Source organism: Candidatus Methylomirabilota bacterium, from assembly GCA_035315345.1.
In the GTDB taxonomy this organism is placed as follows: Bacteria; Methylomirabilota; Methylomirabilia; order Rokubacteriales; family CSP1-6; genus CAMLFJ01.
This window is the reverse complement of sequence record DATFYA010000214.1, coordinates 1-56,749: the sequence shown is the minus strand read 5'-3', so window position 1 is coordinate 56,749 and position 56,749 is coordinate 1. Positions and strand designations below refer to the sequence as shown.

54 protein-coding genes and 1 pseudogene (1 of these 55 cut by a window edge) are annotated in these 56,749 nt (G+C 70.2%); 11 read left to right on the top strand and 44 right to left on the bottom strand.

Annotated elements, in window-relative coordinates; genetic code table 11:
- From VKN16_27585 to VKN16_27570, 4 genes and pseudogenes are all read left to right on the top strand, one after another.
- Nucleotides 1–189 carry the 3' end of a chromate transporter gene (locus tag VKN16_27585; protein HME97983.1) on the top strand. It extends 984 nt beyond the left edge of the window, so only the last 189 of its 1,173 coding nucleotides appear in the window; its start codon lies off the left edge, out of view; the stop codon is at nt 187–189.
- Nucleotides 190–774: 585 nt separating this feature from the next.
- On the top strand, nt 775–1,191 hold the full coding sequence (locus VKN16_27580) for a hypothetical protein (protein HME97982.1): 417 nt from the start codon (nt 775–777) through the stop codon (nt 1,189–1,191).
- Nucleotides 1,188–1,439 (top strand): annotated as a pseudogene (locus VKN16_27575) (chromate resistance protein ChrB domain-containing protein). Before VKN16_27580 ends, VKN16_27575 begins: the two are co-directional and overlap by 4 nt.
- Before the next feature lie 41 nt (nt 1,440–1,480).
- Nucleotides 1,481–2,659, top strand: a complete 1,179-nt coding sequence (locus VKN16_27570) for an MFS transporter (protein HME97981.1) — start codon at nt 1,481–1,483, stop codon at nt 2,657–2,659.
- Nucleotides 2,660–2,661: 2 nt separating this feature from the next.
- Here VKN16_27570 and VKN16_27565 read toward each other — a convergent pair whose 3' ends face one another.
- Complete coding sequence (locus VKN16_27565) at nt 2,662–3,066, bottom strand: DUF393 domain-containing protein (protein HME97980.1); 405 nt, start codon at nt 3,064–3,066, stop codon at nt 2,662–2,664.
- Between the two features lie 99 nt (nt 3,067–3,165).
- Nucleotides 3,166–4,380: a radical SAM protein gene (locus VKN16_27560; GenBank protein HME97979.1), complete on the bottom strand. Its 1,215-nt coding sequence runs from the start codon at nt 4,378–4,380 to the stop codon at nt 3,166–3,168.
- 65 nt (nt 4,381–4,445) lie between these two features.
- Between VKN16_27560 and VKN16_27555 the strand changes: the two genes are divergently transcribed.
- Nucleotides 4,446–4,982, top strand: coding sequence for a class I SAM-dependent methyltransferase (locus VKN16_27555; protein ID HME97978.1), 537 nt, complete (start codon nt 4,446–4,448; stop codon nt 4,980–4,982).
- 73 nt (nt 4,983–5,055) lie between these two features.
- On the opposite strand, the gene VKN16_27550 is transcribed toward VKN16_27555, so the two are convergent.
- The 6 genes from VKN16_27550 to VKN16_27525 all read right to left on the bottom strand — a co-directional run bounded on the left by VKN16_27550 (nt 5,056) and on the right by VKN16_27525 (nt 10,525).
- The gene (locus VKN16_27550; protein HME97977.1) at nt 5,056–6,411 is read right to left on the bottom strand and encodes an aspartate aminotransferase family protein; all 1,356 of its coding nucleotides are present in this window, start codon (nt 6,409–6,411) and stop codon (nt 5,056–5,058) included.
- Between the two features lie 9 nt (nt 6,412–6,420).
- Entirely contained in the window at nt 6,421–6,876 is a 456-nt protein-coding gene (locus tag VKN16_27545) for a gamma-glutamylcyclotransferase family protein (protein ID HME97976.1), read from the bottom strand.
- Nucleotides 6,877–6,991: 115 nt separating this feature from the next.
- Nucleotides 6,992–7,189 carry a thioredoxin family protein gene (locus VKN16_27540; protein HME97975.1) on the bottom strand — a complete coding sequence of 66 codons (198 nt, stop codon included), beginning with the start codon at nt 7,187–7,189 and terminating at the stop codon, nt 6,992–6,994.
- A 36-nt stretch (nt 7,190–7,225) separates the two neighbouring features.
- Nucleotides 7,226–7,651, bottom strand: coding sequence for a hypothetical protein (locus VKN16_27535; protein ID HME97974.1), 426 nt, complete (start codon nt 7,649–7,651; stop codon nt 7,226–7,228).
- A gap of 17 nt (nt 7,652–7,668) precedes the next feature.
- Complete coding sequence (locus VKN16_27530) at nt 7,669–9,312, bottom strand: thiamine pyrophosphate-binding protein (GenBank protein ID HME97973.1); 1,644 nt, start codon at nt 9,310–9,312, stop codon at nt 7,669–7,671.
- Between the two features lie 40 nt (nt 9,313–9,352).
- Complete coding sequence (locus VKN16_27525) at nt 9,353–10,525, bottom strand: pyridoxal phosphate-dependent aminotransferase (GenBank protein ID HME97972.1); 1,173 nt, start codon at nt 10,523–10,525, stop codon at nt 9,353–9,355.
- Nucleotides 10,526–10,550: 25 nt separating this feature from the next.
- Here VKN16_27525 and VKN16_27520 point away from each other — a divergent pair, with 25 nt between their 5' ends.
- A complete protein-coding gene (locus VKN16_27520) occupies nt 10,551–11,216 on the top strand; it encodes an SUMF1/EgtB/PvdO family nonheme iron enzyme (GenBank protein HME97971.1) in 666 nt (221 codons plus the stop codon).
- Here the strand turns inward: VKN16_27520 and VKN16_27515 are convergent.
- From VKN16_27515 to VKN16_27480, 8 genes are all read right to left on the bottom strand, one after another.
- Nucleotides 11,183–14,581, bottom strand: a complete 3,399-nt coding sequence (locus VKN16_27515) for an AAA family ATPase (GenBank protein HME97970.1) — start codon at nt 14,579–14,581, stop codon at nt 11,183–11,185. The genes VKN16_27520 and VKN16_27515 overlap by 34 nt on opposite strands.
- Nucleotides 14,582–14,584: 3 nt before the next feature.
- Nucleotides 14,585–15,034 (bottom strand): hypothetical protein, encoded by a 450-nt coding sequence (locus tag VKN16_27510; protein HME97969.1) that lies wholly within the window; start codon nt 15,032–15,034, stop codon nt 14,585–14,587.
- Nucleotides 15,031–15,819, bottom strand: a complete 789-nt coding sequence (locus VKN16_27505) for an enoyl-CoA hydratase-related protein (GenBank protein HME97968.1) — start codon at nt 15,817–15,819, stop codon at nt 15,031–15,033. Before VKN16_27505 ends, VKN16_27510 begins: the two co-directional genes overlap by 4 nt.
- A gap of 236 nt (nt 15,820–16,055) precedes the next feature.
- Nucleotides 16,056–17,474 carry a pyruvate kinase gene (gene pyk / locus VKN16_27500; protein ID HME97967.1) on the bottom strand — a complete coding sequence of 473 codons (1,419 nt, stop codon included), beginning with the start codon at nt 17,472–17,474 and terminating at the stop codon, nt 16,056–16,058.
- On the bottom strand, nt 17,471–20,245 hold the full coding sequence (uvrA, locus tag VKN16_27495; GenBank protein HME97966.1) for an excinuclease ABC subunit UvrA: 2,775 nt from the start codon (nt 20,243–20,245) through the stop codon (nt 17,471–17,473). Before uvrA ends, pyk begins: the two co-directional genes overlap by 4 nt.
- A gap of 10 nt (nt 20,246–20,255) precedes the next feature.
- Nucleotides 20,256–21,425 (bottom strand): MFS transporter, encoded by a 1,170-nt coding sequence (locus VKN16_27490; protein ID HME97965.1) that lies wholly within the window; start codon nt 21,423–21,425, stop codon nt 20,256–20,258.
- 2 nt (nt 21,426–21,427) lie between these two features.
- Nucleotides 21,428–22,900 carry a hypothetical protein gene (locus VKN16_27485; GenBank protein ID HME97964.1) on the bottom strand — a complete coding sequence of 491 codons (1,473 nt, stop codon included), beginning with the start codon at nt 22,898–22,900 and terminating at the stop codon, nt 21,428–21,430.
- Nucleotides 22,897–23,106, bottom strand: coding sequence for a hypothetical protein (locus VKN16_27480; protein ID HME97963.1), 210 nt, complete (start codon nt 23,104–23,106; stop codon nt 22,897–22,899). The genes VKN16_27485 and VKN16_27480 overlap by 4 nt, the downstream gene beginning before the upstream one ends.
- Nucleotides 23,107–23,159: 53 nt before the next feature.
- Between VKN16_27480 and VKN16_27475 the strand changes: the two genes are divergently transcribed.
- From VKN16_27475 to VKN16_27460, 4 genes are all read left to right on the top strand, one after another.
- Nucleotides 23,160–23,876, top strand: coding sequence for a PIG-L deacetylase family protein (locus VKN16_27475; GenBank protein ID HME97962.1), 717 nt, complete (start codon nt 23,160–23,162; stop codon nt 23,874–23,876).
- Nucleotides 23,877–23,918: 42 nt separating this feature from the next.
- Complete coding sequence (locus VKN16_27470; GenBank protein HME97961.1) at nt 23,919–25,532, top strand: AMP-binding protein; 1,614 nt, start codon at nt 23,919–23,921, stop codon at nt 25,530–25,532.
- 21 nt (nt 25,533–25,553) lie between these two features.
- Complete coding sequence (locus VKN16_27465; protein ID HME97960.1) at nt 25,554–26,471, top strand: LLM class F420-dependent oxidoreductase; 918 nt, start codon at nt 25,554–25,556, stop codon at nt 26,469–26,471.
- A gap of 232 nt (nt 26,472–26,703) precedes the next feature.
- On the top strand, nt 26,704–28,035 hold the full coding sequence (locus tag VKN16_27460; protein HME97959.1) for a DUF222 domain-containing protein: 1,332 nt from the start codon (nt 26,704–26,706) through the stop codon (nt 28,033–28,035).
- Nucleotides 28,036–28,075: 40 nt separating this feature from the next.
- Here VKN16_27460 and VKN16_27455 read toward each other — a convergent pair whose 3' ends face one another.
- The 20 genes from VKN16_27455 to VKN16_27360 form a co-directional block, all read right to left on the bottom strand.
- Nucleotides 28,076–28,771, bottom strand: coding sequence for a 2OG-Fe(II) oxygenase (locus tag VKN16_27455; protein HME97958.1), 696 nt, complete (start codon nt 28,769–28,771; stop codon nt 28,076–28,078).
- 20 nt (nt 28,772–28,791) lie between these two features.
- The gene (locus tag VKN16_27450; protein HME97957.1) at nt 28,792–29,505 is read right to left on the bottom strand and encodes a methylated-DNA--[protein]-cysteine S-methyltransferase; all 714 of its coding nucleotides are present in this window, start codon (nt 29,503–29,505) and stop codon (nt 28,792–28,794) included.
- A gap of 2 nt (nt 29,506–29,507) precedes the next feature.
- Nucleotides 29,508–30,041: a sigma-70 family RNA polymerase sigma factor gene (locus VKN16_27445; GenBank protein HME97956.1), complete on the bottom strand. Its 534-nt coding sequence runs from the start codon at nt 30,039–30,041 to the stop codon at nt 29,508–29,510.
- A 122-nt stretch (nt 30,042–30,163) separates the two neighbouring features.
- Nucleotides 30,164–30,814, bottom strand: coding sequence for a fructose-6-phosphate aldolase (gene fsa / locus VKN16_27440; GenBank protein ID HME97955.1), 651 nt, complete (start codon nt 30,812–30,814; stop codon nt 30,164–30,166).
- Nucleotides 30,815–30,827: 13 nt separating this feature from the next.
- Nucleotides 30,828–31,202: a cyclophilin-like fold protein gene (locus tag VKN16_27435; protein ID HME97954.1), complete on the bottom strand. Its 375-nt coding sequence runs from the start codon at nt 31,200–31,202 to the stop codon at nt 30,828–30,830.
- Nucleotides 31,203–31,265: 63 nt separating this feature from the next.
- Entirely contained in the window at nt 31,266–32,120 is an 855-nt protein-coding gene (locus VKN16_27430; protein ID HME97953.1) for a PfkB family carbohydrate kinase, read from the bottom strand.
- A gap of 7 nt (nt 32,121–32,127) precedes the next feature.
- Nucleotides 32,128–33,285: an acyl-CoA dehydrogenase family protein gene (locus tag VKN16_27425; protein ID HME97952.1), complete on the bottom strand. Its 1,158-nt coding sequence runs from the start codon at nt 33,283–33,285 to the stop codon at nt 32,128–32,130.
- A gap of 9 nt (nt 33,286–33,294) precedes the next feature.
- Nucleotides 33,295–34,815, bottom strand: coding sequence for an AMP-binding protein (locus VKN16_27420; protein HME97951.1), 1,521 nt, complete (start codon nt 34,813–34,815; stop codon nt 33,295–33,297).
- Nucleotides 34,803–35,597 carry an ABC transporter ATP-binding protein gene (locus tag VKN16_27415; protein HME97950.1) on the bottom strand — a complete coding sequence of 265 codons (795 nt, stop codon included), beginning with the start codon at nt 35,595–35,597 and terminating at the stop codon, nt 34,803–34,805. Before VKN16_27415 ends, VKN16_27420 begins: the two co-directional genes overlap by 13 nt.
- 64 nt (nt 35,598–35,661) lie before the next feature.
- Nucleotides 35,662–36,888, bottom strand: coding sequence for an ABC transporter substrate-binding protein (locus tag VKN16_27410; protein ID HME97949.1), 1,227 nt, complete (start codon nt 36,886–36,888; stop codon nt 35,662–35,664).
- A gap of 19 nt (nt 36,889–36,907) precedes the next feature.
- Entirely contained in the window at nt 36,908–37,975 is a 1,068-nt protein-coding gene (locus VKN16_27405) for a branched-chain amino acid ABC transporter permease (protein HME97948.1), read from the bottom strand.
- A gap of 15 nt (nt 37,976–37,990) precedes the next feature.
- Nucleotides 37,991–38,890, bottom strand: coding sequence for a branched-chain amino acid ABC transporter permease (locus VKN16_27400; protein ID HME97947.1), 900 nt, complete (start codon nt 38,888–38,890; stop codon nt 37,991–37,993).
- Nucleotides 38,883–40,814 (bottom strand): AMP-binding protein, encoded by a 1,932-nt coding sequence (locus tag VKN16_27395; protein HME97946.1) that lies wholly within the window; start codon nt 40,812–40,814, stop codon nt 38,883–38,885. The genes VKN16_27400 and VKN16_27395 overlap by 8 nt, the downstream gene beginning before the upstream one ends.
- Nucleotides 40,811–41,629, bottom strand: coding sequence for an ABC transporter ATP-binding protein (locus VKN16_27390; protein HME97945.1), 819 nt, complete (start codon nt 41,627–41,629; stop codon nt 40,811–40,813). Before VKN16_27390 ends, VKN16_27395 begins: the two co-directional genes overlap by 4 nt.
- A 10-nt stretch (nt 41,630–41,639) precedes the next feature.
- Nucleotides 41,640–42,467: an ABC transporter ATP-binding protein gene (locus tag VKN16_27385; GenBank protein HME97944.1), complete on the bottom strand. Its 828-nt coding sequence runs from the start codon at nt 42,465–42,467 to the stop codon at nt 41,640–41,642.
- A gap of 4 nt (nt 42,468–42,471) precedes the next feature.
- Nucleotides 42,472–43,797, bottom strand: a complete 1,326-nt coding sequence (locus tag VKN16_27380) for an ABC transporter substrate-binding protein (GenBank protein HME97943.1) — start codon at nt 43,795–43,797, stop codon at nt 42,472–42,474.
- Between the two features lie 46 nt (nt 43,798–43,843).
- Nucleotides 43,844–44,920 (bottom strand): branched-chain amino acid ABC transporter permease, encoded by a 1,077-nt coding sequence (locus tag VKN16_27375; protein ID HME97942.1) that lies wholly within the window; start codon nt 44,918–44,920, stop codon nt 43,844–43,846.
- 15 nt (nt 44,921–44,935) lie between these two features.
- Nucleotides 44,936–45,829 carry a branched-chain amino acid ABC transporter permease gene (locus tag VKN16_27370; protein ID HME97941.1) on the bottom strand — a complete coding sequence of 298 codons (894 nt, stop codon included), beginning with the start codon at nt 45,827–45,829 and terminating at the stop codon, nt 44,936–44,938.
- Between the two features lie 37 nt (nt 45,830–45,866).
- On the bottom strand, nt 45,867–46,661 hold the full coding sequence (locus tag VKN16_27365) for an ABC transporter ATP-binding protein (GenBank protein ID HME97940.1): 795 nt from the start codon (nt 46,659–46,661) through the stop codon (nt 45,867–45,869).
- Nucleotides 46,658–48,601 (bottom strand): AMP-binding protein, encoded by a 1,944-nt coding sequence (locus VKN16_27360; GenBank protein HME97939.1) that lies wholly within the window; start codon nt 48,599–48,601, stop codon nt 46,658–46,660. Before VKN16_27360 ends, VKN16_27365 begins: the two co-directional genes overlap by 4 nt.
- 209 nt (nt 48,602–48,810) lie before the next feature.
- Between VKN16_27360 and VKN16_27355 the strand changes: the two genes are divergently transcribed.
- A complete protein-coding gene (locus tag VKN16_27355; protein HME97938.1) occupies nt 48,811–49,173 on the top strand; it encodes a hypothetical protein in 363 nt (120 codons plus the stop codon).
- 30 nt (nt 49,174–49,203) lie between these two features.
- Here the strand turns inward: VKN16_27355 and VKN16_27350 are convergent, their stop codons facing one another.
- From VKN16_27350 to VKN16_27315, 8 genes are all read right to left on the bottom strand, one after another.
- Entirely contained in the window at nt 49,204–50,025 is an 822-nt protein-coding gene (locus tag VKN16_27350) for an enoyl-CoA hydratase/isomerase family protein (protein ID HME97937.1), read from the bottom strand.
- 5 nt (nt 50,026–50,030) lie between these two features.
- Nucleotides 50,031–51,182 (bottom strand): acyl-CoA dehydrogenase family protein, encoded by a 1,152-nt coding sequence (locus tag VKN16_27345; protein HME97936.1) that lies wholly within the window; start codon nt 51,180–51,182, stop codon nt 50,031–50,033.
- Between the two features lie 48 nt (nt 51,183–51,230).
- On the bottom strand, nt 51,231–51,635 hold the full coding sequence (locus VKN16_27340; GenBank protein HME97935.1) for a cobalamin B12-binding domain-containing protein: 405 nt from the start codon (nt 51,633–51,635) through the stop codon (nt 51,231–51,233).
- Between the two features lie 13 nt (nt 51,636–51,648).
- On the bottom strand, nt 51,649–52,062 hold the full coding sequence (locus VKN16_27335; GenBank protein HME97934.1) for an HIT family protein: 414 nt from the start codon (nt 52,060–52,062) through the stop codon (nt 51,649–51,651).
- 56 nt (nt 52,063–52,118) lie between these two features.
- Nucleotides 52,119–53,186 (bottom strand): branched-chain amino acid aminotransferase, encoded by a 1,068-nt coding sequence (locus tag VKN16_27330; GenBank protein HME97933.1) that lies wholly within the window; start codon nt 53,184–53,186, stop codon nt 52,119–52,121.
- A gap of 12 nt (nt 53,187–53,198) precedes the next feature.
- Entirely contained in the window at nt 53,199–54,851 is a 1,653-nt protein-coding gene (locus VKN16_27325) for a methylmalonyl-CoA mutase family protein (GenBank protein ID HME97932.1), read from the bottom strand.
- 13 nt (nt 54,852–54,864) lie between these two features.
- The gene (locus VKN16_27320) at nt 54,865–56,022 is read right to left on the bottom strand and encodes an acyl-CoA dehydrogenase family protein (protein HME97931.1); all 1,158 of its coding nucleotides are present in this window, start codon (nt 56,020–56,022) and stop codon (nt 54,865–54,867) included.
- A gap of 8 nt (nt 56,023–56,030) precedes the next feature.
- A partial coding sequence (locus tag VKN16_27315) for an electron transfer flavoprotein subunit alpha/FixB family protein (protein HME97930.1) occupies nt 56,031–56,749 on the bottom strand: 719 nt, incomplete at its 5' end.

Below are 56,749 nucleotides of genomic sequence, written 5' to 3'. Positions count from 1 at the left end.
GCGGCGGCCGGAGCCATCGCGGGCGCCTGCGTCGTGCTGGGCCGCCGGGCCATCGTCGATCCATCCACGGCCCTGCTCGCGCTCGGAACGTTCGGCCTCCTCTGGCGTTTCAAGACTCCGGAACCCGTCCTGATCGCAGCCGCGGGCGCGATCGGGCTGCTCGTCTTCTGGCTTCGAGGCGCGCCATGAGGGCGGTGCTCGCGCTGACCGGAGCCGCGGTCGCGCTGGCTGGCGTGGTCTGGGCTCAGCCCTCGCGGGACTGGCTGACCGGGCAAACCGGCCGCGGCACCGCGCGCAGGAGCCGGCAGGAGAGCGCTCACACCTATCGGGGCGGGGCCGCGTTCGGCTGGGCGGTCCTGGAGGGCACGGCGCTCCGCGACGGCTGGGTCGAGACTCGCTTCCGGCCGGTGGACGGCCGAGAGGATCGAGCGGGAGGCGTCGTGTGGCGCTGGCGCGACGCGGACAACTACTACGTCGCGCGCGGCAATGCGCTGGAGGGCAATGTCGTCGCGTACAAGATGGTGAAGAGCCGCCGGACGGATCTCGCGCCGGCCGGATCCCCGCGTGGCGCCTACGGCGTGAAGGTGGCGGTGGCCGCGGGAGTCTGGCACACGCTCCGCGTCGACTTCACGGGCCCCGAGTTCGTCGTCACCTACGATGGCCAGGACTCTTCACGGTCCGCGACGAAACCTTCCCCGACGCGGGCTCGGTGGGGATCTGGTCCAAAGCCGACAGCACGACCGAGTTCGACCAGTTCCGGTACGAGGTCAAGCCATGAGCACGACGACCCGAATCCTTTTTGTGTGCCTCCACGGCGCGGCCAAGAGCGTGCTCGCGGCAGCCGACTGCCGGCGTCTCGCACGCGCGCGCGGTCTCGACGTCACGGCCGCCTCCGCGGGCACCGAGCCCGACGTCGCGGTAGCCCCGGGGGTCGTCCGCACGCTGCTGGCGGAAGGGCTCGACCTGAGTGATCAGCAGCCCCGCAAGGTCACGAGCGCCGACACGGCCGCGGCGTCCCGCATCGTTGCCTTCGGCTGCGACCTGCGCGACGTCGCAGCGCCCGGCGTCGCGGTCGAGCAGTGGACGGACGTGCCGCCGGTCGGCGACGACCTGCCCGCAGCTCGAGCCGTCATCCGACAACATCTCGAGCGGCTGCTGGACGAATGCGCCGCCGGAGGACCGCGCCGATGAAATGGGTGGCCCGTCGCAAGGCCCGCGTCGATCGTATCGCCTGCCCCTGGCTGATCCGACGCTTCATCGACCCGGAGGCGGAGTTCCTGTTCGTTCCCGAGGACCAGGTGATGGCCCCCGCACGGCGTGAGGGCGCCGTGCCGTTCGACGTGCCCACGGTCGAGCTCGGCCATCACGGGGACCACTGCTCCTTCGATGCCTTCATCGACACGTACCGGCTGGAAGATCCCGCGCTCGGCGTGCTGGCCCGGATCGACGCACTGTACGCGTATTGCCGGGCTGAGCGCGCGTGAGCCGAGACGCCCGCCTGGTCCTCGTCGCCAAGACCGCACGGACGTTCTGCTACGGCTTCCTGGGTGTGCTGTTCCCGCTCTATCTGGCCGAGCGGGGCATGGATGCGTGGGAGATCGGGGTGGCGGTCACACTCACCCTGCTCGCCAGCGCGGCCATGACCTTCGGGATCCGCCGGCCCGCCGAGCGCCATGGCCCGCGCGCGGCCCTCATCGCCCAGGCCGGTCTCATCGTGGTCTCGGCGCTCCTGCTGCTGGCCACCGACCATCCGTGGGTCGTCGTGGGCGCCGCCATGATCGGCAACCTCGCGGTGGGCACCGGCGAGACCGGTCCGTTCCTCACCCTCGAACAGGTCGCGGTCACGCGCGCGAGCCCCCGGGCCGAGCTGACCACCGCACTGAGCCTGTACAACCTGGCCGGCTACGCCGCGTCCGCGGTCGGGGCGGCGACCGTGACGCGCGCCGGCGGCTCACCCCGGCTCCTCTTCGCCGTGTTCCTGCTGGGCGGGCTGGTTCAGATCGCGGCCTACGCGCGGATGGCCGCGGGCGGCCCGGTCCCCGGGGGCGCCCGTTCCGCGGCGGCGATGCCCTCGCGGCCGCTCGTCCGCCGGCTGGCCGCGCTGTTCGCGCTGGATTCGCTCGCCGGCGGCTTCGTGCTGCAGAGTCTCGTCGCCTACTGGTTCTACACGCGCTTCGGGATGGGCCTGGCTGCGCTCGGATGGACGTTCTTCGGGGCGCAGGTGCTCTCGGGCCTTTCGCTGCTGCTCGCCGCTCGCCTCGCCCCGCGACTGGGCCTGGTCAAGACCATGGTGTTCTCGCATCTCATCTCGAACCTGCTGCTGATCGCGGTGGCGCTGGCCCCGTCGGCGTGGCTCGCGGTCGTCATGCTGCTGGCACGCCACCTGCTCTCCCAGATGGATGTGCCGACCCGCCAGAGCTTTCTCATGCTGGCCGTGCAGGACCACGAGCGCGAGGGCGCAGCCAGCCTCACCAATGTGAGCCGCACGCTGGCGCAATCGGTGAGCCCCGCGCTCACCGGCTGGGTGATGACCAGCGTGTCGGTCGCCGCGCCCTTCTTCCTGGGCGGCGGGCTCAAGATCGTCTACGACCTGATGCTCTACGCGACGATCCGGAAGGTCGTTCTCGATACCGGCGCCTCACGTGCGCCGGCCAGCTGAGGTCAGTCGCGCGGGCGGCCGATCATGCAGGAGATCTGGTAGCGATGGCGGGCGACCCACGCGTAGAGCCGAGGCGCCAGCACCTCGACGCCGGGGAGCCGGAACACCCCGGCCAGCCACCGCCACCCGCGGAGCCGGCGCAGGATCTCGGGGATCGCGGCGTCACCGACCAAGACATGGCCATCCGGTAGGATGAGCTGCATGGCCTGGAGACAGTCTCCTTCGGACATCCACGGATACCGAGCGCGGCGCTCAGGCGCCTGGCAAGGCAAGAACTCGAAGTAGCCCGGCACCGCGCGACCAGAGATCCAGGACACCCCGCCGCGACACAGGCCGCAGGCGCCATCGTAGATCAGGACCGCGCGCGCCCGGGCGGGGGCCTGGGCTTCCTCGACTTTGGAGCTCATGGGCGGTCATTGTACGCCTGTCGTGCGGCGGCGCTCGATCCAGGCGTGGATGGTCGCGATCAGCGTGCGCGACAGACACCAGCACGCCGCCCGCCGAAGTCAGCGATAGGCGCACGGCGGCACGTTCGTGCGCCACGGCCCCTGGGTCAGGTGCTCGCCGGGCGGGAACAAACGCAGCTGCTCGGCGGGCAGCGTCGGCCGGAGGCGGCGACCGCGCACGGTCAGGAAGTAGGCGGCCCGCATCGCGTCCACGCCGAGGCGTCGCAGGTCCTGCGCATCGCGCGGCAGCGTGCGACGGCGCTCGGCCACCAGCCGTCGCGCCGCGGTCGGGCCGATGCCCGGCACGCGCAGCAGCAGCTCGTACGGAGCGCGCTCGAGCGCAACCGGGAACTGCTCGGTGTGGGCCAGAGCCCAGGCGGTCTTCGGGTCGTGATCGAGCGCCAGGTTGCCGTCGCCACCGAACACCAGCTCCTCGAACCGGAAGCCGTACTGCCGAAGCAGGTGCTCGGCCTGGTAGAGCCGCCACTCGCGGGCCGCGGGCGCGGGCCGGAGGCCTTCCATGGGCGTGCCCTCCACCGGCTGGAAGGCGCTGAAGTGCGCGTGGTGGAGCAGGCCGCGGCCCTCGAGACCGCTCACCACGCCCAGGATCTCGCGGTCGCGCTCGCCCTGCGCGCCCACCACGAACTGCGTCGTCGTCCCCGCCGCCGCGACCCCTTCCCGTCCTTCGAGCCGCGCCTCGCGCGAGAGACGGCCGGCCAGCATGAGGTTCGGCAGAAGATCGCCCGAGTAGTCCTTCTCGCGAGCCAGGCCGCGCACCACCCCGTCGTTGGGGCCTTCGAGATTGACGGAGACACGCGTGGCCAGCCGCGTGGCCTGCACGACCTGCTCGCGCTCCGCGCCGGGCAGCAGCTTGACGTGCACGTAGCCGGCGAAGCCTTCCCGCTTCCTCAAAATCTCGATCGCGGCCAGCATGCGATCGACCGCCCGCGACGCGCGGCCGGGCACGCCCGAGGTGAGGAAGAGCCCCTGGGCGACTCCGGCGCGATGCGACTCCATGAACGTCCGCGCCACCTCCTCCGGCGAGAGCGCGGTCCGCTTCACGCGCCCGCCACAGAACGTCGGGCAGTAGCCGCAGGACAGCGAGCAGGCGTTCGTCTGCATCACGCGCATGAGCGTCGTGGATCCGCCACCGGGCAGGCGGACCGGCCGGATGCCCACCGGGCCGTCGCTCAGTCGCGCGCGGACCGGAAGGCCGGTCTCCCGATCATCGGCGGCGGCGTCGGCCAGGATCCGGAAGCGTTGCGCGCGGTCCATGCGATATACTAAACACAAGTTGAGCTAGACGGCAAGCACGTCCACCTGCGCTAGAATGGCCGGCCATGAGAGCGAGACGAGCGCTGACGATCGGGCTCACCGCCGCTCTCGCCGCGTGCGCGCGCGTTCCGGGTCAAGAGGTGCCGGACGTCCGGACACCGCCAGCCGTGGTCAACGAGATGCTGAGGCTAGCCAACGTAACTACCGATGACGTCGTCTATGATCTGGGATCGGGCGATGGCCGTATCGTCATCGCCGCCGCGAAGGACCGGGGTGCCCGCGGGGTCGGCTACGAGATCGATCCCACGCTGGCGAAGCAGGCCACCGACCGCGCCCGCGGCCTGGGGCTGAGCGACCGGGTCACGTTCCACCAGGGGGATTTGTTCCAGGCCGATCTGCGCCCGGCCACCGTCGTGACGCTCTACCTGGGGAACGAGCTGAACCGCCGGCTGCGCCTGAAGCTCCTCAGCGAGCTCCGCCCTGGCTCGCGAGTCGTATCGCACAACTTCGGGATGGCGGACTGGGTTCCGACGCAGACGATGCAAGTGTCGAGCAGCCAGGGCACCCACACGCTGTACTTGTGGGTGGTGCCCGCGAGGTAACGCGGGCGGTCGAGCACCCCCTCACCCTGCCCTCCCCCCCCGGAGGGGGAGAGGGAGAGGGAGAGAGGGCGGATCAGACGCCGGTGACGACCTTGAGGGAGTCGCGGAGCACGGAGACGAGGCGGTCGACCTGCTCCTCACTCACCACCAGCGGCGGCGCGAAGAAGACGTGCTCGAGCCGCGCGCGCGTGATCACCCCGCGCTTGGTCATCTCGGCGAGCACCCGCGGCCCCACCTTCTTGTCGGCGCCGAAGGGTGCCTTGGTGCCACGATCTTCGACCAGCTCCACCGCGGCCAGCAGGCCCTTGCCGCCGCGGATGTCGCCCACGTGCTTGTGGTCGCCGAGCGCCTGCTGCAGGCCCTTGTGCAGCCGCGTGCCCATGGCCGCCGCCCGCTCCCACAGCCGCTCCCGTTCCATGATCTCGAGGTTCTTGATGCCGACCGCGCAGCAGGTCGGGTGCCCCGAGTACGTGTAGGCGTGCATCCACTTGTCCTCGGGCTTGACGTCGTCCATCGCCTGCTTGATCGCCTTCGAGACCATGATGCCGCCCAGCGGCAGATAGCCCGACGACACGCCCTTGGCGAAGGAGACGATGTCCGGCAGCACGTTCCAGTGCTCGAGGGCGAACCACTTGCCGGTGCGGCAGAAGCCGGTGATGACCTCGTCGGCGATGAACAGCACGTCGTGCTTGTCGCAGACCTGGCGCACCAGCGGGAAGTAGTCGTCGGTGGGATAGAGCACCCCGCCGCCGCCGTGGATCGGCTCGGCGATGAAGGCGGCCACCGTGTCCGCCCCCTCGCGCACGATCGCCTCTTCCAAAAGACGCGCGGCAGTTTGCCCCGCGGTCTCTCCCGGCTTGGCGCCCTCCTGTCGGTACGGATAACACGTTGGAATATGCACGAAGTTCGGCACCCGCGGCTCGAACATCTTCCAGTACGGCGACATGCCGGTGGCGCTCATCGCCTGCAGCGTCACCCCATGGTAGGCCAGCGACCGCGCGATGATCTTGACCTTGTCCGGCTTGCCCCGAGTCTTCCAGTAGAAGCGCGCGGTCTTGAACGCCGACTCGTTGGACTCGGCGCCCCCCGAGGTGAAGAACACGCCCTGCATGTTCTTGTAGGCAATCGTCATCAGCTTGGAGGCCAGCTCGATCGCCGGGATGTTCGACGAGCCCGAGTAGGCCGAGAAGTAGGCCAGCTCGCGGATCTGGTTGGCCGCCGCGTCCGCCAGCTCGGTGCGCCCGTGGCCCACGTTGACGTTCCAGAGCCCGGCCAGACCGTCGATGTACTCGCGGCCCTGCACGTCGGTCAGCACGGCGCCGCGGCCGCGCACGTAGACCATCGGCTCCAGGTGATCGCTCGGATGATGCAGCGGATGGATCAGATGATCCTGGTCGTCCTTGATGAGCTGTGCGGCCTCGACCGGCATGGGTGCCTCCTACGGGCTCGGCTGGTGGTAGATGGATGTGCCGGGCGCGTGCGCCCGGTAGTCCCCGCCCGGAATCGGCACGCCGCGATCGAGTGGGCCGATGTACCAGTAGATCCACGCGGCCATCTCGCGGTCGTCCGCGGTCCGGACGGCAACCTCCCGGCGATGATACTGGGGTCCCTCGACCGAGTCCAGCCTCGACCACAGCGCGGTCTCGGTCACACGGTACACCTCGCCGCGGAGCGCGCCGTCGCGGTCCGCCACCGCGCCGGGATACGAGCCCAGGTCGATGATCCGCCCCGTCACCTGGCCCGGGCCAACGAACAGCGCGCGGCCGTCGAGCAGGTGATGCAGACGGAATCCCCGCATCAGCGTGCCGTAGGTGAAGAGCAGGTCGGTGGGTGGCGTGACGGGGCGGGGGCTACGGGCGGCGCGGCTCGCTCTTCCCGGCGTCTCGCTCCTCACGGGAGCACCCGGCGGCAGCCGCTCAGGTCCGGATGCCGAAGCGCGGGAGGATCCAGCGATTGAGCGCGAACCAGGCGATCAGCACCACCACGACGATGACGGCGGATTCCACGGTCTAGGACTCCGCCTTCTCGTCGCCCACCGCCTGCAGCACCGCGCCCAGGAAATCCCGCTCGGGGATCGCGCCCTCGAAGCCGACCTTGTCGTTGATGACGATCTTGGGCACCGCCATCACCTGGTAGCGCTGCGACAGCTCCGGGAACTCGTTGGCCTCGATGCACTCGGCCCGAACCTTCGGAGACGCGATCGCCATGTGGTGCGCCAGGCGCACGGCCCGGGGGCAGTGCGGTCAGGTGGGCGTCGCGAAGACCTTGATCGTGACGTCCTCGGTGAGCCCCGCGAGCGCGGCCTTGGTGGCGTCGCTCAGCCCGGCGTCCCCGGTGGACACCGCGATGATGGAGTCGATCAGGTTGGAGAACTCGTAGCCGGCCGGCATGCCCAGGAAGCGGATGCCGTAGTCCTGGGCCCCCTCGACCACCACCGCCGGAGACTCGGTGATGCGGTAGGCGGCCGCCTGGTCGCGCTCGATGTGCGGATTGAGCACGGTCACCGACAGCTGGTCGGAGAGCGCCGCGACCTCGCGAATGAGGGCCACCGTCTGGCCGTTGTGCTCGCCCCCCAGCTCCGAGGCGAACACGGTCAGCTTGACCGGCCCGCCGATGCGCTCGAACTCCTGCTTGACCGCCGCCTCGTCCTTCGCCGAGAGGAATGCCATGCCTGGAGTATACCGACTTACTTCGGGGCGCCCCGGACGATTTCCAGCATGCGGCGATACCCCGAGGGATCGATGCGCGCGTCGATGAGCGCGGGGCCATGCCCGGTCTGCGCCCCGATCAGGGCCTGGCGCAGGCTCGCCTCGTCGGTGGCCGTGAAGGCGCGCAGGCCGAAGGCCCGGGCCAGCGCCGGGAGGTCCGGGCCCGCGTAGCGCAGCGAGACGCCCTCGAAGCCCTTCTGCTCCTGCTTGACCTCGATCAGCGACAGCGCCAGGTCGTTGAACACCACGATGAGGATCGGCAGGCGCAGCCGCGCCACCGTCTCCAGCTCCGCCGCCACCATCATGAGGCCGCCGTCGCCGGTGAAGCACACCACGCGCCGGTCCGGGTGGACGAGCTGCGCCGCGATGGCCGCGGGCAACGCGAAGCCCATGGTGGCGAGCCCGTTCGAGATCAGCAGCTCGCCCGGCTCCAGAGCGTGCCAGTACGCGGTCGCCGGGAACATGTGCGCGCCCGCGTCCACGCTGGCGATGCTGCCGGCGGCGGTCAGCTCGCGCGTCACCTGTGCGACCCGATGCGGGGCCAGCCCGTCCACCGGCACCTCGAGCGCGGTCAGGCGCTCGCGTCGGATCCGGTCCACCGCGGCCACGTCCCAGTCGGATTCGGTCCCCTGCGGAATGAGTCGCGGCGCCAGGTCCTCCAGGATCGCGGCCAGGTCGCCCACCACCTCGAGCGCCGGGGTGAAGTACGCGCCTCCGCCCGGCGCGCGGAGCCGCGGCTCGGCGGCGGCACCGCGAGTCAGGCTCAGCACCGGCGCCGAGTACGACCAGCGCCGGGGAATCAGCTCGACGGTGTCGAGGCCGAAAGCGATGATCAGGTCCGCCCGCTTCACGAGCGGCTCCTCGAGCGCGCCGCCCGTGAAGATGCCGAGGGCCAGCGGATGCGGGTCGGGAATGGCGCCCTTGGCCTTGTACGTGGTCAGCACCGGCGCGGGCAGCGCCTCCGCGAAGGCCTGCAGCCATTTCGCGTCGGCCGGGCGGCAGCCGAGCCCGGCGATGACGAGCGGGCGCTTGGCCGCGCGAATCATGCCGGCCGCCTGCTCCACCTGCGCCTCCTCGGGCGCCGGCAACGGCGCGCGCGTGACGGACGTCGCCAGGGGGACGGCGTGCTGCCCGGCGACGTCGGCCGGCAAATCCAGGTGCACCGGTCCGCGCGGCTCGGCCAGGGCCAGCTGCACGGCATGGGCGATCCAGTGCGCCGCCGAATCGGCGCTGACCGTGAGCGTGCCCTTGGTGATGGGACCGACGTGGCTGCTGTGGTCCAGGTACTGGTGCGACGCGAACTCGAGCACCCCGGCCGGGTGGCGATCGCTGATGTAGATCAGCGGCGAGCGATCGAGTAGCGCGTGGGCCAGCCCGGTGGCGCTGGCCGTGACCCCGGGGCCGAGCGTGGACAGCACCGCGCCCGGCCGGCCGGTCAGGTCGCCGGTCACCGCGGCCATGATGCAGGCGGCCCACTCCTGATGGCAGAGCACGAAGGGCAGCCCACGCGCCCGGGCGGCCTCGAGGACTTCCAGATTGGACCCGCCACCCGGCACCCCGAAGATCCGGGGCACCTGGGCCCGCACGAGCCCGTCCACCAGGAGAGCGGCGACGGTCGGCATCCGGGGTCCTGGGCGCGGCTCGCGCCGGGCCGTCGCGCGGCTAGCCTCCCGCGAGACGCGTGAAGACCGGCTCCATGCGCTCGAGGGCCTTGCGGAGGTTGGCCTCGGCGCTGGCGTACGACAGCCGGAGGTACCCCTCGCCGTATTGCCCGAACGCGGAGCCGCCCAGCACCGCGACGCCGGCCTCCTTCAGCAGAATTTCCGCGATCTCGGCGGAAGGACGCTTCAGCGCCTTCACGTTGGGGAACACGTAGAAGGCCCCCCGCGGCAACCGGCACGACACGCCGGGTAGCCGATTGAGGCCGGCCACCAGCACGTCGCGGCGGCGCTTGAACTCGGCCACCATCTCGGTCACCGGCGTCTGATCCCCCTGCAGCGCCGCGATGCCCGCGTGCTGGGTGAACGAGGCGGTGCACGAGTTGGAGTTCACCATGAGCCGGGTCACGTGCTCGGCCAGGGCCACCGGCATCACCCCGTAGCCGAGGCGCCAGCCGGTCATGGCGTACGCCTTGGAGAACCCGTCGAGGATGATGACCAGGTCCTTCATGCCCGGAAAGCGGGTGATCGACGCGAACTCGCCCTCGTAGCGGAAGGCCTTGTAGATCTCGTCGGACAGCACAGGGATGCGGTAGGTCTTGGCGATCTCCGCGATGCGCCCGAGCTGATCGGGCTCCAGCACGCCGCCGGTCGGGTTCTGCGGCGAGTTGATGACGATCAGCTTCGTCTTGCGGGAGACGCTCTTCTCCAGCACGTCGAGGTCGAAGCCGAAGCCACTCTCCTCGCGCAGGGGGATCGGCACCGGCTTGCCGCCCACGAAGTTGATCACCGATTCGTAGATGGGAAAGCCGGGATTGGGATGCACCACCTCGTCGCCCGGGTTGATGAGCGCGGTGATGACGAAGTACATGATGGGCTTCGCGCCGGGCGTCACCACGATCTCATCGGCAGTGATCGGGATGCTGCGCGTGCCCTCCACGTCCTTCACGATGGCCTCGCGCAGCTCCGGCAGGCCGGCGGCGGGGCCATAGTGGGTCGCGCCGCTGTCCAGCGCCCGCTTGGCCGCCTCGCGGATGTGCTTCGGCGTGTCGAAGTCCGGCTCGCCGATCTCGAGGTGGATGATCTCCTTGCCCTGCCGCTCGAGGGCCTTCGCCCGCGCCAGCACCTCGAACGCCGATTCCGTGCCCAGACGTGACATCCGCTCCGCAAAGTCCATGGTGGCGCCGATTATACTCGACCGCGTGGAGTTCGTGGAGATCGCCGCGGGCTGGTTCTGGATGGGGTGGGACGCGGGACACCCGGGTGAGCGCCCGCGACACCGCGTGTGGGTCGATGCCTTCGCGATCGCGCGGTCGCCGGTGACCAATCGCGAGTACGCGGCGGCGGTCGACGCCGGTCAGGCCATGCCGCCCGCGTGGTGGACAGACGCGCGCTTGCGCGATCCGGAACAGCCGGTGGTCGGCGTGAGCTGGCTCGAGGCCACCCGCTTTGGCGAGTGGCTCTCGCGTCGCGACGGCCGCCACTACCGGCTGCCGAGCGAGGCGGAGTGGGAGATGGCCGCGCGCGGCGGGCGCGACGACGCGCGCTTCCCCTGGGGCGACGAGCGACCGCCCGCGGCGCGCTTCGACCGGCCACCGCGCCCCGTCGACACGCCGGCCAACCCGCTCGGCCTGGTGGCCCTTTCGGGCGTGTGTCACGAGTGGTGTCTGGACTGGGAGGACGAGACCTACTACGCGCGCTCCCCCACCCACAATCCACGCGGCCCCGAGACCGGCACGCGTCGGGTCTCGCGCGGCGGCGCCTGGCGGCACCAGGACCCGTGGAGCCCGGTGGCGCATCGCTCGTCACTGCCGCCGGCGCTGCGCTACTCCGACTACGGGTTCCGGCTGGCTCGCGAGCCGGACTGAGCGCGGTCGGCGGCCGTCACCGCCAGTGACTCCGCGCGAGGCAGCCAGTACCGCATGTCCATCGCGCGCAGCATCTCGAGCGCGCGAGCGGCGTGCTCCCGGGCCGGCACCGCGTCACGGGCGCTCTCCGCGAGGATGGCCCGCCCGAGGTGGCACAGCGCCTCGACCGGGCGCAGGCCGAGCGCCCGGGCGGCGTCGAGCGCAGCCTCGTAGCTCTTCGCGTCAGCGGTCGCCGCGGCGAGCATTCGCAGGGCGCCGGCCGCGGACCCGCGCTCTCCCTGCTCGCTGGCCAGCCGGTACGCATCGGTTGCCGCGGCCACCGCCTCGTCGGCGCGTCCGGCCAGCCGGTAGGCCTCGGCCATCCACGTGAGGCGCTGCGCTTGACGGCTCAGGATGTTCAGCGCAGTGCCGCGTTGCACTCCCTCCTCGATCATCGCCAGGCCGCCGCCGCCCGGCTCCTGCCGGCACTGCACGATCCCGCGCGCGCACAGCAGCATCGGGAGCCACGCGGTCAGATCCATCTCGCGCGCGAACGCGATGCCGCGCTCGAGCATCGGCGCCGCCTCGTCCAGATAGCCGCGCGTCAACAGGACGACGCCGAGGGTCATCTGGCTGCCCGCGGTGCTCCACGGATGATCCGCGTCCTGCGCGATCGCGAGCGCGTCGCGGGCGCACGCGATGGCCTCGTCGAACTCGCCCACGTCGGCGAGCGACGCGGCCAGCCACATGCGCGCCGCGACTGACACGAGCCCGGCCATGCCCCAGCGCTCCCGGCGGAGCGGCCCGTCCACCGCGGCCACCGCGCGGCGGAGATGGCGCTGCGCCGTCTGATGGTCGCCGAGCACGTGGTGGGCCTGGCCGAGCCCGAAGTTGGCCGCGATCTGCAGCGGGTCGTCACCGAGCGCCTCGCCGATCTCGAGCGCCCGATGGGCCGCGCGGATCGCGTCGGTCTGCTGGCCGATCGTGTAGTAGGACTGCGTGAGGTACGCGGAGATCCAGCCCAGCCGTCGCAGGTCGCCCGCGGCCTCGGCCCGCTCCTCGGCGGCTCGCAGGTGCGCCAGCGTGCGGGTGAATTCCCCCAGCGGCGCCAGGGAGGCCCGCAGATCGAAGACGAGATCGATCGCGGTGGGGATCGCGTCCTCGCGGGGGCCGTCGGCCTCGAGGATCTCGAGGGCCTGCTCGTAGAAGCCCACCGCCTCCCGGTGGGCGGAGCGCGCGGCCGCCCGGGCCCCGGCCTGCCGGAGATACTCCACCGCCCGGTCGCGCAGCCCGCCGCGGAGGGCGTGGTAGGCGAGCCGCTCCACGTGCTCGCCGAGGCGGCTCGGGTAGAGCCGCTCGATGGCGGCCACGATGCGCGCGTGCAGTCCCCGGCGCGTCTCGTGCAGCAGGCTGCCGTAGGCCACGTCGTGGGTCAGCGCGTGCTTGAACGTGTACTCGATCTCGGGAAAGAAGCTCGCCTCGTGGAGCAGCTCGCCGGCCTGCAGCTGGCCGAGGCCGGCGCGCAGCGCCTCCTCGGGCAGGTCGGCGATCGCCTCCAGCACCGGATACGGCACGTCCTTGCCGATGACCGAAGCGGACTGCAGCACGTGCTTCGCCTCGGCGCTGAGCCGGTCGATGCGCGCGGCCAGCACCGCCTGCACGCTGCGCGGCACGTCGATGGCCTCCAGCGGCTGCGCGAGCCGCCGCGCTCCCGGCTCGCCGAGCAGCGCCTGCGTCTCGGCGAGGGCGCGCACGCTCTCCTCGAGGAAGAGCGGGTTGCCGTCGGTCCGCTCGACCAGCACGCCCTTCAGCGGCTCCAGCGCGGGATCCGGGCCGAGCAGGCCGTCCAGGAGGGCGCGAGCCGTCCCGGACGGGAACGGATCGATCCGCAGCTGGACGTAGCCGGCGCGGCTGCCCCAGTGATGGTGGTACTCCGGCCGATAGGCGACGACCATCAGCAGGCGGGCACCCGAGAGCCGCTCCACGAGCCGGTCGAGCAGGGTCTGCGTCTCCTCGTCGATGCGCTGCAGGTCCTCGATGATCAGCACCACCGGCTGGCGCCGGGTCTCCGCCAGGATCACGCTCGCCACCGCCTCCTGGATGCGACGGCGTCGCTGCGGCGGGTCCAGCGCGCGCCAGGCCGGATCGTCGGGCTCCAGATCGGCCAGCGCGAGCAGGGCCGGCACCGCCGGCTCCAGGCCCCGGTCGAGCGCCCGCGTCTTGCTCGCGATCTTCTCGCGCATCGCCCGCGCGTCGTCGCCGGGCTCGATCCCCACGTAGCGACGGAGCGCGTCCACCACCGGCAGCCAGGACGGCGTCTTCCGGTACACGATGGGCCGGCCCTCGAGCACGAGGGCCTCGGCCATCCACGGCCCGTCGGCGAACTCGCGGATGACCCGCGACTTGCCCACCCCGGGCTCGCCGACCAGCGCCACCAGCCGGCCCTCGCCGGTGCGCGCGCGCTGGAGCGCCTGGCGCAGGTGCCCCAGCTCCGCCTCGCGGCCGATGAAGCGGGAGAGCCCGCGCACCGTCGCGGCCTGCAGCCGGTGGCGCGCCGGTCCCGGGCCGATCAGCTCGCGGACGGCCACCGGCTCCGCGATTCCCTTCACCGCGACCGGCGCGAGCGGCTTCGCCTCGAGAAAGCCCTCGGCCAGCCGCGCGGTCTCCGCGGTCAGCAGCGTGCTCCCGGGCCGCGCGAGCCGCTCCATCTGCGCGGCGAGGTAGGTGGTCTGGCCCACCGCGGTGTAGTCCATGTGCAGATCGCCGCCCACGGAGCGCACGACCACCTCGCCGGAGTTGAGCCCGATGCGGAGCTGCACGTCGTGGCCGTGAGGCCGGCCCAGGTCCTCGGTGAGCCGGCGGGCCCGGTCGTGCATCCGCAGCGCGGCGTACACGGCGCGCATGGCGTGGTTCTCGTGCGCCACCGGCGCCCCGAAGATCGCCATGACCCCGTCGCCCAGCACCTGGGTCACGGTGCCCTCGTAGCGGTGCACGGCGTCCATCATCAGCGCCAGCACCGGGTCGAGCAGTCGCCGCGCATCCTCGGGATCGCGATGGGCCAGCAGCTCGAGCGAGCCCTTCACGTCGGCGTACAGCACGGTGACCTGCTTGCGCTCGCCGCCCTCCCCCGCCGCGCGCTGGGCCACGACCTTCTCGGCCAGGTGCGGCGGCGAGCGGTCCGCGGCCGCCATATCCCCGGCGGCGATCGGCTGACCGCAGCCGCCACAGAAGCGCGCGCCGGGGTCGCGCACGAAGCCGCAGCGCGGGCACGCCGACGGCAGCGCCTGGCCGCACTCGACGCAGAAGCGGTGGCTGGACGGATTCTCGGTGCGGCAGCGCGGGCAGGCCACCGAGCCGTCGGGGGATCGCGCGTCGGTCCCGGTCATCGTCTAGTCCATCTCGATGCGCCCGAGGCCGGCGCGGAGCCGCTCGAGCTGCGCCTCCGCGTCGGCGCACACCTGCGCCAGCAGCTCGTGTCCGGACCGCGGCCCGCCGGGCGCCCCGATGATCCGCGCGAACTCTCGGGCCGAGGCGCCCTCGAACCAGCCGCCCAGGCGCCCCCGCACGAGCGCGGCGTATCGCGCGACGGAAGCCCCGTCGCGCAGGTCGTCCGGCGCCGCCTCGCTGCGCCAGTCGTCCGAGAAGCGGGCCGTGTCCATGCCGTCGGCGTAGCATTGGCCCAGGCGGAAGAGTCGGAACGCGACGTCGCGGATTCGGCCGTCCCCCGTCGGCGCCTCCCGGTCCATCCCGCTCTCGGGCACGCCGCGGATCAACCGCTCACCCGTGCCCAGCAGGTCGTCGAGACGGCGCCCGAGGGTAGCCGGATCGAGCCGGCTCACCGACCGCTGAAGGTCACCGGCTGCTTCTTGGCGAACGCCACCACCCCGTTGCGGAAGTCCTCGGTGTGCCCGCTCGCCGCGATGGCCTGCGCCTCCAGCTCCATCTGGGTCTCGAGGCTCTCCTGGGTGGACTGGTGGAAGAGGAGCTTGGCCCGGCCGAAGGCCTGGGTCGGCCCCTGCGCCAGCTCGCGCGCGAGCGCGCCGACCGCGCCCGAGAACTCGGCGTCGGGGTGCACGCGGTTGACCAGCCCCCACTCCATCGCCTCGCGCGCGGAGAGCACGCGATTGGTGTAGTGCAGCTCGAGCGCCCGGCGCAGGCCGATCATGCGCGGCAGGAAGTACGACGACGAGCCGTCGGGCGAGGCGGCGATCTTCGAATAGGCCATCGTGAACCTCGTGGACTCCGCCGCCACCACCAGGTCCCCGGCCAGCGCGAGGCTCATCCCGCCGCCCGCCGCGATCCCGTTGACCGCCATGATCACCGGCTTCATGGTGCGCGCCAGCCTCGACACCGCGCCGTGCAGGTAGGTGGTCAGCTCCTTCACGAGGATCCCGATGCGCTCCGGGTTGTCGGCGAAGTCCTTCACATCGCCGCCCGCGCAGAACGCCTTCCCCGCCCCGGTGATCACGATGCACCGCACCGCCCGATCCTCGTCCGCCTCCAGCGCGGCCTGGAACAGCTCGCGCCCCAGCGTCAGATTCAACGCGTTGTACGCCTCCGGACGATTCAACGTGATCCTCCCGACCCCCTCCTTCACCTCATACAGAACCGTCTGATAGCCCATGTGGACTCTCCCTTAGTGGGAATCGCGAGTGCACCCGTCGCGGCCCACCGACCGGAGCGGGGTAGGGTCGGCGGGGGCGCCCTCCCCGGGACCGTGTCTTCTGCGCGCTATCGAAGCCGGCCAGGCCCTTCTCGTGGCCCGACCGTATCGCCAAAACGAGTTGCGAGTCAGCGTGTCCCGGGGAGGGCGCCCCCGCCGACCCTGCCCCGCGTCGACCGGACGCCGCGCACCGGATACTACCTGCGATCGCCCACGCGGTGAAGCTTGAGCAGATTGGTCGTCCCCGTCACCCACATCGGCGCGCCCGAGATGATCACGATGACGTCGTTGTTCCGCACCGTCCCGTCGCCGAGCAGCGTGTCCTCCACCTCCTGGATCATCTCGTCGGTGGTCTCGACCTTGTGCACCAGCCGCGAGGACACGCCCCAGAAGAGCCCGAGCCGCCGCTGCACCTCCGAGTACGGGGTCAGGGCGATGATCGGCACCTCGGGCCGGTCCTGCGAGATGAGCCGCGCGCTGAAGCCGGACTGGGTGAAGGCGACGATGGCGCGGGCGCGGAGCCGCCGCGCGGCCTGGCAGGCCGCCTCCGCCACCGCCTCCGGGAAGCCGTAGGCCTCGGGCCGGGGCCAGGCGACACTCGCCACCGGCGCGGCGCGCTCCGCGCGCTCCGCGATGCGCGCCATCATCTCCACCGTCTCGACCGGGAAGCGTCCGGTCGCGGTCTCGGCCGAGAGCATGATCGCGTCCGCGCCGTCGAAGATGGCGGTGGCCACGTCGCTCACCTCGGCCCGGGTGGGCCGCGAGTGCGTGACCATGGACTCGAGCATCTGGGTGGCCACGATCACCGGCACCTTCGCCTGCCGCGCCTGGCGGATGACGTCCTTCTGGATGACCGGCACCTCCTCGAGCGGCACCTCCACCCCGAGGTCCCCCCGCGCCACCATCACCGCGTCGACCAGCGGCAGCAGCCCCTGGAGGTTGGCCACGATCTCCGCGCGCTCGAGCTTCGCCACGATCGGCATGTTCGCGCCCTGATCGTGGAGGAACTTGCGCACCTCCTGGATGTCGGTGGCCGAGCGCACGAACGAGACCGCCACGTAGTCCACCGCGTGCTCGATGCCGAAGCGCAGGTCCTCGCGGTCCTTGAGGGCCAGGCAAGACACCGGCACCGGCAGGCGCGGGAACGACACGCCCTTGTGGTCGGAGACGACGCCGCCCGAGACTATACGACAGCGCACGTCGCCCTCTTCCACCTTGTCGACGGTGAGCTGGATCATGCCGTCGTCCATCCAGACCGCGTCGCCGGGACGCAGCGCGGCCAGGAACTCCGGATGGTTGAGCGAGCTGCGGGAGGCGGTGCCCTTCACGCCGCGCGCGGTCAGGGTGAACTCCTCGCCGGTCACCAGCGAGGCCTGCCCACCCACGAAGGTACCCAGCCGTACCTTGGGCCCCTGGAGATCCTGCAGGATCGTGACCGGCCGGCCCCACCGCGTCTCCCCCGCGCGGATGGCCTGGATCACCTCCGCGTGCTCGGCGTGCGTGCCGTGCGAGAAGTTGAGCCGCGCCACGTCCATGCCGGCGGCCACCAGCCGGTCGAGCGTCTCGGGGCGGGAGCTCGCCGGGCCGATCGTGCAGACGATCTTGGTGCGTCTCACGAGGCCTTCAGGGAGCGGGCGAGATACTGGCCGGTGAACGAGCGCTCCTGGCGGGCGACGTCTTCGGGCGTGCCGGTGGCGATGACCTTGCCGCCCTCGTTGCCGCCCTCGGGCCCGAGGTCGATGATCCAGTCCGCGGTCTTGATCACCTCCATGTTGTGCTCGATGATCACCACCGTGTTGCCCTGGTCCACCAGCTGGTTGAGCACCTCCAGCAGTCGGCGAATGTCCGCGAAGTGCAGCCCGGTGGTGGGCTCGTCCAGGATGTAGAGCGTGCGGCCGGTGGCCCGCCGGCTCAGCTCGGTGGCCAGCTTCACCCGCTGCGCCTCGCCTCCGGAGAGCGTGGTGGCGGCCTGGCCGAGCCGGATGTAGTCCAGCCCCACGTCGTGCAGGGTCTGGAGCTTCTGCTTGATGGACGGTACCGGCTCGAAGAAGGCGAGCGCCTCCGCCACCGTCATCTCCAGGATGTCGGCGATGTTCTTGCCCTTGTAGCGCACCTCGAGCGTCTCGCGGTTGTAGCGCTTCCCCCGGCAGACCTCGCACGTCACGTACACGTCGGGCAGGAAGTGCATCTCGATCTTCACGAGCCCGTCACCCTGACAGGCCTCGCAGCGGCCGCCCTTGACGTTGAACGAGAAGCGCCCGGGCTGGTAGCCGCGCACCCGCGCGTCCGGCGTGCGGGCCAGCAGGGTCCGGATCAAGGTGAACACGCCGGTGTAGGTGGCCGGGTTCGAGCGCGGGGTGCGCCCGATCGGCGACTGGTCGATGTCGATCACCTTGTCCAGGTACTGCGCGCCCTCGACACGGTCGTGCAGTCCCGGACGGTCCTGCGCCCGGTGGAGCATCGAGGCCAGCGCGCGGTACAGGATGTCGTTGACCAGCGTGGACTTGCCGGATCCGGACACCCCGGTGACCGCGGTGAAGGTGCCGAGCGGGATCTTCACGTTCATGCCCTTCAAGTTGTGCTCGCGCGGATTGTGGATGACCACGAACTTGCCGTTGGTCTTCCGCCGGCTCGCCGGCACCGCGATGCGCTCGAGCCCGGCCAGGAACCGCCCGGTGAGCGACTCCGCGTTGGCCATCACCTCGTCGGGCGTGCCCACCGCCACCACGTGGCCGCCCAGCTCGCCCGCGCCGGGGCCCAGGTCCACCACGTAGTCGGCCGCGCGCATCGTCTCCTCGTCGTGCTCGACGACCAGTACCGTGTTGCCGAGGTCGCGCAGGCGCTTGAGCGTGTCGAGGAGACGGCCGTTGTCGCGCTGGTGCAGGCCGATGGACGGCTCGTCCAGGATGTAGAGCACGCCCACCAGGCTCGACCCGATCTGGGTGGCGAGCCGGATGCGCTGTCCCTCCCCGCCGGACAGGGTCGCGGCCGGCCGATCGAGCGTGAGGTACTCGAGCCCGACCTGGGACAGGAAGCCCAGCCGCTCGCGGATCTCCTTGAGCACGCGTCGGGCGATCGCCATCTCGCGCTCGGACAGGGCCAGGGTGTCGAAGAACTGGCGCGCCGCCTTGATCGGGAAGCGCACCACGTCGGCGATGGACCGGCCCGCGATCTTGACCGAGAGCGTCTCGCCGCGCAGCCGCGAGCCTCCGCACTGAGGACACGGGCGCTCGGTCATGAAGTGCTCGACCTCGGCTCGCGTCTCCTCGGAGACGGTCTCCTTGTAGCGGCGCTCGAGGAGCTTCACCACGCCCTCGAAGCCATCGTCCGGCTCGCCGTGCAGCACGATGTCGCGCGCCTTCTTCGGCAGCTTCGCCCACGGCACCTCCAGGCTGAACCCGTGCCGCTTCGCCAGCACCCGGAGGGTCTGCTTGAAGATGGCCGAGGCGGACGGCCCGGCCCAGGGCAGCAGCGCGCCGCCGGCCAGCGTCTTGTTCCCGTCCGGCACCACCCGGTCCGGGTCGATCTCGTAGCGGGTGCCGAGGCCGCCGCACTCGGGGCACGCCCCGTACGGGTTGTTGAACGAGAACATGCGGGGCGAAACCTCGGGGAACGAGATGCCGCAGGCCGCGCAGGCCAGCCGCTCGGAGAACAGGAACGAGGCGCCGTCCGGCACCTCCACCTGCACCACGCCGTCGGCCAGCCGCAGGGCGGTCTCCAGGGAATCGGCGAGGCGGCCGCCCACGTTGTCCTTGACCACGAGCCGGTCCACCACCACCTCGATGGTGTGCTTCTTGGTCTTGGCGAGCTCGATGTCCTCGGTCAGCTCGCGGAGCTGGCCGTTGACCCGGACCCGCACGTAGCCCTGGCGACGCAGATCGAAGAAGAGCTTGCGGTACTCGCCCTTGCGTCCCCGCACGACCGGCGACAGCACGGTCAGCCGGACCCCGGCGGGAAGCGTCATGACCCGGTCCACCATCTGCTGCACGGTCTGCGCCGAGATCACGTTGCCGCACTGCGGGCAGTGCGGGGTGCCGACGCGGGCGAAGAGCACGCGCAGGTAGTCATAGATCTCGGTGACGGTGCCCACGGTGGAGCGCGGGTTCTTGCTGGTGGTCTTCTGCTCGATCGAGATCGCGGGCGAGAGCCCCTCGATCGAATCGACGTTGGGCTTCTCCATCTGCTCGAGGAACTGCCGGGCGTATGCCGAGAGCGATTCGACGTACCGCCGCTGCCCTTCCGCATAGATGGTGTCGAAGGCGAGCGAAGACTTCCCCGATCCCGACAGCCCGGTGATGACCACGAGCTGGTCCCGGGGGAGCTCGAGGTCGATGGCCTTCAGATTGTGCTCGCGAGCACCGCGGATGACGATGCGATCGTTGGCCATGGACGCCTCATCATACTCCCGCGGCCGGGCGCGGTAAAACGGAGCGCCCCGCCGCGCGACGCTCCAGCATCACGAACAGCGCGAGCCCCAGCGCGGCACCGGCCGCCGCCACGTGGAAGCCGGCCGTGAACGAGGCCCGATCGACGGTGAGCCCCACCAGCAGCGAGCCGACCATGCCGCCGAGGTCGAACGAGCCGGACAGCGTGCCGATGGCCGACCCGCGCTCCGCCGCCGGCGTGCGGTCCACCAGCAGCGCCACCAGCGTCGGGTAGAACAGGGCCACGCCGCCGCCGAGCAGCACGGCGCCGAGCGCGAGCGTGAAGACCGTCGGCGGCAGCGCCAGCAGCAGGTAGCTCAGCGCGATGAGCACCACCGCCGGCACGATCACCCGGACGCGCCCGACCCGATCGGACAGCCCGCGCAGGCCCACCCGACCCACGATGATGCACGCCGAGAAGAGCGCGTAGAACCAGCCGAGGCTGCCGTCGAGGCCGGCGGCGCGCGCGTGCAGGGGGAGGAACGCGTAGATCGAGCTGTAGCCGACGTTGACCAGCACCACGGTGGCCGCCGCGGGCAGCGCGGCCGGGCTGAGCCACCGGAAGCGCCGGGCGGAGACGCCCGTCGCCGGCCTCCCGGCGAGCCCCCAGACCAGCACGAGGATGCCGAGGCCGAGCACGGCGGCGGCGGCGAAGCACGGGCCCATGTCGCCGCTCCCGTAGAGGAACAGGCCCAGCGGCGGGCCGACCGAGAACGACAGCGCCGTCGCGACGTAGTACACGCCGAGCGCCTCGCCACGCCGCTCTGCCGGGCTGACCTGCGCGGCCAGCACGCCCGCGCCCGTCGAGATCAGCCCGTTGGCGAATCCGATACCCGCCATCAGCGCGATGAGGAGGGCCGGCGCCTGCGCCAGCGGCAGCGCGGCGAGCGTGACCAGCAGGACGGCGGCGCCAGGCAGCATCACCGGGCGGAAGCCGTAACGGTCGACCCAGCCGCCGACCACCGGGCGCAGCAGCATCGAGACCCCGGCGCTCACCGCGAACAGCAGCCCCACCTGCGTCTTGCTGCCGCCAAGGGCGATCACGTGCAGCGGCAGCGTCGCGCTCAACAGGTAGACGAGCACGTGGATGCCCGAGGTGATCGCCAGGCACGCGGCCAGCGTCCGGGTGACGAGCCGCGCCACGCTCAGCGCCGCGTCCGACCCAGCCAGAGCAGGAGCGCGCCGGCGGGCGCGCCGGCGAGCGCGGGATAGGCGGCCACCGCGCCCAGGAGACCGCCGCCCGCTCCACGAAGCTGAAGGGCCGCGCCCGCGGCGAACACCACGAGGCCGAACACGCCGGCGGTCGTGCCAAGCACGGCGCGACGGGGCGGCGCCAGCGTGGCGGGGCCGAGCGCGCAGCCGGCGCCGCCCAGTGCGAGCAGCGTGAGCGCCCACGGATCGACGGGCCAGAGGCTCGCCAGCGCGGCGCCGCCGAAGAGCCCCGCCCAGAGACCCGGATCGCGCCCGATCTCGCCGCCGCCGGTTGGGTCGAGCGCGCCCAGTCGCTCGCGCAACGCCACCGTCGAGGCGAGGAAGGCGGCGAGCGCGGCGACCAGCAGGACCCCCTGGAGCGTGCGATGCCACGGCTCGGCGAAGAGCGTGGGCGCGGGCAGCTCGAGCAGGCGCTCGATGGTGATCCCGCCCAGGAGCACGTCGGGGGCGTTGAGCATCGCGTACACCGCCCACGCCTCGGCCCACAGCAAGGCGATCAGCAGCCCGCCCGCCACGAAGCCGACACCGTCACGCGACAGCCGCACCACCAGGCCCGCCCGCAGCAGCGCGGCGGAGCCGACGAGCAGGGTGACCAGGAGCCCGACGCGGGGGAGCCACCGACGCGGACGATCGTCTGCCCACGCCACGCCCGACGGTGGCGCGCCCGGCACGTGCTTGTCGGCCTCGAAGCGCAACCGCAACGACGGGCGGCGCGACAGCTCGTCCCCGGCGCGCAGCGTGATGACCTGCCCGGGCGACAGGGTCCACTCGATGTCGGCCAGGCGGGTTCCGTCGAGGGTGCGGGCGCGCACCGTGCCGCCCGCGGGCGCGGTGAGGCGATGCACCTCGTCGAAGACCAGCGGCGCCCGGCCACGGGCGAGCCCCAGCTCGCGTCCGGTGGTCACCCAGGAGCTCGACGGCGGAAAGCGGAACGACGACTGGGTCGCCACCCGATCCCACGCCGCGATGGGCCCGAGCCCCGAGGCCCAGCCGATCTGCAGCAGGGGCACCGCGGCCGCGATCAATGCGATCGCGAGCAGCAGCGGCGCGGTTTTCCGCAGAGGACGCCACGCGGTCAGGAGCCATCCCAGCGCCGCGGTGATCGCGATGCCCTGCCACCGAGGCCGGCCCAGCCAGACCGCCACGTCGCCGGCCAGCGCGATGTTCGCCCACAGCAGCACGCCCACCGCGAGCAGAAGGATCACCACCGGGAACAGCGCCCCGCGTCCGCCCGCCGTCGCGGCGTCGCGGCCTCGCGCCGACAGGCCCAGCGTGATGAGCGGCACCAGCAACAGGGTGAGGCCGAGCCACAGGCCGTCGGCCGCGCTGGTGGCGACGGCCGCGGGCACGGCGAGGAGGGCCGCCGGCGTGAGCCATACGGCCAGGATCCGCGCGACCGAGGTCATTCGTCCCGCGACGTCGGGAGCGGATCGGCCAGCCAGCGGATCGCCACCAGCACGCCGATCACCGGGGCGAGCACGCCGCCGTACCACCAGAGCAGCGAGAGGCCTCCGACGCGGATCGACGACACGTGATTGGGCAGCGCGCCGAGGAGGAGGAAGCCGGCGAGCAGAAGCGAGAGCAGCACGACGCCGGCGGTGCGATGGGTCACCGGCCGCATTATAGCGAGGGTGGTAAGATGTCGCCACGAAAGGAGTCCCGTCCATGTCCGATGCGAAGCAACCCGCGCCGATCCAGCGCGTGCTGGTCGTCACCGCCCATCCCGACGACTCCGAGTTCGGAGCCGGCGGCACCGTCGCCCGACTCGCGCGAGAGGGCAAGCAGGTCAGCTACTGCATCGTCACCAACGGCAACAAGGGCTCCGGCGACCGGACCATGACCCCCGAGCGGCTGGCCGGGATCCGGGCGGAGGAGCAGCGCAACGCGGCGCGGGTGCTCGGCGTGGAGACCGTCGACTTCCTCGGCTTCCCCGACTGCGAGGTCGAGGACACCCGCGAGAGCCGCATGGCGGTGACCGCGGCGATCCGGCGTCACCGGCCGGACCGGCTGATCATCCAGAACCCGCACCGCACCAAGAACCTGGGCGCTTCCCACCGCGACCACCGCACAGTCGCGGGCATCGCGCTGGACTGCGTGTATCCCCTCGCGCGCGACCACATGGCCTTCCCCGAGCTGCTCGCCCAGGGTCTCGAGCCGCACAAGGTCCGCGAGGTGTGGATGATGTGGTGGGACAACCCGGAGGTGGTCGTCGACATCTCCGACACGATCGATCTGAAGATCAAGGCCCTCGCCTGCCACGCGAGCCAGTTCAAAGACTTCGCCGCGGTCGAGCACCGCGTCCGCGAGCGGGCCGCCTTCTTCGGCAAGCCCAAGGGCTACGCCTACGCCGAGACCTTCGACGTCATCACGCTCGACCGATGAGAATGCTTCCCCGCCTGGGAGGCTTTCGCTAGAATCACGGGCGTGACGCCAGGACAGCCCATCCCGGCCACCCTGACCGCGCTGATGGGGGGCCGAGCCGCCCAGGACCCCGACGTCCCGTACTTCCACCTCTTCGACGAGGCGGTGACGTACGGCCGACTCTGGCGGGAAAGCGCGCGCTACGCCGCGGGGCTCCGGCGGGCCGGGATCGATCGCGGCGACAAGGTGTGCCTGATCTATCCCACCTGCGCCGAGTTCTTCTACACCTTCTTCGCGGCGCTCCGACTCGGCGCGGTCCCGGTGCCGCTCTACCCCACCCTGGGCGTCGAGGCCACCGCGAACATCTTCCGCGACTCCGAGGCCAAGGCGGTCGTCACCATCGGCTGGTTCCGCAAGGGCGTCGAGGAGTCGCAGGCCGCCGCGCCGAACATCCGGCACGTGCTCGAGCCGAGCGATCTCGAGGTGGACGACACGACGCCCGCGCTGCCCACCGCCGCCGCCGACGACATCGCGTTCATCCAGTACACCTCGGGCAGCACCGGCCATCCGCGCGGGGTCGTGCTGAGCCACGCCAACGTCACTCGCACCGTGGAGTTCATGGCGGAGGCCGCCCAGCTGAGCCGCGACGACGTGGTGGTGTCCTGGCTGCCGCTCTACCACGACATGGGCCTGATCGGCTGCGCGTTCACGCCCCCGGTGAACGGGGCGCCGCTCTACCTGCTGCCGCCCGATCTCAAGAACCCGCGGATCTGGCTCGAGCTGGTCACCCGCGTCCGGGCCACCTTCACGGTCTCGCCCGACTTCGGCTACCGCAACTGCGTGCGCAACATCGGCGACACCACCGGCATCGATCTCTCATCGCTCAAGCAGGCGCTCTCCGGTGCCGAGCCGGTCCGGGTCAGCACCATCGAGGCCTTCGAGCGGAAGTTCGGCGCGCAGAACCTGATCACGCCCTGCTACGGCCTCGCCGAAGCCACCCTGGCCGTCGCGATCTGGCCGCGCCGCACCCCGCTCCGCCTGGACGCCTCGGGCAAGTTCCTCTCGGTGGGCCGGCCCTGCCGCGGCGTGCGGGTGCGCATCATGGACGGCGACGAGGAGGTCAAGCCGGGCGTCGAGGCCGAGGTCTGCGTGCAGAGCCCGGGCGTGATGCAGGGCTACTACAACAACCCGGCGGCCACCGCCAAGGTGCTCTCCCCCGATGGCTGGCTCCGCACCGGCGATTTGGGCTTCATCGACTCCCAGGGCTTCCTCTACATCACGGGCCGGCTCAAGGACGTCATCATCCTGGGCGGCGAGAACGTGATCCCCGCCGACGTCGAGGAGGTCGTGGACCACGTTCCCGGCGTCCGCTATTCGGCCGCGGTCGGGGTGGAGAGCGAGCGCACCGGCACCCAGCGGCTGCACGTGGTCGCCGAGGTGCGCGAGCAGCCCGGCGACGGAGACGCGCTCTCCCGCCTCGTGCGAGAGATCGTCCAGCGCGTCCGCGAGCAGCGCGGGCACCGGCCCGCCCGGGTCCTGCTGGTGCGTCCCAGCACGATCCCGAAGACCTCCTCGGGCAAGATCCAGCGCTCGCGCCTCGTCGAGATGATCACCCGCGACGAGCTGGGCGACCGCCTCCTGCACGCCTCCGGCGCCGCCCGCCGCGATCCCGACTAGCGCCGGTCTCCCGGAGCCGCCATGAAGATCGGCTGCCACCTGCCCATGTACGGCCCCGTCGGCACGCGCGACAACGTGATCGCGTTCGCGCGGCGGATCGAGGCCCTCGGCTACGATTCGCTGTGGGCGAGCGATCACGTGGTGCTCCCGCACCGGATGACCACGCCCTACCCGTACAACCCGACCGGGCAGTTCCCGCTGGCGCCCGACGTGCCGTTCCTGGAGCCGCTCACCACCCTGGCCCTGGTGGCCGGCGTCACCGAGCGCGTGCTCCTCGGCACCAGCATCCTGGTCCTGCCGCACCGCAACCCGGTGCTCGCGGCGAAGATGTGCGCCACGCTCGACCATCTGTCGGGCGGGCGCGTGGTGCTCGGCGTGGGCGTCGGCTGGATGCGCGAGGAGATCGAACTGCTCGGCGGCAGCTATGACGAGCGCGGCGCCTGGAGCGACGAGGCGCTGACCGTGATGCGCGCCTGCTGGCGCGATGAACGCACCGCCCACCACGGCCGCTTCTTCTCCTTCGACGCCGTCGGCGCCTTCCCCAAGCCCGTCCGCGGCGACATCCCGATCCTGATCGGCGGCCACACCTCCCGCGCCCTGCGCCGCGTCGTCCAGCACGGCGACGGCTGGCACGCCGCCTTCATCACCCCGGCCGCGCTCGCCGCCGATATCGCGCGCCTGAAAGTGGAATGCGCCCGCCAAGGCCGGCCGTACGAGCAGCTCAAGATCAGCGTCCGCGCCGGCCTCTCGATCCGCCAGAACCCGCTCGGCCCCGATCGCAAGCCGCTCCAGGGCTCGCGCGACCAGATCCTCGCCGACCTCGCTGCCTTCCGCGAGCTCGGCGTCGAGTCGATCCTGCTGGAGACACGGTATCGCAACCTGGCGGAGATGCTCGGCATCTACGAGACCTTCGCGCGGGAGTTCCGTCCGCGGGCCTGAGCTCGGGTCGGGCACCGTCGGACTTTCCGCTTGACAGATTTCGCTGAGGCTATTCCCACGCCATGGCAGCGTTCGAAACCCGTCGGCCGTGGTGTCCGGACTGCCGCGCAGCTCCCTGGTTGGGGTCCGAGCGACCTAAAATCATTCGGAGCGCCTCGATCGCTCGACGCCGCGCCTTCCCGGCATCGCGAATATCGCGGTGTAGAGTCGCGCAGACGAAGGAGGCGCTGCCATGTCGACCACATCGTCCGCACTGCTGCCATCTCCCCCGCGCGTGTGCGAATTGGACCGCCTCGGCGACGAGATCGCCGAGCTCTCCGCCCATCTCGACGCGGCCACCGCCCGCCTGCTCACCTTGATCCGCGAGTTCGACACCGGCGGTGGCTGGAACACCGGCTTCCGCTCCTGTGCGGAGTGGCTGAGCTGGCGTGTGGGTCTCGATCTGGGCGCAGCGCGTGAGCGGGTCCGCGTCGCCCACGCTCTCGACGCGCTGCCGCGGCTCGGCGAAGCCCTCGCGCGGGGCGAGCTATCCTACGCCAAGGTGCGAGCGCTCACGCGCGTGGCCACCCCGGAGACCGAGGCCCGTCTGCTGAAGGTCGGCCGCACCGCCACCGCCGCCCACGTGGAGCGGATCATCCGCGCGTGGCGGCGCGTCGACCGCCGGGCCGAGGCTCGGGAGACCGCCCGACAGCATGCAGACCGGAGCCTTCACGTGATCCACGACGACGACGGCACGGTGGTGATCCGCGGCCGGTTGACGGCGGAGGCGGGCGCGCTACTGGAGCGGGCTCTCGAGGCTGCCCGCGAGAGTCTGTACCAGCGGGCCCGTCGAGCCGAAGTGGGCACGCCACCTGCGTCTGCCACGGTGGTACCGACGCGGTCCCAGCAGCAGGCCGATGCGCTGGTTCTGGTGGCGGAGACGGCGCTGCATCAGGAGCTGGACCCCGGCGCCCCGAGCGAACGGTACCAGGTCGTGGTCCATGTTGACGCCGCGGCGCTGGAGGATCCGGCGCAAGAGGGACAAACGGCCTTGGAAGGCGGGATTAGAGTTTCCGCTGAAACGTCCCGCCGTCTCGCCTGCGACGCGAGCCGGGTGGTGATGCGCCACGATCCAGAGGGCCGGGTGGTCGAGGTCGGCGCCCGCACGCGCACGATTCCGCCGGCGCTGCGGCGGGCGCTCTACCATCGCGATCAGACGTGTCGCTTCCCGGGCTGCGGTGGCCGGATTCGCGAGGGGCACCACGTGCAGCACTGGGCTCGCGGAGGTCCAACCACGCTGACGAACCTGATCTCGCTTTGCCGGCGCCATCATCGCGCGGTCCATGAGGAAGGCTACGAGATCGCTCGCAACCCGGACGACACGTTCCAGTTCAGGCGACCGGATGGTCGCGAGCTGCCCGACGTGCCGCCGCCGGACGAAGTTCCCGGTGATCCGACCCATGCCCTGCGGGCCGCAAACGACGCCCAACGGATTCGTATCCACCCGCGGACGGCGTGCGCCGGTTGGAGCGGTGAGCGGCTCGACATGGGCTGGGCGATCGACGTCTTGCGCCCGCGACCTTGACCGGCGGGCGTCGCACGGCCCACGCCGCCCGCAGGAGGCGCTACTTGGCGTCGTGGAAGATGATGCCCAGCGTATGACGCCGGCCGGAGGTGACGCGGCTGACGCCGTGGCGCAGGTTCACGCGATACGTGCCACGCGCGCCGCGGACGGGGCGCTCGCGCGTGGTGAAGATGACGATCTGGCCCTGCTCGAGCGGCACCACCTCGCCCCGGGACTGGGCGCGGGGGCGCTGCTCGACCAGGAGGAACTCGCCGCCGGTGAAGTCGGTGCCGGGGCGGCTCAGCAGGCAGGTCATCTGCAGCGGGAACGCGACGTCGCCGTAGAGGTCCTGGTGGAGGCAGTTGTAGCCGCCGGCCTCGTAGCGCAGCAGCAGCGGCGTGGGCCTGGTCTGGCCGTGCTCGGCGCACACCGCCAGGAACTCGTCGAGGTCGGGCGGAAATGCGGGCTTGGCCCCGAGCGCGGCGCTCCAATCGTTGGCGATGGAGGCCAGATGGGGGTAGGCGTGCCGGCGCAGCGCCAGCACCGCCGGCGGGAGCGGATTCGCGAAGTACTTGTACTCGCCCGCGCCGAAGCGGAACCGCGCCATGTCGATGCGGCTGCGGAAGCGGTGCTCCTCGGAGTAGAGCGCGATCAGGTCCGCGCACTCATTGGCGGTGAGGAGCGGCCGTGTGGTCGCCCAGCCCTGATCACCCAGCGCCTGGGCGATCCGCGGCCACTCCGCCTGCTGCAGTCGCATCTGGATCGACGGCGATCGGGTTAGGCGGCGGGGTGACATAGCGTGCAGGGCCGGTAGCCCACCGAGCGCGCGTCCTCCACCGAGGCGAACACCACCCGGTTCTCCGGGCGCATGCGCCGGCTGTGCATGCAGCCGACGCGGCAGACGATGCGGGTGGTCGTGCAACCCTCCAGCACCGGGGTGGTGCGCTCCAGCGCCGCCAGCCGGTTCTTCACCGCCGCTCCGAAGATGTAGCCGCCGAGGCCGCCGTCGCTGCGCCACACGCGGTGGCACGGCAGGATCAGCGGCACCGGATTGCGGCCGAGCGCGGTGCCGACCGCCCGGACCGCGCGGGCGTGCCCGATGCGCGAGGCGACCCACGCGTAGGGTCGGCCCTCGCCGAACGGGATGTGCCCTGCCGCCTGCAGCACGCGGCGCTGGAAGTCGGGCACCGCGCGCAGGTCCACCGGCACCTGGAAGAAGGCGCGCCGGCCGTGGAAGTACTCGTGGATCTCCTCGCGCGCCCGCTCGATGAGGCGGCGGGCCGCCGCGGTGGCCGGCTTGTCGACGCGGCCGGTGCGCACCAGGCAGATGCCCTCGGGCGTCGCCTCGATGCCGAGCCGCTGCTCCAGCCGCTCGAGCGCGGCAGCCGACTCGCCCGCCGTCGCCGCGAGCCGATGGGCCAGCCGCGGAGCAGCGGGGTCCGGGCGGAAGTAGTCCGTCAGCAACAGATCCAGATGATCCGACTTGCCCATGTTCAGGCTCCTCGCTTGCCGAGCTCGTCCCGCAGCAGGGCCTTGCCCCGCGCGAGCTGGCTCTTCACGGTATTGATCGAGATGCCCCGGATGCGTGCCAGCTCGCCGTAGGAGAGGCCGTCCACGTAACGCAGGGCCATGAGGATCCGCGCCTCGCGCGGCACGCGCGCGAAGGCCCGGTGGAGGTCGAGGTAGGCGGCGGGCGGGCGGTGGTTGCTCGATGCGGCGGAGAGCGCCCGGGCGACCGAGCCATCGTCGTGGGCGTTGCGGGTGGCCCGGCGACGCAGCTCGTCCACGCAGATGTTGGTGAGAATGCGGTAGAGCCAGGTCGAGACCGCCCAGCGCGCGTCGTAGCCGGCGGCGCCGGCGTAGGATTGCATGAGCGCGCGCTGGACCGCGTCCTCGGCGTCGGCTCGGGAGCCCAGCAACCGGCCGGCCACCGCCAGCAGCTTCGGGACGTAGCGCTGGGCCAGGTCGGTGAATGCCGCCTGGTCACCTCGCGCCACCCGTCGCATCAGCCCCCGCTCGGTGTCCATCTCATCCCCTCACCGAGATATACGCGCCAGGAGCCGAGAAGGGCGGAACCGGGTGCCCGCCGCTGGGGGAGTGCGGGGGGCCATTTCTGGGCCCCCGCACAAGACAGAGCCTTGAAGACTCCCTAGATCTTCTCGCCCAGCTTGTTCCAGTCGTCGAGGAACTTCTTGAGGCCGATGTCGGTGAGCGGATGCTTCATCAGCATCTCGAGCACGTTGAAGGGCATGGTCGCGACGTGGGCGCCGGCCTTGGCCGCGTCCAGCACGTGGATGGGGCTGCGGATCGAGGCGGCCAGCACCTGGGTCTTGAAGCCGTAGTTGCCGTAGATCTCGCAGATGTCCCGCACGAGGTCCATCCCGACGTGGCCGATGTCGTCGAGGCGGCCCAGGAACGGGCTGATGTAGACCGCCCCCGCCTTCGCGGAGAGCAGGGCCTGGGGGGCCGAGAAGCAGAGCGTCTGGTTCACCCGGATGCCCTCGCCGCTCAGGTACTTCACCGCCTTGAGGCCGTCCTTGGTGAGCGGGCACTTGACCACTACGTTGGGGGCCACCTGGGCCAGCTCCTTGCCTTCCTTCATCATGCCGTCGAAGTCGGTGGCGACCACTTCCAGGCTGACGTCGCCCGGCACCACCTTGCAGATCTCCTCCACCAGCGGGCGGAACGGGCGCTTCTCCTTGGCGATCAGCGACGGATTGGTGGTGCAGCCGTCCACCAGGCCCATCGCGACGCCCTCGCGGAGATCGTTGATGTTCGCCGAATCCAGGAAAATCTTCATGGCTTCCTCCGTCTCAGGCGCGCTCGACCCGGACCGTGGTCCCGGAGCGCACCGGCTTGAATACTGTGGGGTCCCCGAGCACCCGGCCGAACACGGTGACCGGGCTCGCGGCCCTGATCTCGTCACCCTGGCTGGCCGGCGTCGGACCGTAGAAGATGCAGAAGGCCGAGCCGGGCGGCCAGTACGCGAGATCGCCCTTCTCCACGACCTCGGAGGCGTTCTCGGGCTTCGCCTTGACCGGGATGCCGAAGTAGATCTCGTCGCCCCACGTCTGGCCCGGGATGCTGAGCGGCAGCGCCTCCCAGATGGCGGCGGCGGTCTTCGTGTCGTTCAGCACCGCGTCCGAGGTGATCGTGCCCACGGTTATCCGAATCTTGCGGTCAGCCATCGATCGGTGTCACCGCCTGGAGTGTAGCCCCGCGACGCGGGGCGCGGCAAGCGAGGCGCGGCGTCAGCCCCCGAGGCGGCGACGATAGGCGGCGATGCGCGCCCCGAGCGCCGCGCGCTCCGGAATGCCCGCCACGCCCTCGGCCTCGACGGAGGCGGCCGCGCAGCAGGCCGCGGCCGCGGCCGCGTCCCACGCGTTGCCGTCACGGTTGTAGGCGATGAGCAGCGCGGTGGCGAACACGTCGCCCGCCCCGGTCTCGTCCACCTCCACCGCGCGGTCGGCCTCGACGCCGTAGCGCTCGCCGTTGACGAACAGCACCGCGCCCTCCGCCCCGCGGGTGACCGCGCCCAGCGGCACCCGCTGGAACCACTCCAGCGCCTCCTTCTGGAACGGCTCGATGTCCTCGATGCTCACCACCACGCTCTGCACGTGGGGCAGCACCAGGTCGGCGTCCTCCCACGGCTGCGGCGACACGAGGCCGCCGGGCCCACGCTGGCGCATCCACCCCTGCGGCAGGGCGGCCAGCGAGGTATCGGAGAAGGCACCGGCCAGGGCCGGGTCCACCTCGGCCACGACCGGGCACAGCGCGCCCAGGCTCGCCTCGCGCCACGCCTCCGGCAGCGACGCGGCCTCCAGGTCGGCGGCGCGGGAGAGCACCGAGAGCTGACGCACCCGTCGACCCTCCGCGATGCGGCCCGGGCCGATCGTGAAGACGGTGGTGCGCTCGGACGGCACGTTCACCACGTGGATGTCGGCGGGCAGCGCGTCGCGCGGGAAGTCAGGGCCGAACGAGGTCAGCAGGCCCACCCGCAGGCCCTGGCGGTGCGCGGTGATCGCGGCGTAGTACGCGGCGCCGCCGGGACGGGGCCCCCGCGGCGTCCGGTCGATCGTCAGGTGGCCGACCGCGACGAAGTCCACCGCGCGGTCAGAGGGCGAGCTGCTTGGCGATGATCTCCTTCATGATCTCGGAGGTCCCGCCGCCGATGGTCATGAGCCGGATGTCCCGGAAGAAGCGCTCGATCGGGTACTCGCGCATGTAGCCGTAGCCGCCGTGCAGCTGCACGCAGTCGTACGCGACCTTCTGTGCCATCTCCGCGGTGAAGAGCTTCACCATGGAGATCTCCTTCACCGCGTCCTCCCGGTCCCGGAACTTCAGGCACGCCGCGTAGGTGAGCCACCGCGCCGCCTCGATGAGGGTGGCCAGATCCGCGATCTTGTGCCGTATCACCTGCTTCTTCGAGAGCGGCTCGTCGAAGGCCTGGCGCTGCTGGACGTAGGCGATGGTGTCGGCGAGCGCTCGCTCGCATCCCGCGACCGCATGCAGCCCCGCGACCAGGCGCTCGCGCTGGAACACGCGCATGACTTCATAGAATCCGCCGCCGGCCTGGCCGAGCAGGTTCTCCGCGGGCACCCGCATGTCCTGGAAGGCCAGCTCCGCGGTGTCGGAGGCGCGGTTGCCCATCTTGTCGAGCTTGCGGCTCACCGAGAAGCCGGGAGTCGCGCGCTCCACCAGGAACATCGAGATGCCCCCGTGCCGCTTCTTCCCCTCTCCCCCCTGGGGCGAGGCAATTCGCGCGGCCACGAAGTAGAGGTCGGCCATCACCCCGTTGGTGATGAACATCTTCGAGCCGTCCAGCACGTAGTGATCGCCGTCGCGGCGCGCGCGGGTGCGGATGGCCGCGACGTCCGATCCCCCGCCCGGCTCGGTCACCGCGATGGCGGTCAGCGCCTCGCCGCGGCAGATCGCGGGGAGGTACTTCTCCTTCAGGGCCTCGCTGCCCGTCCAGTAGAGATGCGGCGACGCCATGTCGGTGTGCACGCCCACCGCCATCGCCAGCGAGGCGCAGCGCGAGCGGGCCATCTCCTCGCAGAGCACCGCGGTGGTCAAGACGTCGGCGCCCGCGCCCCCGTACCTCTCGTCGTACTCCACTCCGAGGAAGCCCAGCTCGCCCATGCGCGGCCAGATGGCCTTGGGGATCTGGCCGGCCGCCTCCCACTCCTCGACGTGGGGCTCGACCTCCTTCTGCACGAAGGCCCGGACCGCCTGACGGAAGAGGTCGTGGTGCTCCTCGAAGATCTTCATGACCGCAGTCTACTGTGTTTCGCCCCAGCGCGCCTTGACCGCGTCGCGGTCCACCGCCCCGTCCGCGCCGCGCGGCAGTGCGTCGGTGAAGACCACCGCGTGGGGCCGCTTGAAGCGGGCGATCTTCGAGCCCACGAAATCGATCACCTCCTGCGGCGTGCGGCCGGCGGTCTTCGTCTCCACCACCGCCTTGATGGCCTCCCCCCACTTGGCGTCGGCAATGCCGTACACGCACACCCCGGTGACGTCGGCCATCTGCATGATGACCGTCTCGACCTCGGCCGGGTACACGTTCTCGCCGCCCGGCTTGATCAGCTCCTTCTCGGGCTTGCGCTTGACGTAGCGCAGGTAGCCGTCGGCCTCGAAGCGGCCCACGTCGCCGGTATGGTGCCAGCCGCCGCGGAAGGTGTGGGCGGTGACGTCGGGCTGGGCGAAGTAGCCCTGGAAGACGAGCGGGCCGCGCACCAGGATCTCGCCCGGCGTGCCCACCGGTACGTCCCGGTCGTAGTCGTCCACCAGCCGCACCTGCGCGGCGGGCACCGGCCGGCCGGAGGCTCCCGGCTTCTCGGCCACGCGCTGGACGGTCACGAAGCCCGTCGTCTCCGATTGGCCGAAGCCGGTCCAGAACTGGGCCGTCGTCTTCTCGTGCAGCCGCTGGATGGTCTGCGGGGCGTCCAGGCCGGAGACGTGCTGGAGGCTCGGCAGCGCGCTACCCGTCTTCTCGGCGGCGTCCAGCAGGCTCGACAGCACCGGCGGGAAGTCCGAGACGTGGGTCACTCGGTGGCGATCGATCAGGCGCACCGCCTCGTCGGCGTCGAAGCGCGGCACGATCACCACCGCGCCGCCCGAATGCAGGTGGGCGAGAGACATGCCGAGCGCGGTGATGTGGAAGAGCGGCAGGGCGGCGAGATAGCGGTCCCGCTCGTTCAGGCCCATCGCCCCGATCGCGGTCAGGTTGGCCGTGATCACGTTGGCGTGGCTCAGCACCGCGCCGCGCGGCACCACGTCCACCGCAGCGGTGGAGATGACCGCGAAGGCGTCGGCGGGCGCGACCTCGGCGGCGGGCGCGGCGTCCGAGCGGTAGAGGGCGGCGAGGGTCTCGAAGCCGTCGCCGGCCGCGCCGGTGAGCCGATACCGGTGCGGCACCGCCTTGCCGCCCAGCCACTCGCCGACCAGCGGCTGGGTGGACTGGTCGATGACCATCATCCGCGGCTGCGCGCGCTCCACCACCCGCTCGACCTCGGGGCCGGTGAGCCGCCAGTTGATCGGGTATGCGACGATGCCCTGCCGCGCGCAGGCGCCGTACAGCTCGACATAGGCCGCGTCGTTCTGGGCCAGCACGCAGATGCGCTCGCCCGGGCCGATGCCGAGGCCGGCCAGCCCCGCAGCCAGCGCGTCCACCCGCTGCCGCAGCTGGCGGAACGACAGGGTCCGGTCGCCCTGGATCACCGCCGGCGCGTCGCCCTGGACGGCGGCGCCCCGGGTGATCAGGTCGTAGATGGTGAACGCGGAGACGCTCAGCTCAGCCACCGCTTCCGGCGCTTGTAGTGCTTCACGTCGCGATAGGACTTGCGCGCGCCCACCTCGGTGAGGCCGAGGTAGAACTCCTTGATGTCCGCATTCTGCTGCAGGGCCTCGGCGGAGCCCTCGAGCACGATGCGTCCGTTCTCCATGACATAGCCGTGCTCGGCGATGCCCAGGGCCAGCGTCGCGTTCTGCTCGACCAGCAGCACCGTCAGCTTCTGCTCGCGGTTGAGCCGCTGGATGATCGAGAAGATCTCCTCCACCAGCATCGGAGCCAGCCCCAGCGACGGCTCGTCGAGCAGGATCACCCGCGGGCGCGACATCAGCGCGCGCCCGATCGCGAGCATCTGCTGCTCGCCGCCCGAGAGGTAGCCGGCCTGCACCGCGCGGCGCTCCCGCAGCCGCGGGAAGTACTCGTAGACGCGCTCGATGCCCTCGGCGACCTTGCGACGATCGGCCTCCACGTGGGCGCCCGCGATCAGGTTCTCCTCGGTCGAGAGGTGCTCGAAGACCCGGCGCCCCTCGAACACCTGCACCAGGCCGCGCTTGACGATCTCGTGGGGGGGCAGCCCGTCGATGCGCTCGCCGCCGAACTCCACCGAGCCCTTGGTGACGTCGCCGCGCTCGGACCGCAGCAGACCGGAGATGGCCTTCAGCGTGGTGGTCTTGCCGGCGCCGTTGGCTCCCAGCAGCGTGGTGATCCCGCCCTCGCGCACGTTGATCGACACTCCTTTGAGGACGAGGATGACGCCGTCGTAGATGACCTCGATGTTGTTCAGGGAGAGCATGGGCCTCCGGGGCGATGCGCCGGGGCGGCCCGTCGCCGCCCCGGCGTCCGCGAGACGATCGACGTTACTTGGCTTCCTTGATGACCTTCCCGACCACCTCGGGATACGCGCGGAACCAGTCGGTCCGCTTCACCCACTTGCCGCCGCTCACCTGCCACACCTGCACGAGCCCGCCGCCCTCGTGGTCGGTCGGGGTGATCTCGAGCGGGGGCACCAGGCCGCCCAGGGTGAAGTCCTTGATCTTCTCGAAGCCGGCCTTGGCGTCGGCGCCGGTGATCTTGCCGTCCGGCTTGGCCTTGAGCGCGTTGGTGATGGCCTCGACGTGGATCGCGGCCAGGAACACGCCGCGGTTGTAGTACACGCTCTCCTTCATCTCCTTGGGCTCGGGCTTGCCCTCCTTCTTGTACATCTCCCGGATCTCCTTCAGCACCGGGTAGTCGGAGCCCACCCCCGCGAACTCCAGCGCGCTGTAGCCTTCGGCCACCCCGTAGCCGCCAGCCGCCTCGACGTCGGCCTCCGCGGCGCCCCACACGAAGCTGACGACCTTCTTCAGCGGATAGCCCACTCGCTTCAGCTCCTTGATCGACACGGAGGGCGAGCGGCCGAACAGGTGGGCGATCACGAAGTCGGCCCGGTACCGCTGGGCGATGTCGAGGACCTGGGCGCCCATCTCCACGCCCGGCGGCGGCACCGCGAAGGTCCGCATCTCGAAGCCTTCGAGCTTCTGCAGCTCTTCCAGGACCGGGAGCGGCTCACGGCCGGCCGGGTTGTCGTAGAAGATGTACGCGATCTTCTTGCCCTTGAGCTTGCCGCCCATCTGGTCCTTGGCGTACTTCACCGACGCGGCGGCCTGCGACCAGTACGTCGCCGCGATCGGGAAGATGTAGGGATACTTGGTGCCGTCCGCCGCCGCCGCCTTGCCGAAGCCGGGCGACGTCCCCGGGATGCGGTCCTCGGTGAGCTTCTGGGTCAGCGCGTAGATCTGCGGCGTGCCGTAAACGGAGACGGTGACCGCGCCCTCCTTCTTGAACCGCTCGTACGCCTCCACCGCCGGCGGCACCTTGTACTCCATGTCGACCTCGTCGGCCCGGATGGTGTGTCCCATCACCCCGCCCTTGCTGTTGACGAGCTTGATGTAGTCGTTGAACCCTGGGCACAGGTTCACGCCCACCGTCTGGGTGGGTCCGGTGCGGTCGCACTGGGCGCCGATGACGATCTCGGCCGCCGACGCGAAGCCCACCATGCCGATGGCGAGCGCAACGGCGGTCAACACTGACAGGAATGCCCTCATGGCTGTCCTCCTTGGTCGGTCAGTACGCGAATGGCCAGACCCGGAAATAGCTGCGGATGTTGCGCCACAGCCGGTTGAGCCCCTCTGGCTCAACAACGAGAAAGACGATGATCAGCAGGCCGAAGATGATCAGCCGCAGGTTCGGGATGATGTTCAGGACCGCGCCCGACGAGAAGAGGAAGCCGCCGAACGCCTCCATGACGGAGCGGATCACGATCGGCAGCAGGGTCACGAAGATCGCCCCGAACACCGAGCCCAGGACCGAGCCCAGGCCGCCGATGATGATCATGGCCAGGTAATCGATGGACGTGGTGATCTGGAACTGCTCGTAGTTGGCGATGCCCAGGTAGTAGGTGTAGAGCACCCCGGTGACTCCTGCGTAGAACGACGAGATCGCGAAGGCCAGCAGCTTGTACTTGAAGATGTTGATCCCGATGATCTCGGCCGCGATGTCCTGATCGCGGATCGCGATGAACGCCCGGCCCACCCGGGTGCGCATGAGGTTCATCACCCCCGCGATGGCCAACACCACGAACACGAGCAGGAAGTAGTACATCTCGCGCTGGGTGTTGATCGGGTTGCCGAACACGGTGGGGCGCGGCACCTCGATCGAGGCCTGCACCCCGCCGCTGATCCACGTCACGTGGTTGATCGTCCACTCGATGATGAGCTGCCCGGCCAGGGTGGCGATGGCCAGGTACAAGCCCTTGATGCGCAGCGACGGCACCCCCACGATCGCGCCGATCAGCGCGGCCATCAGGCCACCCAGGGGCAGCGAGATCCAGAAGGGCGCCCCGAGGCGCACCGCCAGGTTGGCCGCGGTGTAGGCGCCCACCGACATGAACGCGCCGTGGCCGATCGACACCTGGCCGGTGTAGCCGACCAGGATGTTGAGCCCGAGCGCGCCCACGACGGCAACCGAGATCAGGTTGCAGATGGACAGATAGTACTCGTCGAGGACCAGCGGGACGACCACGAACGCCAGCACCGCGATCGCCCCCACCGCCCACTTCGCGACGGGCAGCGGATAGAGTGCCATGTCCGCCTGGTACGTCGTCTTCAGCAGGCCGGATTCGCGGTGGATCATGGCTCGGGTCCTCTCTCAGATACGCTCGATGATCGCCTTGCCGAAGATCCCGTACGGCCGGACCATCAGCGCGATGATCATCAGCACGTAGGGGGCGAAGTCCTTGGTCCCGCCCCCGACGTACGGGTCGATGTAGCCGGCGGCCAGGTTCTCCACCAACCCCACGATCAGGCCGCCCACGATGGCCCCCGGGATCGAGTCGAGACCGCCCAGGATGACCACCGGGAACACCTTCAGCCCGACCAGCGAGAGCTGCACGTCGACGCCCAGCAGGTTGCCCCAGACGATGCCGCCCAGCGCGGAGACGATGCCGGTCATGGCCCAGGCCAGGCCGAAGTAGCGCTCGACGTTGATCCCCATCGCCATGGCCACCTGCTGGTTGTCGGCCACCGCCCGCATCGCGATGCCCCGACGGCTCTTCAGGAAGAACCAGGTGAATCCGGCCAGGAACAGCAGGCTCACCCCGGCGCCGACGAGCTGGATGGGCGGAATGAAGAGGGGGCCCAGGATGATGGGCTCCTCGCTGATCGGCAACGGCAGCGACTTGGTCCCGGCGCCCCACACCAGGGGGCCGAAGCCGCGCAGGACCGCGGCCAGGCCGATGGTGGCCATGACCACCGCGATGACCGGCCGGCCGATCAACCGCCGCAGCATCACGCGCTCGAGGCCGAAGCCGAAGGCGATCATCGCGACGAGCCCGATGGTGATCGCCAGCCACAGCGGCGCCCCGTAGGTGCCAACCCCGACCGCCACCACGAAGCCGGCGATCATGACGAACTCGCCCTGGGCGAAGTTGATGGCGTCCGTGGCCTTGTAGACCAGGACGAACCCGAGGGCGATCAGGGCGTACATGAGCCCGATCAGGATGCCGTTGGACAAGAGCAGCGCGAAGAACTGCCAGTCGAGCTCAGACATGGGCGAGGGTCTCGGCCTCCACGTCGGCGATGGATACCCGGGACTGGATGCTGGCCTGCCGGCCGTCCTCGTAGGTGATCAGCGTGCTCAGCTCGACCGCGGTGCCGCCGGAGTAGAAGGCGTCGATGACCGAGGCGTACTTCTCGGCCACGAAGCGGCGACGCACCTTCCGGGTGCGGGTCATCTCCGCGTCGTCGGCCTCCAGGTCCTTGGTGAGCAGGAGGAACCGGCGGATCCGGGTGCTCTCCGGCAGGGTGGCGTTGCCCTTGGCGATCTCCTCCCGGATCAGATCCCGGATCTCCGGCTTCTGCGAGAGGTCCATGTAGCTCGTATATGGAATGCCCCGCCGCTCCGCCCAGTTCCCCACCGTGTTGAGATCGATGGCGACCATGGCGGTCACGAAGGGCTTCTGATCGCCGAAGGCCACCGCCTCCCGGATGTAGGGGCTGAACTTGAGCTTGTTCTCGATGAACTGGGGCGCGAAGGGTTCGCCGTCGCCCATGGCCCCCACGTCCTTGGCCCGGTCGATGATGACCAGGTGGCCGCGCGGGTCGAGGAATCCGGCGTCGCCGGTGTGAAACCACCCCTCGCCGTCCACCACCTCGCGGGTGGCCTCCTCCGCCTTGTAGTAGCCCTTGAAGATGCCGCGGCTGCGGATGAGCACCTCGCCGCGGTCGGCGATCTTCACCTCGATGCCCGGGCACGGCCGGCCCGCGGTGGTCGGATTGGCTTCCGCGTCGGGCTGGATCGAGATCAGCGCGCTCGACTCGGTGGAGCCGTAGACCTGCTTGAGGTTCACCCCGATCGAGCGGAAGAAACGGAAGGTGTCGGGGCCGAGCGGGGCGCCGCCGGTGTAGGCCCAGCGCGCGCGGCGCAGGCCCAGCTGATCGCGCACCGGGCCGTACACGAAGAACTCCCCCAGCGCGCACATGATCCGCAGGCCGAGCGGGACCGGCTTGCCGTCCGCGCGCAGGATCTCCGCCTCCTCGGCGGTACGGCGGAACCGCTCGTACACCCGTCGCTTGAGCGGCGTCGCGTCGGCCGCGCGCACCTGCACCGAGGTCAGCATGTTCTCCCAGATGCGCGGCGGGGCCAGCACGGTGGTCGGCCCCAGCTCGCGCAGGTCCCGCTGCACCGTCTCCGGGCTCTCCGGGCAGTTGCAGCAGAAGCCGGCGGCCAGGCTCAGCACCAGCGAGTAGAGCGAATCGCCCACCCAGGCCATCGGCAGGTAACACAGCCACTCGTCGTTGGCCCGCACGTCCTCCGCGGACATGAACGTGCGCGCGGTGGACACCACGTTGGCGTGGGTCAGCATCGCCCCCTTGGGATTGCCGGTGGTGCCCGACGTGTAGCAGATCATCGCCACGTCGTCCGGCCGGCCCTGCTCGACCTCGGCCTCGAAGGCGCCCGGATGCTCGGCCCCGTACCGGCGCCCCATCTCCTCGACCTCGTCGAAGGACTTGAGCCAGTCGAAGCGGTACTGGGCGAGCCCGCGCCCGTCGTCGTAGATGACGTGACGGAGGCCGGGGAGCTGGTCCCGGAGCGAGATGATCTTGTCGACCTGCTCCTGGTCCTCGGCCACGATGATGGCGGCCTCGGCGTGGCCCCATACGTACTGCAGCTCGCGGGCGATGGAATCCTGGTACACCGGCACCGCGATGCCGCCGAGAGCCTGCGCGGCCAGCTGGGCCCAGTACAGCCGCGGGCGATTGTCGCCGATCACCGAGAGCTTCTCGCCGCGCCGGAACCCGAGCGCGGCGAGCCCCAAGGTGAAGTCGCGCACGTGGTCGTGGTACTCCTTCCAGGTCTGGGTCTGCCAGATGCCGCGGTCCTTCTCGCGGATGGCGGGGCGGGCGCCCCGCTCGCGCGCGTTCCGCTGCAGCAGTCGGGGCAGCGTGGTCAGGTCGTCGGCGGTCGGTGTCATCGCCCCTGCTCTCCCTTCCCGGCTCCGTTCGGCGCGGCGACGCCGCGCCCCTTGCTGTCGCCCAGATACGCCTTGATCACGCGGGGATCGGCCCGGACCTCGTCCGGGGTGCCCTCGGAGATCTTCTGTCCCATGTCGAGGACCGCGACCCGGTCGGAGATGTCCATGACCACGCCCATGTCGTGCTCGATCAGGATGATGGTCGTCCCCCACTCCTGATTGACGTCGAGGACGTAGCGGGCCATGTCCTCCTTCTCCTCGTGGTTGCACCCGCCCATCGGCTCGTCGAGCAGCAGCACCTTCGGATCCAGCGCGAGGGCCCGACCCAGCTCCACCCGCTTCTGCAGGCCGTAGGCCAGCGAGCCGGTGGGCCGCCGGCGCAGGTCCTGGATCTTGAGGAAGTCGATGATGTCCTCGACCCGCTTGCGGTGCGCCACCTCCTCCTTCTGGGCGAAGCCCCAGTAGGCGAACGAGGCGAGCACGCCCGCGCGCATGTGCACGTGCCGGCCCAGCATCAGGTTGTCGAGCACGGTCATGCCGCGGAAGAGGGCGATGTTCTGGAAGGTGCGGGCCACGCCCATCTCGGCCATGCGGCTCGGGGCGGTGTGGGTCACGTCCTTGCCGTCCAGGGTGAGCCGCCCGGAATCGGGATGGTAGAAGCCGCTGATCATGTTGAGCAGCGTCGTCTTGCCGGCCCCGTTGGGCCCGATGACCGAGAGGATCTCACCCCGCCGGACCTCCAGGCTCACCCGGTTCACCGCGAGGACGCCGCCGAAAGACTTGGAGACCTCTCCGATCTCGAGCTGGGCGCTCATGGCCGCTTTCTCACGAGAGCCACCGCTTGCGACGCTTGTAGTGCTTCACGTCGCGGTAGCTCTTCCGCTGTCCGACGCCGGACAGCCCGAGGTAGAACTCCTTGATGTCCTCGTTCTCGCTGATCGCCTTCACGTCGCCGTCCAGCACGATGCGGCCGTTCTCCATCACGTACACGTACTGGGCGAAGCGCAGCGCCATGTTCGCGTTCTGCTCGGCGAGCAGCACCGCGACCTTCTCCTCGCGATTGAGCCGCCCCACGATCTCGAAGATCTCCTGCACCAGCATGGGGGCCAGCCCCATCGAAGGCTCGTCCAGCAGCATCAGCCGGGGATGGGCCATGAGGGCGCGGCCGATCGCGAGCATCTGCTGCTCGCCGCCCGAGACGTAGCCGGCCCGTACGGAGCGCCGCTCGCGCAGCCGCGGAAAGTAGGTGTAGACCAGGTCGAGGTCGCGCTTGAGAAACTGGCCGTTTCGCCGGATGTAGCCGCCGGTGAGGAGGTTCTCCTCCACGGTCAGGTGCTCGAAGACGTGGCGCCCCTCCATCACCTGGACGATCCCGCGGCGGACGACCTCGGAGGCCTCGCGCCGATGGATCGGCTCTCCCGACAACTCGACCCCGCCCTTGGTCACCTCGCCGCGCTCGGTGCGCAGGAGGCCGGAGATGGCCTTCAATGTGGTGCTCTTGCCGGCGCCGTTGGCCCCGAGGAGGGCCACGATGCCCTCCTCGGGGACCCGGAGCGACACGCCCTTCAACACGAGGATCACGTGATCGTAGATCACCTCGATGTTGTTCACCGAGAGCAGCGGGCGGGCGAGGTCGCTCACGACGACGGCCACGCGGCTAGTTCTCCTTGGAGCAGTCGCGCATGGTGTAGCCGAGCTTCTTGCCTTCCTCGACCGCCGCGGTCTCCAGCTTCGGCCGCACCACCTCGCGCATCGGCTGCACCCACTCCGAGACGACGTTCCACTTCTTGCCGTCCCACTGCTGGATGAGCACCGGGCCGTTGCCCTCGTGATCCTCGCAGGTGACCTTCACCGGGTGGGTGAACCCCTTCAGCCCGATCTGGTCCAGCCGCGCGTCGGTCAGGTTGAAGTGCTCGTAGCCCCAGCGCACCTGCTCGGTGGTCAGCGGCTTGTTGCCGTACTTCGCCATCGCGGTCCGGAAGACCTCGGTCATGTACATCGCGTTGATCACGCCGCGATTGTAGAGGGCCTCGCCGATCTTGTCCTTGGGGCCGATGTTCTTCCCCTTGTCGTACACGTACTTGACGATGTCGGCGTGCACCTTGAAGCTCGCGCCCGGCGCGTGTAACGTCGCGCCCTTGTAGCCCTTGGCGCCGTCGCCGGCCGGGATGACGTCCGCCTCGCTCGCCGACCACCAGTTGCCGATGAAGTGATCCATCGGGAAGTTGACGGAGGCCGCCTCCTTCACCGCGACCTGGTTCATCACCCCCCAGCCCGACATGTAGATCCACGCCGGGTTGATGCGCCGCACCTGAAGCCACGTCGCCTTCTGCTCCTGGCCCGGATGGTCCACCGCGAGGAGCGTCAGCTCGAAGCCGTACTTGCGGGCCAGCTCCTCGAGCGTCGGGTTGGCCTCCTTGCCGTAGGGGCTGTTGTGGTAGATGTGGACGATCTTCTTGCCCTTGAGCTTCTCGAGCCCGCCCTCCTGCTGGCCGATGTAGCGGATGACCGAGGAGGCCTGGCTCCAGTAGGTGGTGGGGAAGGTGAACACCCACGGGAACCAGCGGCCGTCCGAGGCCGCGGTCATGCCGTAGCCCATCGAGTGGACCACCACCTTGTCCACCGCCGCCTTGGGGATGAGCTGGTAGGTGATGCCGGTGCTGAGCGGATTGAAGGCCATCGCTCCGCCGTTCTTGCCCTTGAGCCGCTCGTAGCACTCGACGCCCTGCTTGGTGTCGTACTGGGTCTCGCACTCCTCGACGACGAGCTTGACGCCGTTGATGCCGCCGTCGCGCTCGTTGAGCATCGTCAGGTAGTCCCACATGCCGTTGGCGAACGGAACACCGCTGGGGGCGTACGGCCCGGTGCGGTACACGAGCGAGGGGACGAACATCTCCTTGGCCTGAGCCCAGGCGCGGCCGCCCATGGGCAGCGCGACGATGCTCAGGGCCAGCAGCACGAACATGACACGTCGTAGGGTCATGGGTGATTCCTCCTGCGGGTGATGGGGATGGGCACGGGAACGGACGCTAGTACGGGAACGGCCACAGGCGCAGCTTCTCCTTGCCGATCTGCCAGAGCCGGGCCAGGCCGTTCGGCTCGACGATGAGGAACAGGACGATCAGGCCGCCGAACACCATCAGCTCGATCTGCTTCTGGAGGGCCACCGGCATGGCCACGCCCAGCAGATGGGGCATGTTGGTCAGGAAGATGGGCACCATCACGATGAAGGCGGCGCCCAGGAAGGAGCCGAGGATGCTCCCGAGGCCGCCGATGATGACCATGAAGAGCACCAGGAACGACACGTTGATGTCGAACGCGAGGGTCTCCGCGCTCCCCAGGTAGAGGAAGACGTACTCGGCGCCGGCCACGCCGCAGAAGAACGAGCTGATCGAGAAGGCGAGCAGCTTGGTGCGGAGCGGCCGCACTCCGATGATCTCGGCCGCGATGTCCCGGTCGCGGATCGCCATCCAGGAGCGCCCCACCCGCCCCCGCACCAGGTTCTTGGCGATCACCGCGAACAGGGCGACCATGGCCAGCGCGGCCAGGTACCGCACGGGCGCCGTCGCCTCCGGTCCGGTCACCATCACGCCCAGCACCGTTCGCGGCGGCGCGGTGATGGTGCCGGACGAGGCGTAGTCGGTGAACCAGGCCACCTTGTTGAAGAGCCAGACGAGGAAGAACTGGGCGGCGAGCGTGGCCACCGCCAGGTAGAAGCCCTTGATGCGCAGCGATGGGATGCCGAACACGAGCCCGACCAGGGCGGTCACCAGGCCGGCGAGCAGGAAGACGATGATGATGCTGAGCCAGGGGAACGCGCTCGACAGCTTGAACGCGGAGTAGGCGCCCACCGCCATGAAGCCGCCGGTGCCGAGCGACACCTGTCCCGCGTAGCCGGTGAGCAGGTTGAGGCCGAGGGCGGCCAGCGAATAGATGAGGAACGGGATCAGCACCGCCTGCAGCCAGTACTCGTCGGCCACCAGCGGCAGCGCGACCACCGCGGCAACCAGCGCGAGCCCCCCGATGATCCGATCCTGGCGGATCGGGAACACCGCCTGATCGGCCGCGTAGGTGCTCTTGAACTGGCCCGCCTCCCGGTAGATCACGGGCGGCCGCTCGCTCTAGACGCGCTCAATGATCTTTTCCCCGAAGAGACCCTGCGGGCGCACGAGCAGGAACGCGAGCGCGAGCACGTAGGCGAACCAGTTCTCGATGGCCCCGCCCACCAGCGGTCCCCAGTAGACCTCGGCGATCTTCTCGCCGACGCCGATGATGAGCCCGCCCACGATCGCGCCCGGCACCGAGGTGAACCCGCCCAGGATCAGTACCGGCAGCGCCTTGAGCGCGATGAGGGAGAGGCTGAACTGCACGCCGCTCTTGGCCCCCCACATGATGCCGGCCACGATGGCGACCAGCCCGGCGACCGACCACACCACGATCCAGATGGTGTTCAGCGGGATGCCGATGGACAGGGCGGCCTCGTGATCGTCGGCCACCGCGCGGAGCGCGCGGCCGATCCGCGTGCGCTGGAAGAACACCGCCATCACCGCCACCAGCACCGCCGCGGTGAGCGCCGCGGTCATCTCGAGCCGGTTGATCTGGATGCCCCAGACCATGAAGGAGCTGTCGGGAATCCCCACGTCGAGCTTCTTGACGTTGCTGCCCCACGCCAGCTCGCCGAAACCTTCCAGGAAGAAGTTGAGCCCGATGGTGGCCATGAACAGGATGATCTGCTCCTGGTTCACGAGCGGGCGCAGCACCACACGCTCGATCGCGAAGGCGAGCGCGACCATCACCAGCATGGTCAGGGCCAGCGCCGGCACGAGGGGCACGCCGCGCTCCATCAGCCCGACCAGGGTCAGCGCCGCGAAGAGCACCATGACCCCCTGGGCGAAGTTGAAGACCCCCGAGGCCTTGTAGATGAGCACGAAGCCCAGGGCCACCAGCGAGTACATGAGCCCGGCCGCGAGCCCGCCGATCACCACCTCGGCCAGGAACGTGGGCGCGCCGACCATGTCCTTCACCGGCCCGACCACGACCGCGTACAGCAGGTCAAGCATGGGCCACCCCGAGGTAGGCGTCGATGACGCCCTGATCCGCCCGCACCTCGTCCGGGCGGCCGTCGGCGATCTTGCGCCCGTAGTCCAGGGCCACGACCCGGTCCGAGATGTCCATGACCACGCTCATGTCGTGCTCGATGAGCGCGATGGTGGTGCCGAACTCGTCGTTGACGCCGAGGATGAAGCGGCACATGTCTTCCTTCTCCTCGACGTTCATCCCGGCCATCGGCTCGTCGAGCAGGAGCAGCTTGGGCTCGGCCGCGAGGGCCCGCGCCAGCTCCACCCGCTTCTGCAGCCCGTAGGGCAGCCGACCCGCCGGACTCTTGCGGATGGCCTCGATCTCCAGGAAGTCGATGATCCGCTCCACGAAGGCGCGGTGCTCCAGCTCCTGCTTCTTGGCCGGACCCCAGTAGAGCGCGTCGAGCAGCACGTTGCCGCCCATCTTCAGCAGGCGGCCGGTCATGATGTTGTCGAGCACGCTCATGCCCTTGAACAGGGCCACGTTCTGGAAGGTGCGCGCCACCCCGAGGGCGGCCACGTCGTAGGGCCGCAGGTGCGTGCGGTCGCGCCCCTCGAAGAGGATGCGGCCCTCGGTCGGGTGATAGAAGCCGCTGATCACGTTGAGCAGGGTGGTCTTGCCCGCCCCGTTGGGCCCGATGATGGCCACGATCTCCCCGCGGTGGATCGTCAGGCCGACGCGCTCGAGGGCCTGCACCGCCCCGAAGCGCACGCTGATGTCAGCCACCTCGAGCATCGGGGTGAGCCCGGCGCTCGGGTCGACCCTCATCCCCGCGCTCCCGTCCCCGCGAAGGTCTCGGCCTCGCAGAGCCGCACCGCCGCGCGCACGGTGGCGGTGCGCCCGTCCTCGTAGGTCACCTGGGCTTCCACGTTGACGTGCTCGCCGCCGCCGTAGAGGGCCTCGATGAGCGTCGCGTACTTGTGGGCCACGAAGCCGCGCCGGACCTTGCGGGTGCGGGTGATCTCCTGGTCGTCGGCATCCAGCTCCTTGTGCAGGAGGAGGAAGCGGCGGATCTGGGCGCCCCGGAGCGCCTCGTCCTCGAGGAGGCTCCGGTTCACGCGCACCACTTCGTGTCGGATCAGGTCGTAGACCTCGGGCTTCTGGGCCAGATCGCCGTAGCTGGTGTAAGCCAGGTTCCGTCGCTCCGCCCAGTTGCCCACCGACGTCAGATCGATATTGATGAGCGCGCTGACGAAGTCGCGCCCGTCCCCCACGCACACCGCCTCCTTGATGTACGGGGAGAACTTCAGCTTGTTCTCGAGATACTTGGGCGCGAAGATGGTGCCCCCGGAGAGTCGCCCCACGTCGCGCGCGCGATCGATGATCCGCACGTGGCCGTCGCGGTCGAAGAGGCCCGCGTCGCCCGAATGCACCCAGCCGTCCTCGAGCGTCTCGGCGGTGGCCTCGGGGTTCTTGTAATAGCCCTGGAAGACGCCGGGGCTCCGGTACATCACCTCGCCGCTGTCGGTGATGCGCACCTCGACGCCCGGCAGGGGCGGCCCCACCGTGTCGAGCTTGACGTCGCCGTCCCGCTGGATGCAGATCAGCGCGCTCGACTCGGTCATGCCGTAGAGCTGCTTCACGTTGATGCCGAGCGAGCGGTAGAACTCGAACAGCTCGGGGCCGATGGCCTCCCCCGCGGTGTAGGCCACCCGGATGCGGCCCATGCCCAGGTTGTCGCGGAGCGGCCCGTAGACCAGGAGCCAGCCGAGCGGATAGAGCAGGCGGTCCAGGAGGCGAGCGGGGCGATGGGCGAGCCGGCCGCGCTCCACGCGGCGGGCCACGTCGAGGAAGAAGTGGACCATGTGCCGCTTGACCCACGCGGTGTCGTCCACCCGGATCATCACCGAGGTGAGGATGTTCTCCCAGATGCGCGGCGGCGCGAAGAAGTAGGTCGGCCCGATCTCTTTCAGGTCGGCCAGCACGGTGGCCGCGCTCTCCGGGCAGTTGGTGGTGAAGCCGGCCACGATCGATTGCCCGAACGAGAACATGTGGTCGCCGATCCAGGCCATGGGCAGGTAGGCCATGACCTCCTCGGACGACCCGAGGCCCTCGCGCTCCACCGCATGGCGCGCGGTCTCGATGAGGTTGCCGTGCGAGAGCATCGCGCCCTTCGGCTGTCCGGTGGTCCCCGAGGTGTAGGCGATCACCGCGGTGTCCTCGGCGCGCCCGCGGGCGACCTCCTGGTCGAAGTAGTCGGGGTTGTCCTGCATGAACTTCCGGCCGCGCTCCTGCAGCTCCTCGAGGCTCAACAGCCGCGCGTCCTTGTAGTGCCGGAGGCCGCGCGGATCGTCGTAGATGATCCACTCGAGGACGGGGCAGTGCTCGCGCACGTGGAGCAGCTTGTCCACCTGCTCCTGGTCCTCGACCACCGCGAAGCGGGCCTCCGCGTGCTCGACGATGTACTGCATCTCCCGCTCGATCGAATCCTGGTAGAGCGGCACCGGGATCCCGCCGAGCGCCTGGGTGGCGAGCATGGCCCAGTACAGCTGGGGGCGGTTGTCGCCCACCACCGCGGTCTTGTCGCCGCGGGTGAACCCGAGCGCGGCCAGGCCCAGGGCGATCAGCCGAGCCTGCTCGAGATACTCGCTCCAGGTGTAGGACTGCCAGATGCCGAGGTCCTTCTCGCGGATCGCCACCTTCCCGGCAAGACGCTGAGCGTTGCGGATCGCCAGCTTGGGGAAGGTATCCGCGGTCGGCTCGAGCATCAAGTCGACGGGATGTCGCCTCGCTCCGCGCTCGGCCGCGCGAGGCGAAACTTACCGATGCCGTAGGGGAGAGTCTTCATACGTTCCGTCGGAACATCCTTGGGAATCCCCGTGTCGGGGCTGATAGAGTGGCGAGAGTCTAGCCCAGCCGATACAGCGTGTCAAGGACTTTGCCCACGAGGACAAGGGTTTACGGCTCCGCGGTCGCGGTGCTCCTCCTCGCCGGGCTGGCGGCCGCCGGTCCGACCAGAGGCCAGCCCGCGCTCGACTGCGCTCACCCGTCGGAGGCGCGCTCCTGGATCGGGCGCCTCCGTCTGGCCGAGATCGAAGGCGCCGAGGACATCCACCGCGCGGCCATGTGGGACGCCTTCGGCCGGTGCCCGGCGGGCGCACCGGGCGAGCCCTGCCGCGAAGCCGAGCGGCGCCGCTTCGAGGCGCAGTGGGAGGCGCAGAAGCGCGGGATCGAGGACAAGTACCGCAGCGTCCTCGGGGAGTTCGTGCAGCGCTGCCGCGGCTTGATCTCTCTCGACTGGAGAGGCCGGCGGATCAGAAGACCCGAAGCTCCTCGGTGAGCCCGCGCGTCTCCAGGATGACGTCGTCGGTCATCGGGGCCCGGGCCCGCTCGGCGGCCTCGCGGCGCCCGGGGTCGAGCCCGGCCGCGGATAGAAGCGCGCTTCGCGCCGCTCGTCCCACGCCCGGTTCGCGATGTCCATCTCCCACGAGGCCATGCACTCGTTCTGGGTCCGCACGATCTCCTCGATCATCTCGCGCGGGTCGCGATGGAAGGAAGCGTTCAGCAGCCGCTTGGCGTGCCCGTTGGCGGTGCGCGAGGAATGACAGGCGGTCTGCACGATGCGGCCGATCGTGTCGTCGACCTCGGACGGCTCGATCACCCAGTTGACCAACCCCATGGCCAGCGCGGCCTGGGGCGTGACGTTGTCGTTGAGCAGGGTCAGCTCCTTGGCCCGGCCGAGGCCCACGATGCGGGCCAGCCGCAAGATGGAGCCGTCCGGGATGAGCCCATGGCGGGTGGCTCCGAGCCCGAGCACCGCGTCGGTGGTGGCCACCCGCACATCGCAGGCCGAGGCCAGCTGCAGGCCGCCGCCGATCGAGTAGCCGTGGAGCACCGCCACCACGAGCGGGTCCATGTCCTCGAGCCGGTTCAGGGCCCGGATCCAGTTCCGGTAGAACGCCTCGTCGATCCCGCCGGCCGACAGCAGGGTGCGATCCATGCCCGAGCAGAACGCCCGCCCGGCGCCCCGCACGACCACCACCCACACGTCGCGATCGCGAGCTGCGGCGTCCGCGGCGTCGGCCAGCTGGGCGGACAGCGTGAGGTCGAGCGCGTTGAGCACGCGCGGGCGGTTGAGGGTGATGGTGGCGACGCCCTCCCGTGTCTGGTAGAGCACGCTCGGCTCGGCCATCCCGGTCACGCTCCGCGGTCGCCCAGGATCTCCCGGGCGATGACCATGCGCTGGATCTCCGAGGTGCCCTCACCGATCTCGGTGAGCTTGGCGTCGCGAAAGATGCGCTCGATGGGAAACTCGGTGATGTAGCCGGCTCCGCCGTGGATCTGCAGCGCGCGGGTCGCCGCCTTCATTGCCACCTCGGAGGCGAAGACCTTGGCCATGGACGCGGCCACCTTCGCGGGCCGGCCGCCGTCCTTGAGGGCGGCGGCGCGCAGGGTGAGCAGTCGCGCCGCCTCGACCTCGGTGCCCATGTCGGCGATCATCCCCTGCAGCCCGTTGAACTCGGCCAGGGTCTTGCCGAACGCGGAGCGCTGCTTCATGTACTTGAGCGCCTCGTCGAGGGCGCCCTGGGCCAGGCCCACCGCCATCGCGGCCATCGCGATGCGGCCGCCCTCGAGCACCTGCATGGTGTTCACGAAGCCCATGCCGCTCTCGCCCAGGAGAGCCGAGACGGGAACGCGCACGTGATCGAGGTGCAGCTCGGCGGTGTTCGAGGCGTGCAGCCCGAGCTTGCGGTAGGGCTTGCCGGCCGAGAAGCCGGTCATCCCGCGCTCGAGGATGAAGGCGGAGATGCCCCGGTGGCCGAGCGCGGGATCGGTCACCGCCATGACCACCGCGATGTCGGCCACCCCCGCGTTGGTGATGAAGGCCTTGGAGCCGTCGATCACGAAGTGGTCGCCGTCGGCCACCGCGCGGGTGCGCATGGCCGCCGCGTCGGATCCCGATCCGGGCTCGGTCAGGCCCCACGCCCCGAGCGACTCGCCCCGGGCGAGCCGCGGCAGGCAGGCGGCCTTCTGCTCGCGGGAGCCGAACAGCGCGATGTGATTCGTGCACAGGGAGTTGTGGGCCCACATCGTGATGCCCACCGAGGCGTCGACCCGGTTCAGCTCCTCGACCGCGAGGGCGTAGGAGACGTAGTCCAGCGCGGCCCCGCCGTACTCCTCCGGCACCAGGGCGCCGAGCAGGCCGGTGCCGGCGAGCTTGGCGAGGATCTCGTGCGGGAACTCGTGCGCCTCGTCGAAGTGACGGATGACCGGAGCCACCTCGCGCTCCGCGAAGTCCCGCGCGAGCGCGCGCACCTCCTGCTGCTCGGCGGTGAGCTCGAAGTTCATCGGGCGCGCGTGGCCGCCACGATCGCGATCGGGTACGCGATGACGTCGTTATGCCACGGCACGGATGTTGTCGCGGACGAAGCGGATGATGTCCTGGGTGGAGGTGCCGGGCGTGAACAGCTCCTTCACCCCGATGGCCTTCAGGGCCTGGATGTCGTCCTGTGGGATGATGCCGCCGCCGAAGAGGGCGATGTCGTCGGCGCCCTGCTCCTTCAGCAGGTCCAGCACGCGCTTGAAGAGATAGTTGTGCGCTCCCGAGAGCACCGACAGCCCGATCGCGTCCACGTCCTCCTGCACCGCGGTCGCCACGATCTGCTCCGGCGTCTGGTGCAGCCCGGTGTAGATCACCTCGAAGCCGGCGTCCCGCAGCGCGCGCGCCACGATCTTCGCGCCCCGGTCGTGCCCGTCCAGCCCGGGCTTGGCCACCAGCACGCGAATCCTTCGCTGGGCCATGAGTCGGCTCCTCTCAGTTCAGAAGCGCGCGGAGGCGCTCCCCCACCTTCATGATCTGCTCGCGGTTGCCCGGCACCAGCTTCCAGTCGAAGCCCTTGCCGTCGTTGTTCCAGCGGGGGATCAGGTGCAGGTGGAAGTGCAGCACCGACTGGAACGCGGCCGGCCCGTTCGCCTGCAGCATGTTCAGCCCGTCCGGCTTCAGCCCGTCGCGGATGGCCACCGCGACCCGCTGGGCGGTCGCCATCGCGGCCTGCAGATCGGTCACGTCGGCCTCGTAGAGATTGGCCGCGTGGGCCTTGGTGATGACGAGGCAGTGGCCCGAGTTGATCGGGTTGATGTCCATGAAGGCGATCGTCACGTCGTCCTCGAAGATCTTCATGGATGGGATCTGTCCGTCCCGCAGCTTGCAGAACACGCAGTCGGTCATCTCCGGGCCTCCGGTGGGGCGGTCTCGCGAGCCGCCTTGGCGATCAGTTCCTTCACTCAGATCGTCAGCGTCCAGCCGTCCGGGTCCGGCGCCTTGCCGTACTGGATCGCCACGATCGCGTCGTAGAGGCGCTGGGTGAGCGGACCGATCTCGCCGCGGTTGATCACCATCCGCTTGCCCTTGTAGGCCAGCTCGCCCACCGGCGAGATGACCGCGGCGGTGCCGGTGCCCCACACCTCCGCCAGCGTGCCCCGCCCGTGGGCCTCCACCACCTCGTCGATCGACACCTGGCGCTCGCTGACCGGCAATCCCCACTTGCGCAAGAGCGCCAGGGTCGAGTCGCGCGTCACGCCGGGCAAGATGGTGCCAGTCAGCGGCGGCGTGATGATCTCGTCGCCGATCTTCACCATGATGTTCATCGTGCCGACCTCGTCGAGGTACTTCCGGTGTACCCCGTCGAGCCACAGGACCTGGGTGAAGCCCTCGTGCTTGGCCTCGTCGCTCGCGAAGAGGCTGGCCGCGTAGTTGCCGGAGGTCTTGGCCCCGCCCACGCCACCGTCCACCGCCCGCACGTACTTGTCGACCACCAGGATCTTCACGGGGGCCATGCCTTCGGGGTAGTACGCGCCGACCGGAGAGAGGATGACGAAGTAGATGTAGGACTTGGCCGGCCGCACCCCGAGGAACGGCTCGCTCGCGATGATGGTGGGCCGGATGTAGAGGGAGGTGCCCACCGTGCTCGGCACCCAGTCCCGATCGATGTCGACCACCTTCACCAGCGACTGGAGCGCGAGGTCGGCGTCGAGCGGCGGAATGCACAGGCGCCGGGCCGAGGTGTTCATCCGGTCGACGTGCTTCTGGGGCCGGAAGAGCCGGATCTTCCCGTCGACGCCGCGGAAGGCCTTCAGCCCATCGAAGACCGCCTGCGCGTAGTGCAGGACGGCGGTGGCCGGATCCAGCGACAGCGGCCCGTAGGGCTCGATGCGCGGGTCGTACCAGCCCTTCTCCTCCTGGAAATCGGCCACGAACATGTGATCGGTGAAGATCTGCCCGAACCCCAGGTCGGCGTCCTTCGGCTTGGGCTTGCGGGTGCTGCTGCGGTTGATCCGGATCGGCTCGGTCATGGTTGGCTCCCCTCAGAAGATGATCGGCTCTCGATAAAGTCCGAACACCTTGCGATACACGTCGGCGATCTCGCCCAGCGAGACGTAGTCCTTCACGGCGTCCACCAGCACCGGCATGACGTTCTGGTCGTCGCGGCAGGCCTCGGTGAGCTGGCGGATCCGCTTCTCGACCCGGCCCGCGTCGCGCGAGGCCTTCACCCGCACCACCCGCTCGATCTGCTCCCGCTCGATCGCGGGGTCGATGCGGAGATATTCCACCGGCTTCTCGTCGGCCATCACGTACTTGTTCACGCCCACCACCGTCTTCTGGCCGCGATCGTCCATGAGCTGATAGCGGTAGGCCGCGTCCGCGATCTCCTGCTGGGGATACCCCAGGTCGATGGCCCGCACGATGCCGCCCAGCTCGTCGATCTTGCGAATGTAGTCCATCGCCTGCGCTTCCATCTGGTCGGTCAGGCGCTCCAGGAAGTAGGAGCCGCCGAGCGGGTCCGCGGTCAGGGCCACCCCGGTCTCTTCGGCGATGATCTGCTGGGTCCGCAGCGCCACCGTCACCGCCTCCTCGGTGGGCAGGGCCAGCACCTCGTCGTAGGAGTTGGTGTGGAGCGACTGGGCCCCGCCGAGCACCGCGGCCAGCGCCTGCAGGGCCACCCGGGCGACGTTGTTGAGTGGCTGCTGGGCGGTGGCCGAGACGCCCGCGGTCTGGGTGTGGGTGCGCAGGCGCATCGACTCCGGCTTCTTCGCGTGGAAGCGATCGCGCATCACGGTGGCCCAGATGCGCCGGGCCGCCCGCAGCTTGGCGATCTCCTCGAAGAAGTCGTTGTGGATGTCGAAGAAGAACGACAGGCGCGGCGCGAAGTCGTCGACGTCGAGGCCCCGATCGACGCCGGCCTGCACGTAGCCGAAGCCGTCGGCGAGGGTGAAGGCCAGCTCCTGCACCGCGGTCGAGCCGGCCTCCCGGATGTGGTAGCCCGAGATCGAGACCGGGTTGAAGCGAGGCACGTGCCGCGCGCAGAACTCGATGGTGTCCACCACCACCCGCACCGCGGACCGAGGCGGCGAGATCCACTCCTTCTGGGCGATGAACTCCTTGAGCATGTCGTTCTGCATGGTCCCGCCCAGCTTGTCCCAGCTCACCCCCTGCGTGTCGGCCAGCGCCAGGTACATGGCGAGCGCGACCGACGCGGTGCAGTTGATGGTCATCGACGTCGTGACCCGATCGAGCGGGATATCGCGGAACAGGACCTCGAAGTCGGCGAGGGTGGAGATCGACACCCCCTCGCGACCGACCTCGCCGCGGGCCCGCGGGTGATCGGCGTCGTAGCCCATCAGGGCCGGCATGTCGAAGGCGGTGGAGAGTCCGGTCTGCCCTTCCTGCAGGAGGTACTTGAAGCGGGCGTTGGTGTCCTCCGGACGGCCGAAGCCCGCGAACATGCGCATGGTCCAGAGCCGGCCGCGGTACATCGACGGATAGGGCCCGCGCGTGTAGGGGAACTCGCCCGGGTAGCCCAGCTTGTCGTCGTAGCGCCACCCGGGAAGGTCCTCCGGCGTGTAGAGCGGCTGCACCGGAATCCCGGAGAGGGTCTCGAACGGCACCTCACGCTCCGGCGCGCGCCGGACGAAGGGGCCGTAGCTCTCCTCCTCCCACCGATCCCTGCCCTGAGCCATGTCGGAACGCTCCTCAGGCCACCTGCGCGACGGCCCCGAGGAGCCGACGGGCGATGACCAGCTTCTGGATCTGCGACGTGCCCTCGTAGATCTGGGTGATCTTGGCGTCGCGGAAGTGCCGCTCCACCTGGTACTCCTTGATGAACCCGTAGCCGCCGTGTACCTGGATGGCGTCGGTGGTCACCCGCATCGCGGTCTCGGCCGCGAAGAGCTTGGCCATCGCGGCTTCGGCGCCGTACGTCGCCCCCGAGTCCTTCCTCCAGGCCGCGCGCCGCGTGAGCAGACGCGCCGCCTCGATCGTGGTCGCCATGTCCGCGAGCATCCACTGCACCATCTGGTGCTGACCGATCGGCACCCCGAAGCTCTTCCGCTCGCGGGCGTAGGCCACCGCCGCCTCGTAGGCGGCCGTGGCGATCCCGACGGCCTGCGCGGCGATCCCGATCCGGCCGCCGTCCAGCGTGGCCAGCGCGATCTTGAAGCCCTGCCCCACCGCGCCCAGCCGGTTGTTCGCGGGCACCCGGCACCGCTCGAACAGCAACTCCGCGGTGTCGGAGGCCCGGATGCCGAGCTTGTCCTCGGTCTTCACCACCGTGAAGCCGGGCGTACCCTTCTCCACCAGGAAGGCGGTGATGCCGCGACGGCCGGCCGCCCGGTCGGTCTGGGCGAACACCAGCGCCGCGGAGGCCTCGCGACCGTTGGTGACGAACACCTTGCGGCCGTCCAGGACGTAGCCGGCTCCCTCCGCGCGGCCCAGCGTGGTCTGGTTGCTCGCGTCCGAGCCCGCCTCCGGCTCGGTCAGCGCGAAGCAGCCGATCTTCTTGCCGGACGCGTACGGGGTGAGAAAGCGCGCCTTCTGCTCCTCGGTGCCGTGCGCCAGGACCGGATCGCAGTACAGCGAGTTGTTGACCGACATGATCACGGCGTGCGAGGCGCAGGCGCGGGCGATCTCCTCGACCGCGAGCGTGTAGGCCACCGCGTCGCTGCCGCTGCCCCCGTAGCCCTCGGGCACCGCGATGCCCATGAACCCCAGCTCGCCCATTCGCGCCACCGTCTCGCGCGGAAAGTGTGCCTCGCGGTCGATCGCCTCGGCGATCGGGCGCACCTCTTTCTCGGCGAAATCACGGGCCATCTGCTGGATCATGGCCTGCTCCTGCGTGAGGTCGAGGTGCACCGGCTCTCCTATTTCTCCAGGAGGCTCTTGAATTCTTGCGTGAGGAGGGGCGCGACTTCGAAGAGGTCGCCGACGATGCCGTAGTCGGCGATCTTGAAGATGGGGGCCTCCGGATCCTTGTTGATCGCGCAGATCACCTTCGAGGTGCGCATGCCGGCCAGGTGCTGGATCGCGCCCGAGATGCCGAAGCCCAGGTAGAGCTTCGGCGAGATGGTGCGACCGGTCTGGCCGATCTGGAAGCGATGCGGGCGCCATCCGGCGTCGACGGCCGCGCGCGAGGCGCCGACCGCGGCGCCGATCACCTTGGCCAGATCCTCGAGGATGACGAAGTTCTCCGGCCCCTTGAGCCCGCGGCCGCCCGACACGACGATCTCCGCCTCGGTCAGCTCGGGCAGGCCGGTGGACGCCTCCTGCTTGCGCTCCACCAGCTTCATGCGCTCACCGGGAATCGTCACGCTCGGCTTCTCGACCGCCGCGCTCGCTCCCGCCTGGGCCTCGGCGGGTCGGAACACGTTCGGGCGCAGGGTGGCCATCCACGGCGTCTTCGACCACGTCATCTTCGAGAGTAGCTTGCCCGCATAGATCGGGCGGGTGGCCACCAGCGTGCCGCCCTCGGCGGCGAGCCCGGTCGAATCGGCGGAAAGCCCCGCGCCGAGCCGCGCGGCCAGGCGAGCCATGAACTCGCGCTGCCGCGTGGTGACCGGCGCGAAGATCGCCTGCGGGGACT

Excerpts from the sequence above, each read along its gene's own strand:
- uvrA (HME97966.1), bottom strand. The coding sequence starts at position 20,245 with ATGGCCAACGATCGCATCGTCATCCGCGGTGCTCGCGAGCACAATCTG.
- VKN16_27540 (HME97975.1), bottom strand. The coding sequence starts at position 7,189 with ATGGCGATCGCGTCTCCGAAGGTTCGGGCCGAGTGCATCGAGGCCAAC.
- VKN16_27425 (HME97952.1), bottom strand. The coding sequence starts at position 33,285 with ATGAAGATCTTCGAGGAGCACCACGACCTCTTCCGTCAGGCGGTCCGG.
- VKN16_27335 (HME97934.1), bottom strand. The coding sequence starts at position 52,062 with ATGACCGACTGCGTGTTCTGCAAGCTGCGGGACGGACAGATCCCATCC.
- VKN16_27455 (HME97958.1), bottom strand. The coding sequence starts at position 28,771 with ATGCGACTGCAGCAGGCGGAGTGGCCGCGGATCGCCCAGGCGCTGGGT.
- VKN16_27515 (HME97970.1), bottom strand. The coding sequence starts at position 14,581 with ATGACCGGGACCGACGCGCGATCCCCCGACGGCTCGGTGGCCTGCCCG.
- fsa (HME97955.1), bottom strand. The coding sequence starts at position 30,814 with ATGAAGATTTTCCTGGATTCGGCGAACATCAACGATCTCCGCGAGGGC.
- VKN16_27410 (HME97949.1), bottom strand. The coding sequence starts at position 36,888 with ATGAGGGCATTCCTGTCAGTGTTGACCGCCGTTGCGCTCGCCATCGGC.
- VKN16_27405 (HME97948.1), bottom strand. The coding sequence starts at position 37,975 with ATGATCCACCGCGAATCCGGCCTGCTGAAGACGACGTACCAGGCGGAC.
- VKN16_27535 (HME97974.1), bottom strand. The coding sequence starts at position 7,651 with ATGGCATTCCTCTCGGCGAAGGACGAGGCGGCGGTCAAGCAGGAGTTC.
- VKN16_27350 (HME97937.1), bottom strand. The coding sequence starts at position 50,025 with ATGGCCGAGCCGAGCGTGCTCTACCAGACACGGGAGGGCGTCGCCACC.
- VKN16_27325 (HME97932.1), bottom strand. The coding sequence starts at position 54,851 with ATGGCTCAGGGCAGGGATCGGTGGGAGGAGGAGAGCTACGGCCCCTTC.
- VKN16_27445 (HME97956.1), bottom strand. The coding sequence starts at position 30,041 with ATGGACACCGAGCGGGGGCTGATGCGACGGGTGGCGCGAGGTGACCAG.
- VKN16_27460 (HME97959.1), top strand. The coding sequence starts at position 26,704 with ATGTCGACCACATCGTCCGCACTGCTGCCATCTCCCCCGCGCGTGTGC.
- VKN16_27530 (HME97973.1), bottom strand. The coding sequence starts at position 9,312 with ATGCCGACCGTCGCCGCTCTCCTGGTGGACGGGCTCGTGCGGGCCCAG.
- VKN16_27390 (HME97945.1), bottom strand. The coding sequence starts at position 41,629 with ATGAGCGCCCAGCTCGAGATCGGAGAGGTCTCCAAGTCTTTCGGCGGC.
- VKN16_27565 (HME97980.1), bottom strand. The coding sequence starts at position 3,066 with ATGAGCTCCAAAGTCGAGGAAGCCCAGGCCCCCGCCCGGGCGCGCGCG.
- VKN16_27475 (HME97962.1), top strand. The coding sequence starts at position 23,160 with ATGTCCGATGCGAAGCAACCCGCGCCGATCCAGCGCGTGCTGGTCGTC.
- VKN16_27400 (HME97947.1), bottom strand. The coding sequence starts at position 38,890 with ATGTCTGAGCTCGACTGGCAGTTCTTCGCGCTGCTCTTGTCCAACGGC.
- VKN16_27550 (HME97977.1), bottom strand. The coding sequence starts at position 6,411 with ATGCCGGTCGAGGCCGCACAGCTCATCAAGGACGACCAGGATCATCTG.
- VKN16_27435 (HME97954.1), bottom strand. The coding sequence starts at position 31,202 with ATGGCTGACCGCAAGATTCGGATAACCGTGGGCACGATCACCTCGGAC.
- VKN16_27580 (HME97982.1), top strand. The coding sequence starts at position 775 with ATGAGCACGACGACCCGAATCCTTTTTGTGTGCCTCCACGGCGCGGCC.
- VKN16_27485 (HME97964.1), bottom strand. The coding sequence starts at position 22,900 with ATGACCTCGGTCGCGCGGATCCTGGCCGTATGGCTCACGCCGGCGGCC.
- VKN16_27525 (HME97972.1), bottom strand. The coding sequence starts at position 10,525 with ATGGACTTTGCGGAGCGGATGTCACGTCTGGGCACGGAATCGGCGTTC.
- VKN16_27365 (HME97940.1), bottom strand. The coding sequence starts at position 46,661 with ATGAGGGTCGACCCGAGCGCCGGGCTCACCCCGATGCTCGAGGTGGCT.
- VKN16_27345 (HME97936.1), bottom strand. The coding sequence starts at position 51,182 with ATGAACTTCGAGCTCACCGCCGAGCAGCAGGAGGTGCGCGCGCTCGCG.
- VKN16_27505 (HME97968.1), bottom strand. The coding sequence starts at position 15,819 with ATGGGCTATCAGACGGTTCTGTATGAGGTGAAGGAGGGGGTCGGGAGG.
- VKN16_27395 (HME97946.1), bottom strand. The coding sequence starts at position 40,814 with ATGACACCGACCGCCGACGACCTGACCACGCTGCCCCGACTGCTGCAG.
- VKN16_27465 (HME97960.1), top strand. The coding sequence starts at position 25,554 with ATGAAGATCGGCTGCCACCTGCCCATGTACGGCCCCGTCGGCACGCGC.
- VKN16_27415 (HME97950.1), bottom strand. The coding sequence starts at position 35,597 with ATGCTCTCCCTGAACAACATCGAGGTCATCTACGACGGCGTCATCCTC.
- VKN16_27370 (HME97941.1), bottom strand. The coding sequence starts at position 45,829 with ATGGTCGGCGCGCCCACGTTCCTGGCCGAGGTGGTGATCGGCGGGCTC.
- VKN16_27555 (HME97978.1), top strand. The coding sequence starts at position 4,446 with ATGAGAGCGAGACGAGCGCTGACGATCGGGCTCACCGCCGCTCTCGCC.
- VKN16_27560 (HME97979.1), bottom strand. The coding sequence starts at position 4,380 with ATGGACCGCGCGCAACGCTTCCGGATCCTGGCCGACGCCGCCGCCGAT.
- VKN16_27450 (HME97957.1), bottom strand. The coding sequence starts at position 29,505 with ATGGGCAAGTCGGATCATCTGGATCTGTTGCTGACGGACTACTTCCGC.
- VKN16_27340 (HME97935.1), bottom strand. The coding sequence starts at position 51,635 with ATGGCCCAGCGAAGGATTCGCGTGCTGGTGGCCAAGCCCGGGCTGGAC.
- VKN16_27380 (HME97943.1), bottom strand. The coding sequence starts at position 43,797 with ATGACCCTACGACGTGTCATGTTCGTGCTGCTGGCCCTGAGCATCGTC.
- VKN16_27360 (HME97939.1), bottom strand. The coding sequence starts at position 48,601 with ATGCTCGAGCCGACCGCGGATACCTTCCCCAAGCTGGCGATCCGCAAC.
- VKN16_27330 (HME97933.1), bottom strand. The coding sequence starts at position 53,186 with ATGACCGAGCCGATCCGGATCAACCGCAGCAGCACCCGCAAGCCCAAG.